At 62.6% G+C, this 53,069-nt stretch carries 64 protein-coding genes (1 of these 64 running past the window's edge); 32 read left to right on the top strand and 32 right to left on the bottom strand.

The window, feature by feature from the left end:
* Positions 1 to 93 precede the first annotated feature (93 nt).
* A complete protein-coding gene (locus AC1DZU_RS20785) occupies positions 94 to 291 on the bottom strand; it encodes a hypothetical protein (RefSeq protein ID WP_477287841.1) in 198 nt (65 codons plus the stop codon).
* A 379-nt stretch (positions 292 to 670) separates the two neighbouring features.
* Between AC1DZU_RS20785 and rpsD the strand changes: the two genes are divergently transcribed.
* From rpsD to AC1DZU_RS20770, 3 genes are all read left to right on the top strand, one after another.
* On the top strand, positions 671 to 1,288 hold the full coding sequence (rpsD, locus tag AC1DZU_RS20780; protein ID WP_013895883.1) for a 30S ribosomal protein S4: 618 nt from the start codon (positions 671 to 673) through the stop codon (positions 1,286 to 1,288).
* A 131-nt stretch (positions 1,289 to 1,419) separates the two neighbouring features.
* The gene (gene ttcA, locus AC1DZU_RS20775) at positions 1,420 to 2,313 is read left to right on the top strand and encodes a tRNA 2-thiocytidine(32) synthetase TtcA (protein ID WP_477287839.1); all 894 of its coding nucleotides are present in this window, start codon (positions 1,420 to 1,422) and stop codon (positions 2,311 to 2,313) included.
* A complete protein-coding gene (locus AC1DZU_RS20770) occupies positions 2,303 to 3,130 on the top strand; it encodes an inositol monophosphatase family protein (RefSeq protein WP_477287837.1) in 828 nt (275 codons plus the stop codon). The genes ttcA and AC1DZU_RS20770 overlap by 11 nt, the downstream gene beginning before the upstream one ends.
* Positions 3,131 to 3,157: 27 nt before the next feature.
* Here AC1DZU_RS20770 and AC1DZU_RS20765 read toward each other — a convergent pair whose 3' ends face one another.
* The 6 genes from AC1DZU_RS20765 to AC1DZU_RS20740 all read right to left on the bottom strand — a co-directional run bounded on the left by AC1DZU_RS20765 (position 3,158) and on the right by AC1DZU_RS20740 (position 9,771).
* Positions 3,158 to 4,402: a multidrug effflux MFS transporter gene (locus AC1DZU_RS20765; protein ID WP_477287835.1), complete on the bottom strand. Its 1,245-nt coding sequence runs from the start codon at positions 4,400 to 4,402 to the stop codon at positions 3,158 to 3,160.
* Between the two features lie 162 nt (positions 4,403 to 4,564).
* On the bottom strand, positions 4,565 to 4,900 hold the full coding sequence (grxD, locus tag AC1DZU_RS20760; RefSeq protein WP_111542518.1) for a Grx4 family monothiol glutaredoxin: 336 nt from the start codon (positions 4,898 to 4,900) through the stop codon (positions 4,565 to 4,567).
* A 181-nt stretch (positions 4,901 to 5,081) separates the two neighbouring features.
* The gene (locus AC1DZU_RS20755) at positions 5,082 to 5,315 is read right to left on the bottom strand and encodes a BolA/IbaG family iron-sulfur metabolism protein (protein WP_010909092.1); all 234 of its coding nucleotides are present in this window, start codon (positions 5,313 to 5,315) and stop codon (positions 5,082 to 5,084) included.
* A 133-nt stretch (positions 5,316 to 5,448) separates the two neighbouring features.
* Positions 5,449 to 5,961 (bottom strand): hypothetical protein, encoded by a 513-nt coding sequence (locus AC1DZU_RS20750; RefSeq protein ID WP_477287833.1) that lies wholly within the window; start codon positions 5,959 to 5,961, stop codon positions 5,449 to 5,451.
* Positions 5,958 to 8,189 (bottom strand): phosphoribosylformylglycinamidine synthase subunit PurL, encoded by a 2,232-nt coding sequence (gene purL / locus AC1DZU_RS20745; protein ID WP_477287831.1) that lies wholly within the window; start codon positions 8,187 to 8,189, stop codon positions 5,958 to 5,960. Before purL ends, AC1DZU_RS20750 begins: the two co-directional genes overlap by 4 nt.
* Before the next feature lie 163 nt (positions 8,190 to 8,352).
* Complete coding sequence (locus AC1DZU_RS20740; protein ID WP_477287829.1) at positions 8,353 to 9,771, bottom strand: aminotransferase-like domain-containing protein; 1,419 nt, start codon at positions 9,769 to 9,771, stop codon at positions 8,353 to 8,355.
* A 93-nt stretch (positions 9,772 to 9,864) separates the two neighbouring features.
* Here AC1DZU_RS20740 and AC1DZU_RS20735 point away from each other — a divergent pair, with 93 nt between their 5' ends.
* Positions 9,865 to 10,116, top strand: coding sequence for a DUF1127 domain-containing protein (locus AC1DZU_RS20735; RefSeq protein WP_477287827.1), 252 nt, complete (start codon positions 9,865 to 9,867; stop codon positions 10,114 to 10,116).
* A gap of 36 nt (positions 10,117 to 10,152) precedes the next feature.
* Here the strand turns inward: AC1DZU_RS20735 and AC1DZU_RS20730 are convergent, their stop codons facing one another.
* The 8 genes from AC1DZU_RS20730 to purC form a co-directional block, all read right to left on the bottom strand.
* Positions 10,153 to 10,794: a Pr6Pr family membrane protein gene (locus AC1DZU_RS20730; RefSeq protein WP_477287825.1), complete on the bottom strand. Its 642-nt coding sequence runs from the start codon at positions 10,792 to 10,794 to the stop codon at positions 10,153 to 10,155.
* A 3-nt stretch (positions 10,795 to 10,797) separates the two neighbouring features.
* The gene (locus AC1DZU_RS20725; protein ID WP_477287823.1) at positions 10,798 to 11,205 is read right to left on the bottom strand and encodes a hypothetical protein; all 408 of its coding nucleotides are present in this window, start codon (positions 11,203 to 11,205) and stop codon (positions 10,798 to 10,800) included.
* Positions 11,202 to 11,867, bottom strand: coding sequence for a glutathione S-transferase family protein (locus tag AC1DZU_RS20720; RefSeq protein ID WP_477287821.1), 666 nt, complete (start codon positions 11,865 to 11,867; stop codon positions 11,202 to 11,204). Before AC1DZU_RS20720 ends, AC1DZU_RS20725 begins: the two co-directional genes overlap by 4 nt.
* An 87-nt stretch (positions 11,868 to 11,954) precedes the next feature.
* A complete protein-coding gene (purQ, locus tag AC1DZU_RS20715; protein ID WP_477287819.1) occupies positions 11,955 to 12,623 on the bottom strand; it encodes a phosphoribosylformylglycinamidine synthase subunit PurQ in 669 nt (222 codons plus the stop codon).
* Entirely contained in the window at positions 12,620 to 13,171 is a 552-nt protein-coding gene (locus AC1DZU_RS20710) for an RNA 2'-phosphotransferase (RefSeq protein ID WP_477287817.1), read from the bottom strand. The genes purQ and AC1DZU_RS20710 overlap by 4 nt, the downstream gene beginning before the upstream one ends.
* 43 nt (positions 13,172 to 13,214) lie before the next feature.
* Complete coding sequence (locus tag AC1DZU_RS20705; RefSeq protein WP_477287815.1) at positions 13,215 to 13,469, bottom strand: hypothetical protein; 255 nt, start codon at positions 13,467 to 13,469, stop codon at positions 13,215 to 13,217.
* A 19-nt stretch (positions 13,470 to 13,488) separates the two neighbouring features.
* Positions 13,489 to 13,731: a phosphoribosylformylglycinamidine synthase subunit PurS gene (gene purS / locus AC1DZU_RS20700; RefSeq protein WP_477287929.1), complete on the bottom strand. Its 243-nt coding sequence runs from the start codon at positions 13,729 to 13,731 to the stop codon at positions 13,489 to 13,491.
* A 43-nt stretch (positions 13,732 to 13,774) separates the two neighbouring features.
* On the bottom strand, positions 13,775 to 14,569 hold the full coding sequence (gene purC, locus AC1DZU_RS20695; protein WP_477287813.1) for a phosphoribosylaminoimidazolesuccinocarboxamide synthase: 795 nt from the start codon (positions 14,567 to 14,569) through the stop codon (positions 13,775 to 13,777).
* A 275-nt stretch (positions 14,570 to 14,844) separates the two neighbouring features.
* On the opposite strand from purC, the gene AC1DZU_RS20690 reads away from it, so the two are divergent.
* Both AC1DZU_RS20690 and AC1DZU_RS20685 read left to right on the top strand, forming a co-directional pair.
* Positions 14,845 to 15,165 carry a DUF1476 domain-containing protein gene (locus tag AC1DZU_RS20690; protein WP_477287811.1) on the top strand — a complete coding sequence of 107 codons (321 nt, stop codon included), beginning with the start codon at positions 14,845 to 14,847 and terminating at the stop codon, positions 15,163 to 15,165.
* A 107-nt stretch (positions 15,166 to 15,272) separates the two neighbouring features.
* Positions 15,273 to 16,046, top strand: a complete 774-nt coding sequence (locus AC1DZU_RS20685; protein ID WP_111542506.1) for an HpcH/HpaI aldolase family protein — start codon at positions 15,273 to 15,275, stop codon at positions 16,044 to 16,046.
* 6 nt (positions 16,047 to 16,052) lie between these two features.
* Here AC1DZU_RS20685 and AC1DZU_RS20680 read toward each other — a convergent pair whose 3' ends face one another.
* Complete coding sequence (locus tag AC1DZU_RS20680) at positions 16,053 to 16,607, bottom strand: RBBP9/YdeN family alpha/beta hydrolase (protein ID WP_477287927.1); 555 nt, start codon at positions 16,605 to 16,607, stop codon at positions 16,053 to 16,055.
* Between the two features lie 239 nt (positions 16,608 to 16,846).
* Between AC1DZU_RS20680 and AC1DZU_RS20675 the strand changes: the two genes are divergently transcribed.
* The gene (locus tag AC1DZU_RS20675; protein WP_477287808.1) at positions 16,847 to 17,659 is read left to right on the top strand and encodes a VOC family protein; all 813 of its coding nucleotides are present in this window, start codon (positions 16,847 to 16,849) and stop codon (positions 17,657 to 17,659) included.
* A gap of 55 nt (positions 17,660 to 17,714) precedes the next feature.
* Here AC1DZU_RS20675 and purB read toward each other — a convergent pair whose 3' ends face one another.
* Genes purB through AC1DZU_RS20660 form a run of 3 tightly spaced genes read right to left on the bottom strand, consistent with a single transcriptional unit; the run spans position 17,715 to position 20,329 of the window.
* The gene (gene purB, locus AC1DZU_RS20670; protein WP_184870743.1) at positions 17,715 to 19,022 is read right to left on the bottom strand and encodes an adenylosuccinate lyase; all 1,308 of its coding nucleotides are present in this window, start codon (positions 19,020 to 19,022) and stop codon (positions 17,715 to 17,717) included.
* A 60-nt stretch (positions 19,023 to 19,082) separates the two neighbouring features.
* Positions 19,083 to 19,568 (bottom strand): hypothetical protein, encoded by a 486-nt coding sequence (locus AC1DZU_RS20665; protein ID WP_477287806.1) that lies wholly within the window; start codon positions 19,566 to 19,568, stop codon positions 19,083 to 19,085.
* A 35-nt stretch (positions 19,569 to 19,603) separates the two neighbouring features.
* Positions 19,604 to 20,329, bottom strand: coding sequence for a DUF2259 domain-containing protein (locus AC1DZU_RS20660; protein ID WP_477287804.1), 726 nt, complete (start codon positions 20,327 to 20,329; stop codon positions 19,604 to 19,606).
* 236 nt (positions 20,330 to 20,565) lie between these two features.
* On the opposite strand from AC1DZU_RS20660, the gene AC1DZU_RS20655 reads away from it, so the two are divergent.
* Complete coding sequence (locus AC1DZU_RS20655) at positions 20,566 to 20,820, top strand: DUF2171 domain-containing protein (protein ID WP_184870741.1); 255 nt, start codon at positions 20,566 to 20,568, stop codon at positions 20,818 to 20,820.
* A 9-nt stretch (positions 20,821 to 20,829) separates the two neighbouring features.
* Here the strand turns inward: AC1DZU_RS20655 and AC1DZU_RS20650 are convergent, their stop codons facing one another.
* Together AC1DZU_RS20650 and AC1DZU_RS20645 are read right to left on the bottom strand one after the other, a co-directional pair.
* Positions 20,830 to 21,855: a P1 family peptidase gene (locus AC1DZU_RS20650; RefSeq protein WP_477287802.1), complete on the bottom strand. Its 1,026-nt coding sequence runs from the start codon at positions 21,853 to 21,855 to the stop codon at positions 20,830 to 20,832.
* The gene (locus AC1DZU_RS20645) at positions 21,855 to 22,928 is read right to left on the bottom strand and encodes a branched-chain amino acid ABC transporter substrate-binding protein (RefSeq protein WP_477287800.1); all 1,074 of its coding nucleotides are present in this window, start codon (positions 22,926 to 22,928) and stop codon (positions 21,855 to 21,857) included. The genes AC1DZU_RS20650 and AC1DZU_RS20645 overlap by 1 nt, the downstream gene beginning before the upstream one ends.
* A gap of 180 nt (positions 22,929 to 23,108) precedes the next feature.
* Here AC1DZU_RS20645 and AC1DZU_RS20640 point away from each other — a divergent pair, with 180 nt between their 5' ends.
* From AC1DZU_RS20640 to AC1DZU_RS20605, 8 genes are all read left to right on the top strand, one after another.
* On the top strand, positions 23,109 to 23,636 hold the full coding sequence (locus tag AC1DZU_RS20640) for a flavin reductase (RefSeq protein WP_477287798.1): 528 nt from the start codon (positions 23,109 to 23,111) through the stop codon (positions 23,634 to 23,636).
* Entirely contained in the window at positions 23,633 to 24,562 is a 930-nt protein-coding gene (locus AC1DZU_RS20635; RefSeq protein ID WP_477287796.1) for an AAA family ATPase, read from the top strand. Before AC1DZU_RS20640 ends, AC1DZU_RS20635 begins: the two co-directional genes overlap by 4 nt.
* Before the next feature lie 3 nt (positions 24,563 to 24,565).
* Complete coding sequence (locus AC1DZU_RS20630; protein WP_477287794.1) at positions 24,566 to 25,810, top strand: vWA domain-containing protein; 1,245 nt, start codon at positions 24,566 to 24,568, stop codon at positions 25,808 to 25,810.
* A 69-nt stretch (positions 25,811 to 25,879) separates the two neighbouring features.
* Entirely contained in the window at positions 25,880 to 26,275 is a 396-nt protein-coding gene (locus tag AC1DZU_RS20625; protein ID WP_477287792.1) for a RidA family protein, read from the top strand.
* A 94-nt stretch (positions 26,276 to 26,369) separates the two neighbouring features.
* Complete coding sequence (locus AC1DZU_RS20620) at positions 26,370 to 26,708, top strand: XdhC family protein (RefSeq protein WP_477287790.1); 339 nt, start codon at positions 26,370 to 26,372, stop codon at positions 26,706 to 26,708.
* 5 nt (positions 26,709 to 26,713) lie between these two features.
* Positions 26,714 to 27,418, top strand: a complete 705-nt coding sequence (locus AC1DZU_RS20615; protein WP_477287788.1) for an XdhC family protein — start codon at positions 26,714 to 26,716, stop codon at positions 27,416 to 27,418.
* On the top strand, positions 27,415 to 29,025 hold the full coding sequence (locus tag AC1DZU_RS20610) for an NTP transferase domain-containing protein (protein WP_477287787.1): 1,611 nt from the start codon (positions 27,415 to 27,417) through the stop codon (positions 29,023 to 29,025). The genes AC1DZU_RS20615 and AC1DZU_RS20610 overlap by 4 nt, the downstream gene beginning before the upstream one ends.
* 33 nt (positions 29,026 to 29,058) lie before the next feature.
* Positions 29,059 to 29,955 (top strand): alpha/beta hydrolase family protein, encoded by an 897-nt coding sequence (locus AC1DZU_RS20605; protein ID WP_477287925.1) that lies wholly within the window; start codon positions 29,059 to 29,061, stop codon positions 29,953 to 29,955.
* Positions 29,956 to 29,983: 28 nt separating this feature from the next.
* On the opposite strand, the gene AC1DZU_RS20600 is transcribed toward AC1DZU_RS20605, so the two are convergent.
* The gene (locus AC1DZU_RS20600; RefSeq protein ID WP_477287785.1) at positions 29,984 to 31,036 is read right to left on the bottom strand and encodes a DUF1176 domain-containing protein; all 1,053 of its coding nucleotides are present in this window, start codon (positions 31,034 to 31,036) and stop codon (positions 29,984 to 29,986) included.
* 140 nt (positions 31,037 to 31,176) lie between these two features.
* On the opposite strand from AC1DZU_RS20600, the gene AC1DZU_RS20595 reads away from it, so the two are divergent.
* On the top strand, positions 31,177 to 31,683 hold the full coding sequence (locus tag AC1DZU_RS20595; protein ID WP_477287783.1) for a DUF1993 domain-containing protein: 507 nt from the start codon (positions 31,177 to 31,179) through the stop codon (positions 31,681 to 31,683).
* A gap of 58 nt (positions 31,684 to 31,741) precedes the next feature.
* Here AC1DZU_RS20595 and AC1DZU_RS20590 read toward each other — a convergent pair whose 3' ends face one another.
* On the bottom strand, positions 31,742 to 31,906 hold the full coding sequence (locus AC1DZU_RS20590; protein WP_023810361.1) for a hypothetical protein: 165 nt from the start codon (positions 31,904 to 31,906) through the stop codon (positions 31,742 to 31,744).
* A gap of 396 nt (positions 31,907 to 32,302) precedes the next feature.
* On the opposite strand from AC1DZU_RS20590, the gene AC1DZU_RS20585 reads away from it, so the two are divergent.
* The 3 genes from AC1DZU_RS20585 (at position 32,303) to AC1DZU_RS20575 (ending at position 35,295) form a co-directional block, all read left to right on the top strand.
* A complete protein-coding gene (locus AC1DZU_RS20585) occupies positions 32,303 to 32,791 on the top strand; it encodes a hypothetical protein (RefSeq protein WP_477287923.1) in 489 nt (162 codons plus the stop codon).
* A 119-nt stretch (positions 32,792 to 32,910) separates the two neighbouring features.
* Entirely contained in the window at positions 32,911 to 33,978 is a 1,068-nt protein-coding gene (locus AC1DZU_RS20580; protein WP_477287781.1) for an aldo/keto reductase, read from the top strand.
* Between the two features lie 48 nt (positions 33,979 to 34,026).
* The gene (locus AC1DZU_RS20575; protein ID WP_477287779.1) at positions 34,027 to 35,295 is read left to right on the top strand and encodes a cysteine desulfurase-like protein; all 1,269 of its coding nucleotides are present in this window, start codon (positions 34,027 to 34,029) and stop codon (positions 35,293 to 35,295) included.
* 13 nt (positions 35,296 to 35,308) lie between these two features.
* Here the strand turns inward: AC1DZU_RS20575 and AC1DZU_RS20570 are convergent, their stop codons facing one another.
* From AC1DZU_RS20570 to AC1DZU_RS20545, 6 genes are read right to left on the bottom strand one after another with little or no spacing between them, the layout of a single operon-like run.
* Positions 35,309 to 36,337 carry a histone deacetylase family protein gene (locus AC1DZU_RS20570; protein WP_477287777.1) on the bottom strand — a complete coding sequence of 343 codons (1,029 nt, stop codon included), beginning with the start codon at positions 36,335 to 36,337 and terminating at the stop codon, positions 35,309 to 35,311.
* Positions 36,334 to 36,861 carry an N-acetyltransferase family protein gene (locus tag AC1DZU_RS20565; RefSeq protein WP_477287775.1) on the bottom strand — a complete coding sequence of 176 codons (528 nt, stop codon included), beginning with the start codon at positions 36,859 to 36,861 and terminating at the stop codon, positions 36,334 to 36,336. Before AC1DZU_RS20565 ends, AC1DZU_RS20570 begins: the two co-directional genes overlap by 4 nt.
* A 3-nt stretch (positions 36,862 to 36,864) precedes the next feature.
* Positions 36,865 to 37,374, bottom strand: a complete 510-nt coding sequence (locus tag AC1DZU_RS20560; RefSeq protein WP_477287773.1) for a 2-thiouracil desulfurase family protein — start codon at positions 37,372 to 37,374, stop codon at positions 36,865 to 36,867.
* A 38-nt stretch (positions 37,375 to 37,412) separates the two neighbouring features.
* Positions 37,413 to 38,342 (bottom strand): 3,5-dioxohexanoate:acetyl-CoA acetone transferase, encoded by a 930-nt coding sequence (gene kce / locus AC1DZU_RS20555; protein ID WP_477287771.1) that lies wholly within the window; start codon positions 38,340 to 38,342, stop codon positions 37,413 to 37,415.
* Positions 38,343 to 38,351: 9 nt separating this feature from the next.
* Positions 38,352 to 39,731, bottom strand: coding sequence for an aminotransferase family protein (locus AC1DZU_RS20550; protein ID WP_477287769.1), 1,380 nt, complete (start codon positions 39,729 to 39,731; stop codon positions 38,352 to 38,354).
* A 1-nt stretch (position 39,732) separates the two neighbouring features.
* Positions 39,733 to 41,376: a N,N-dimethylformamidase beta subunit family domain-containing protein gene (locus AC1DZU_RS20545; protein WP_477287921.1), complete on the bottom strand. Its 1,644-nt coding sequence runs from the start codon at positions 41,374 to 41,376 to the stop codon at positions 39,733 to 39,735.
* A 155-nt stretch (positions 41,377 to 41,531) separates the two neighbouring features.
* Between AC1DZU_RS20545 and AC1DZU_RS20540 the strand changes: the two genes are divergently transcribed.
* The 3 genes from AC1DZU_RS20540 (at position 41,532) to AC1DZU_RS20530 (ending at position 43,412) form a co-directional block, all read left to right on the top strand.
* Complete coding sequence (locus AC1DZU_RS20540; protein WP_477287767.1) at positions 41,532 to 41,780, top strand: ParB N-terminal domain-containing protein; 249 nt, start codon at positions 41,532 to 41,534, stop codon at positions 41,778 to 41,780.
* A 163-nt stretch (positions 41,781 to 41,943) separates the two neighbouring features.
* A complete protein-coding gene (locus tag AC1DZU_RS20535; RefSeq protein WP_477287764.1) occupies positions 41,944 to 42,429 on the top strand; it encodes an SRPBCC family protein in 486 nt (161 codons plus the stop codon).
* Between the two features lie 26 nt (positions 42,430 to 42,455).
* Positions 42,456 to 43,412 (top strand): alpha/beta fold hydrolase, encoded by a 957-nt coding sequence (locus tag AC1DZU_RS20530; protein WP_477287762.1) that lies wholly within the window; start codon positions 42,456 to 42,458, stop codon positions 43,410 to 43,412.
* Between the two features lie 49 nt (positions 43,413 to 43,461).
* On the opposite strand, the gene AC1DZU_RS20525 is transcribed toward AC1DZU_RS20530, so the two are convergent.
* Positions 43,462 to 44,505 carry an isopenicillin N synthase family dioxygenase gene (locus tag AC1DZU_RS20525; protein WP_477287760.1) on the bottom strand — a complete coding sequence of 348 codons (1,044 nt, stop codon included), beginning with the start codon at positions 44,503 to 44,505 and terminating at the stop codon, positions 43,462 to 43,464.
* Positions 44,506 to 44,616: 111 nt separating this feature from the next.
* Here AC1DZU_RS20525 and AC1DZU_RS20520 point away from each other — a divergent pair, with 111 nt between their 5' ends.
* Together AC1DZU_RS20520 and AC1DZU_RS20515 are read left to right on the top strand one after the other, a co-directional pair.
* Entirely contained in the window at positions 44,617 to 45,015 is a 399-nt protein-coding gene (locus AC1DZU_RS20520) for a GFA family protein (RefSeq protein WP_477287758.1), read from the top strand.
* A 217-nt stretch (positions 45,016 to 45,232) separates the two neighbouring features.
* The gene (locus AC1DZU_RS20515; protein WP_477287756.1) at positions 45,233 to 45,430 is read left to right on the top strand and encodes a hypothetical protein; all 198 of its coding nucleotides are present in this window, start codon (positions 45,233 to 45,235) and stop codon (positions 45,428 to 45,430) included.
* Positions 45,431 to 45,436: 6 nt separating this feature from the next.
* Here AC1DZU_RS20515 and AC1DZU_RS20510 read toward each other — a convergent pair whose 3' ends face one another.
* Entirely contained in the window at positions 45,437 to 46,342 is a 906-nt protein-coding gene (locus AC1DZU_RS20510; RefSeq protein WP_477287754.1) for a hypothetical protein, read from the bottom strand.
* Between the two features lie 166 nt (positions 46,343 to 46,508).
* On the opposite strand from AC1DZU_RS20510, the gene AC1DZU_RS20505 reads away from it, so the two are divergent.
* The 3 genes from AC1DZU_RS20505 to AC1DZU_RS20495 all read left to right on the top strand — a co-directional run bounded on the left by AC1DZU_RS20505 (position 46,509) and on the right by AC1DZU_RS20495 (position 49,537).
* Complete coding sequence (locus AC1DZU_RS20505) at positions 46,509 to 47,381, top strand: undecaprenyl-diphosphate phosphatase (RefSeq protein WP_477287752.1); 873 nt, start codon at positions 46,509 to 46,511, stop codon at positions 47,379 to 47,381.
* A 74-nt stretch (positions 47,382 to 47,455) separates the two neighbouring features.
* Positions 47,456 to 48,244: a phosphodiester glycosidase family protein gene (locus AC1DZU_RS20500; protein ID WP_477287750.1), complete on the top strand. Its 789-nt coding sequence runs from the start codon at positions 47,456 to 47,458 to the stop codon at positions 48,242 to 48,244.
* 180 nt (positions 48,245 to 48,424) lie between these two features.
* Positions 48,425 to 49,537: a glycoside hydrolase family 25 protein gene (locus tag AC1DZU_RS20495; RefSeq protein ID WP_477287748.1), complete on the top strand. Its 1,113-nt coding sequence runs from the start codon at positions 48,425 to 48,427 to the stop codon at positions 49,535 to 49,537.
* Positions 49,538 to 49,546: 9 nt separating this feature from the next.
* On the opposite strand, the gene AC1DZU_RS20490 is transcribed toward AC1DZU_RS20495, so the two are convergent.
* Positions 49,547 to 50,458 (bottom strand): LysR substrate-binding domain-containing protein, encoded by a 912-nt coding sequence (locus AC1DZU_RS20490; protein ID WP_477287746.1) that lies wholly within the window; start codon positions 50,456 to 50,458, stop codon positions 49,547 to 49,549.
* 104 nt (positions 50,459 to 50,562) lie between these two features.
* Here AC1DZU_RS20490 and AC1DZU_RS20485 point away from each other — a divergent pair, with 104 nt between their 5' ends.
* The 4 genes from AC1DZU_RS20485 to AC1DZU_RS20470 form a co-directional block, all read left to right on the top strand.
* Positions 50,563 to 50,724 (top strand): hypothetical protein, encoded by a 162-nt coding sequence (locus tag AC1DZU_RS20485; protein WP_167392140.1) that lies wholly within the window; start codon positions 50,563 to 50,565, stop codon positions 50,722 to 50,724.
* Positions 50,725 to 50,794: 70 nt separating this feature from the next.
* Positions 50,795 to 51,403 carry a class I SAM-dependent DNA methyltransferase gene (locus AC1DZU_RS20480; RefSeq protein ID WP_477287744.1) on the top strand — a complete coding sequence of 203 codons (609 nt, stop codon included), beginning with the start codon at positions 50,795 to 50,797 and terminating at the stop codon, positions 51,401 to 51,403.
* 146 nt (positions 51,404 to 51,549) lie between these two features.
* Positions 51,550 to 52,521 carry a DUF3592 domain-containing protein gene (locus AC1DZU_RS20475; protein WP_477287742.1) on the top strand — a complete coding sequence of 324 codons (972 nt, stop codon included), beginning with the start codon at positions 51,550 to 51,552 and terminating at the stop codon, positions 52,519 to 52,521.
* 43 nt (positions 52,522 to 52,564) lie between these two features.
* Positions 52,565 to 53,069: the 5' portion of a hypothetical protein gene (locus AC1DZU_RS20470; RefSeq protein WP_477287740.1), read on the top strand. 17 nt of this gene lie beyond the right edge of the window; 505 of the gene's 522 nt are visible here — the first part of the coding sequence; the start codon lies at positions 52,565 to 52,567; the stop codon falls past the right edge of the window.

Here is a 53,069-nt window from a genome sequence, read left to right as displayed (position 1 = left end):
GAAGCATCAAAGTGAAAGCCCGCGGATAAAACCGCGGGCTTCGGTCATGGCGATGGATGGGTTATTTCCCGTTCTACCGGGCCTAGTCCGGTATCACCACCAGTGGCAGCGCCGTACCCTGTGGACGATCACCCTGCGGTGACCATGCCGCCACACCACTCTCTTCGTCACGATGATGCGGCAAACCTGTTTGTGTCCGTGCCAATGACGCGCCATCGCCGGTTCCGGCGCCACCGCCATCGAGCCCGCAAGCACCGCGGCGCCTGCCAGGGTAAGGAAGAATTTCTTCATAAGTATTGCGCTCCTCGTTCCAGTCCGTTCCTGATGCCGTTGGCGCAACAACCTCCCGCCACATCCGGCACTGCATCTACGCGGGAAAACGGGTATCTTGTCGCCGGGCCTATGCCAGTCACAAGCTTGACACCGGTTGAATCTCGGTTTAACCAGCCGTCACAACCACCGGGCAGCGATGTCCGGTGTTTGTTTTGTATACGCAAGATCAGACTGCCTAGTCGTTTCTGATCTTGTTTGAAATGACGTGTCCCGTGGGTTTTCCGCCGCGTTGCGTGGGAGAACCCTGTCAGGTCTCGAAAACGGAGGCCAGAGGAGGGCGCGTTTCCTTCACCCGGACCATGAGGTTCCGGGTGTGTTGTTTTGAAAAGGGAATGCGATGAGCAAGCGCGAATCCGCGAAGTACAAGATCGACCGCCGTCTCGGCGAAAATATCTGGGGCCGCCCGAAGTCCCCGGTCAACAAGCGTGAATACGGCCCCGGCCAGCATGGTCAGCGCCGCAAGGGCAAGCTTTCCGATTTCGGCCTGCAGCTGCGCGCCAAGCAGAAGCTGAAGGGTCACTATGGCGACGTTTCGGAAAAGCAGTTCCGCAAGGTCTATGAAGAGGCCGATCGCCGCAAGGGCGACACCTCCGAGAACCTGATCGGCCTGCTTGAGTCGCGTCTCGATGCGGTCGTCTACCGCGCTAAGTTCGTGCCGACGATTTTCGCCGCCCGTCAGTTCGTCAACCACGGCCACGTCAACGTCAACGGCAAGCGCGTCAACATCGGCTCGTACCGCTGCAAGCCGGGCGACGTCGTCGAAGTCCGCGAAAAGTCGAAGCAGCTGGTCATCGTTCTGGAATCGGTGGGCTTGGCCGAACGCGACGTGCCGGACTACATCGAAGCCGATCACAACAAGATGGTCGCGACCTTCTCGCGCATTCCCGGCCTGGCTGATGTTCCGTTCGCCGTACAGATGGAACCGAACCTGGTCGTTGAGTTCTATTCGCGCTAAGCGACGAATTCCATTCGCGCTAAGCGAACCCATTTTGCGACACCATCCAAAGGCCGCCCGTCGAGGCGGCCTTTTCTTTGTCTGTCATGTCCGCTAATCCGGGCATTCTTGGCCACGAAAGCGACATGCCAATGAACATGCTGCCAGACATCGAAACGCTTGAACCGATTGCCGACGGCGAAGGCGGCTTCCATCAGCTGTTTGCCGACGTGCCGTCGTCGGTCGAGTTCAACAAATTGCGCAAGCGGCTGCTGCGTCTCACCCGTCAGGCGATCGAGGATTACTCGATGGTCAAGCCCGGCCAGCGCTGGCTCGTAGCGCTGTCGGGCGGCAAGGATTCCTACGGGCTGCTCGCCGTGCTGCTCGATCTCAAATGGCGCGGGCTTTTGCCTGTCGATCTGCTGGCCTGCAACCTGGACCAAGGCCAGCCGAATTTCCCCAAGCACATCCTGCCCGATTATCTCGACAGCCACGCCATTCCGCACCGGATCGAGTATCAGGATACCTATTCCGTCGTCACCGACAAGCTGCCCGAGGGCAGCACCTATTGCTCCCTCTGCTCGCGTCTCCGGCGCGGCCATCTCTATCGCATCGCGCGGGAAGAGGGATGCTCGGCGCTGGTGCTCGGCCACCATCGCGAGGACATTCTGGAGACCTTCTTCATGAACCTGTTCCATGGTGGCCGTCTTGCCGCCATGCCGCCGAAACTGCTCAACGACGAGGGCGACGTCATGGTGCTGCGGCCGCTGAGCTATTGCGCCGAAACCGACCTTGAGAAGTTCGCCGCGGCAATGCGGTTCCCGATCATTCCCTGCGATCTTTGCGGCAGTCAGGAAGGCCTGCAGCGCAACGCCATGAAGGCGATGCTCGAGGATATCGAAAAGCGCATGCCCGGCCGCAAGGACACCATGATCCGCGCGCTGTCCAACACCAGGCCGTCGCACCTGCTCGACAGAAAACTGTTCGACTTCGCCGCGCTCAACGACATCCTCACCACCAGGCAAGATGTTTCCAATGACATTTGACGACACCGCGATCGACTGGCTGGCCGGCATTCTGGCCGAGGCGGCAGAGGTCGAGATCATGCCGCGCTTTCGCAGGTTGGGCGACGGCGACATCCGGCAGAAGACCTCGGCCGCCGATCTGGTGACCGAGGCCGACGTCAATGCCGAGCGCCTGATCACCGCCACGCTGCGCAAGCGTTACCCCTCGTCGATGGTGGTCGGCGAGGAAGCCTGTTCCGACAATCCGGCGCTGCTTGATGGCCTGGGCGAAGCCGACCTGGCGTTCGTCATCGACCCGGTGGACGGCACCTTCAATTTCGCCTCCGGCGTCCCGCTGTTCGGCGTCATGCTGGCGGTGGTGGTCAAGGGCGAGACGGTTGCCGGCATCATCCACGATCCAGTTGGCAAGGACTGGCTGATCGGTGCCAAAGGCGCCGGCAGCCACATCCGCCATGCGCATGGCAGCCTTGAGAAGGTGCACGTCGCGGCGCCTGCGCCGATCTCGGAAATGACCGGATCTGTCTCCTGGCAATACATGCCCGAACCGGAGCGGTCGCGGCTGGCGCGCAACCAGACGAAGATCCTGTCGCAATTCGCCTATCGCTGCGCGGCGCACGAATATCGCCTCTTGGCCAGCGGCCATGCCCATTTCGTCGTCTACAACAAGCTGATGCCGTGGGATCATCTGGCCGGTGTGCTGATCCATGCCGAGGCCGGCGGCCACGCCGCGCGTTTCGACGGCAGCGCCTATCTGCCGTCGCATGTCGGCGGTGGCTTGCTTGTCGCGCCGGATAGGGAAAGCTGGCAGGTCCTGCGTGACGAACTCTGGGCCGAGTAGCCCACACCGCTGCGTCGCAGGGTCGCCTCAAACCGGCGGGTTGTGTGGCTGAAACATCTTGCCGCGTTCGGCGATCAAGATCATCACAAGCGCTGCCACGGAGACGCTGCAGAAGCCTGCGGCCAACGGCGTAACCGTGCCGTTGAAGGCCTGGCCGATCAGCGTGCCGAGAATGCCGCCGAGAAATGTCTGCATGAAACCCAATATGGATGACGCCGTGCCGGCGAGTTGGCCGAGCGGTTCCATGGCCAGCGCATTGAAATTCGCGCCGAGCGCACCGAACGGAAGCATGGCACAGGCAAAAAGGGTGATGAACAGCCAGAGCGGCATCTTCATTTCCAGGGAAACCACCAGCCAGACCAGGCTGATGGTCAAAAACAGCAGCAGCGCGGTCTGCGACAGTCGGCGCATGCCGATGCGGCCGACGAGGCGTGAGTTCAAATAGTTGGAAAAAGCGAGCACGCCGGCGACACCGGCGAAGATCACGGGGAACATCTCGCCGACATTGAAGACGTCGACATAGATTTGTTGCGCCGAGGCGATGAAGCCGAACATGGCGCCGACGATGAACGTGCTGGCGAAGGCGTAGCAGAGCGCCATGCGGTTGGTCAGCACGATGCGGAAGCCACCGACGACTGATGAAACAGTAAGTGGCCTGCGATACTCCTCATGCAGTGTCTCGGGCAGGCGCAGCAGCGACCACGCCGACACGATCAGCGCGCCGACAGCCATGGTGACGAAGATCCAATGCCAGGTTGCAAACAGCATGATGAACTGGCCGATCCCCGGCGCAATGACCGGTATGGCCATGAACACCATGAAGATCAGCGACATCACCTCGGCCATGCGCCGGCCGTCGAACGTATCGCGCACGATCGAGATGGCGATGACGCGGGTGGCGGCAGCGCCAATGCCTTGCACGGCGCGGCACAGCAGCAGTGTCTCAAAGCTTGGCGCAACGGCGGCCGCCGCAGCCGCGGCGACATAGATCACCAGCCCGGCAACCAGCGGCGCGCGCCGTCCGAAACGATCCGAGAGCGGACCGAAAAACAGCTGGCCGCCGCCGAAGCCCAGAATATAGGCTGTTATGACATATTGCCGATGGTTTTCGTTCTCGACGCCCAGCGAGGCGCCGATCTGTTGCAGAGCCGGCAACATGATGTCGATGGCCAGCGAGTTCAGCGCCATCAGCGCGGCGCACAGCGCAATGAACTCCCAGCGCGGAATGGGCAGTTTGCTTGCCGATTGCGGCGCTATTGTCGGCTGGTCCACGGCAAGTCCGATCTCTCAAACGAAAACGCGCCGGCGCGCCGGCGCATTGGCTCGTCTTGGTCCCGGTATCAGGGACAAAAAAATTGCCGAGGAGGGGCTGCCCGGGCGCCTGGCGCACGGACTGAAAATCGAGATCGATTTTCGGTCCGTGCAAAAACAGAATCAGGCGGCGCCTTTGACGCTGACGCCCTTCTCGACGAGGAACGTCTGCAGTTCGCCTGCCTGGAACATCTCGCGAATGATGTCGCAGCCGCCAACGAATTCACCCTTGACGTAAAGCTGTGGGATGGTCGGCCAGTTGGAGTATTCCTTGATACCCTGGCGCAGCTCGGCCGAGGTCAGCACGTCGACGCCTTTGTAGTCGGCACCGATATAGTCGAGGATCTGGACGACCTGGCCGGAAAATCCGCACTGCGGAAAGCCGGGCGTGCCCTTCATGAAAAGGACGACGTCGTTGCCCTTCACTTCATTGTCGATGTAGTCGTTGATGCCGCTCATGGAATATCCTTTCCCGCCTGTGGGAGTCAGGCTCGAAACATACCTTTCAAATAAACCCAACGATTGCTCGAAACAAGACGTTAGCCGTGCCCTAGCTGAAATGGCGCAAAGGATCGGCCGTTTTGGGCCAAGCGGTCTTCGCTGATGCCGGTTAGGGTGGCGGTTTTTGTTCTGCTGCGGATTAGTCGGGAACGCTGGTCTGCAGCGCCAGTGCGTGCAGCACGCCGCCCATATTGCCCTTCAGCGCGTCATAGACCATCTGGTGCTGCTGGACGCGGCTCTTGCCGCGAAAGCTCTCAGCCACTACCTCGGCCGCGTAGTGGTCGCCATCACCGGCCAGATCGCGGATCGTCACCTTGGCGTCCGGAATGCCGTCCTTGATCAGTTTTTCGATGTCGTGGGCATCCATTGCCATGGCAAAATCCTGTTTCGAGCGGCCGGTAGCGGCCATAAGCTAAGAGTCGGACGAGCCTAAAGCCTTTCTGGTCCGGATTGAAGCCGTTCAGTCCTGCCACCGGCAAGAAGGCGCTGGGGCTTCAGGGGCCGACTTAGGCTGGCGGGCTTGCTTGGTCCTCGGCAGCATCCTCGCGCGTCGAAAAGGCGCGACCAAGGCTGAAGGCCAGCACATAGAGCGGAATGTTGATAATCAGGCTGACGATGGGGAGATAGCTCGTCATTTGCCAGGCGGGCGAGAAGAATGGCTGGCCGTAGCCATCGCAGACAAGCGAAGAGCCATATTCCCACAACGCTCCAACGATCATCGCGGCGGCGAAAAGCTTGATGCAGGTGACAATATGCCTTGCTCGTCCCGGATCCGGCGCAAGGCGGCCCCACAACACCAGGCAAACGATCGGAACCGCGTAGATGAAGTTCTGGGCGACAAGCATCGGAATGGTGCCGTTGGCCGCGGCAAGGAACTCGGCACGTGTTTCCAGCCGCGCGCAAACCTCGCTCGAGGTCGTTGACAGCAGGAACAGGACGAACGGCCCGAGGAACCAGAAGAAGAACAGCGACGGCCAGAAAACGACTGCAAGCAGCGCCCGGGCAGCCAGTCTGCTCAACTGGCCTGACCCATGAAGCGGGGGAACCAGCCTTCGTGCGCCGCGCTCAGTTGGCCGACCGGGATCGCCCGCGCCTCGCCAAGCTTCAGCGCGCTGCCGCCGGTCGAACCGATCCACGGCGCGAAGATGCCGAGTTCGCCTTGCTGCTTGCGAATGGCGTCCCATTCTTCGCTATCCGGATCGATCGACAGCGTCAGGAGATAGCGGCCTTGGTCCTCGCCGAACCAGACCGGGATCGGGTCGGTGCCGACAAGCCCGGGAACCGTGGCGCCGATGCCCGACGCCATCGCCATCTCGGCCAGAGCCACGGCGATGCCTCCGTCGGAAACGTCATGCGCCGCCGTGACGATGCCGGACGCGATCAGCGCGCGCACATGGTCGCCGACGCGCTTTTCATGATCGAGATCGACCGGCGGCGGCGGACCGTCGCTGCGCCCATGAATGTCTCTGAAATAGACCGACTGGCCGAGATGCGTTCCCCAGGAAGCGGGCGCGCCGACCAGCAGGATCATCTGGCCTTGCGCCGCAAAACCGGTGCGCACCATCTTCGACCAGTCGGCGATCAGGCCGACACCACCGATGGTCGGTGTCGGCAGGATGCCCTGGCCGTTGGTCTCGTTGTAGAGCGAGACATTGCCGGAGACGATCGGGAAGCCGAGCGCGCGGCAGGCGTCGCCAATGCCTTTTACCGCGCCGACCAACTGGCCCATGATCTCAGGCCGCTCCGGATTGCCGAAATTGAGATTGTCGGTGGCCGCCAACGGCAGAGCGCCGGTGGCGGTCAGGTTGCGCCAGCATTCGGCCACCGCCTGCTTGCCACCCTCGTAGGGGTCGGCCTCGCAATAGCGCGGGGTGACGTCGGAGGAGAAGGCGAGCGCCTTGGTCGGATGGCCGTCGACGCGCACCACGCCGGCATCGCCGCCGGGAAGCTGCAGGGAATTGCCCTGGATCAGGGTGTCGTACTGCTCCCACACCCAGCGGCGCGACGAAAGATCCGGTCCGCCGAGCAGCTTCAACAGCGCCTCGGCGACATCGGCCTGAGGAACGTCATTGGCGGCAAGCGGTGCGGGCTTCTTTGGTTCGACCCAAGGACGATCATACTCCGGTGCCTTGTCGCCGAGATCCTTGATCGGCAGGTCGGCGACCTCATCGCCCTGGTGCAGCACGCGAAAACGCAGATCGTCGGTGGTCTTGCCGACGATGGCGAAGTCGAGGCCCCATTTGTGGAAGATCGCCTCGGCTTCCTTTTCCTTTTCGGGGCGCAGCACCATCAGCATGCGCTCCTGGCTTTCCGACAGCATCATCTCATAGGCGCTCATGCGCTCTTCGCGCACCGGCACCTTGTCGAGATCGAGTTCGATGCCGAGATCGCCCTTGGCGCCCATCTCGACCGCCGAGCAGGTGAGGCCGGCCGCACCCATGTCCTGGATAGCGATGACGGCACCCGAGGCCATCAGTTCGAGGCAGGCTTCCAGCAGGCACTTTTCGGTGAAGGGGTCGCCGACCTGCACGGTCGGGCGCTTCTCGTCGATCTTGTCGTCGAATTCGGCCGACGCCATGGTGGCGCCGCCGACGCCATCGCGGCCGGTCTTGGCGCCGAGATAGACGACCGGCAGGCCGACGCCCTTGGCTTCCGACAGGAAGATGGCGTCTGTCTTGGCTATGCCGGCGGCAAAGGCGTTGACCAGGATGTTGCCATTGTAGCGGGCGTCGAAATTGACCTCGCCGCCCACCGTCGGTACGCCGAAGGCGTTGCCGTAGCCGCCGACACCGGAAACCACGCCAGAGACGAGGTGCCTGGTCTTGGGATGGTCAGGCGCGCCGAAGCGCAGCGCATTCATCGCCGCGACCGGCCGCGCGCCCATGGTGAAGACGTCGCGCAAGATGCCGCCGACGCCGGTCGCCGCACCCTGGTAGGGCTCGATGAAGGAGGGATGGTTGTGGCTCTCCATCTTGAAGACGACGCAGTCGCCGTCGCCGATGTCGACCACGCCGGCATTCTCGCCCGGTCCCTGGATGACCTTCGGGCCCGTGGTCGGCAAGGTGCGCAGCCATTTCTTCGAGGATTTGTACGAACAATGCTCGTTCCACATCGCCGAGAAGATGCCGAGCTCGGTGAAGCTCGGCTCACGACCGACGAGGTCGAGGATACGCTGATACTCGTCGGGCTTTAGCCCATGAGCGGCGATGAGCTCGGGGGTGATCGGCACGGAATTGGAAATGGTCATGGGCGGCGGTTTTTATCCGTAGCGTTGGGATTTGAGTCCCGTCTTATCGCAAGCCTTGCGGCCGATACACCCCATGGATCGACGAAAAACGCAGGAAAACCGGACAAAGCCACAGGGCAATCCCGAGCAGGCACCGATCCCTCGCGCCAAGGCGCCTTATGGCTCAGGAGAAGCTGTCGTAGCCGGCGCGGCCCTCATCGAGAAGCCGCCGGATCACGGCGACGCCTTCGGCGATGTCCTTGCGTTGTCTTGGCTGTGAAACGCCGAAGCGGACGCCGTGGAAAACCTGCTCGGAGCGGCCGGCCTTGAACTCGTCCTCGTCGTCGATCAGAACCCCATGTTCGAGACAGGCATTCTTGAAGGTGCCGGAAAGCCAGGGGTCGGGCAGGGTCAGCCAGACAAACGGAACCTTTTCGTGTGACTTGAACGCGAATCCGGCCAGCGTCTCGCGCACGATGGCAATCCGGGCGCCGATTTCGGTGATACTGCGTTTGCGTATCTCGTCCGCCTGGCCGGACAGCACCAGCCTTGTATTCACCTCCGCCAGCAGGAAAGGCATGCCACCGGTCATCATCTTGTGGGCGACGCGGATGCGATGGCGATAGGCGGGTGGGCAGGACAGCCAGCCGCCGCGCACACCCGCCGCGACCGATTTCGACAGGCCGCCAGCGACAATGGTGCGTTCGGGCGCATATTCGGCCAGCAGCGGCGTCGGATCATCGGTCAGGTTGCCGTAGAGATCGTCCTCGATGAGAACGACATTGTATTCGCGTGCGACACGCGCGATCGCCTCGCGGCGCGCCGCCGACAAGGTCACCAGCGTGGGATTCTGCGCCGTTGGCATCAGGAAGATCATCCTGGGATGCTTCTGCGCGCAGACGCGCTCGAAATCGGCCGGGTCGATGCCCTGGTCATCCGACGCCACCAGAGCGGTGCGCCGGCCGATCAGACCGGCGCTGCGGGAAATCTGCGAGTAGGTGAGGTGCTCGAAGGCGACATAATCGCCGGGCGTTGTCAGCGCTGCGATCGCCGCCATCACAGCGGCATGTGTGCCCAGCGTTGGAACGATGGCGTCGGCGTTTGGGCGAAACGAATTGCGCGACAGCCAGCGGGCGCCGGCTTCGTACCAGCGGTCCGGAAAATCCCGCGTGTAGCTTGAAATCTCATGCGGATAATCCTGCGCCGCGCGCGTCAGGACATCGGCGACTATGGCGCCCTGGCCGATGTCGGGCGCGGCGGTGCTGTCGAAACGCAGCTTGCCGCGCGGCGCATCAATATAGCGTGTGCCTTCGCCGGTGACGTCTGGGGCCAGCGAGCTCGGCCTCGCATCATCGCCGCGCTGGCCGAGCACATAGGTTCCACGCCCGACTTCGCCGCTCACCAGCCCGCGTTCGCGCAGCAATTGATAGGCCCGGCCGACCGTGCCGACGGTGGTGCCGATGTCGTAGGCGAGGTCGCGTTGTGGCGGCAGCTTTGCCCCGGCGTCGATCACCCCCCGGTCGATGTCCGTTTCGATGGAATCCGCAAGCCGTTGATACAGCGGCCCGGAGCCGGCGGTGAGATCTGGAAGCCAATTTGTCATGGTGACAATTTTCTATATTGCACCGAATTGTGAGTCAATACATATCAGTCACGCGCCAAAAAGGGTGCAATTTGGAACTCTGGTAGAAAGAAAATGAATACAATCGCGACAATCAGCCATTCGAGAGCCGAGTTATCGGGTCAATCGACACGCCCATCGGGCCGGCGCGGCTTTGCCGGCCGTCTGGTGCATGTGGTCCGGTCGCTGGCGAAATGGATCGACCATCTGCTGGAACGCCGGCGCAGCCGGCTGGTATTGCTTGAGATGACCGATGATCAGCTCAAGGATATCGGTGTGTCGCGCTGCGACGCCCACCGCGAGGCCATCAGACCGTTCTGGGACTGACCATGATCCCAAGACGCGGGATCGGAGTCCGCACAACTAGCGGACGCTGGATGTTCTGATTCGTGCAACGCCGTGGTCGACAAGGATTGCGATCACGCACAGCACCAGAAAAAGCCCGGTGATGGCCGCCGCCGAGATGGCGACGCTGGCTGCGCCGTTCTTGGCGACGTCGAGGAAAGGGTAGGGCACCTCGCCGGCAAACGGCGCCCGCGCCAGCGCATAGATCAGATAGGCCACGGGATAGAGCATCCACCAGGAGATGTCGCCCCACCGCGTCCTGCCGTCAGCGCCTGCGACCAGCCACCACAGCACGAACAGCACCGGCGTCACATAGTGTAGCAGGACGTCGCAGAGCAGGAACAGACCCTGTGGCTGCCAGAGCTGCGCCAGAACCGTCGCATAGATGATGAACACCAGAGTGATCGAAATGGCGATGCCGGCGCGTATCCGGAATCCCGCGAAGGCAGGCAGCCACGCGTAGCCGGTGGACGACAGCAGCGAGGTGTGGACCAGCACCGCGCCGATATTGGTCAGAATGGTGAAGAAGCTGAAAAGGAAGACGACGGAGCCGAGCAGGCTGCGGCCGGCCTCCATCGACGCCGGAATGCTGATGCCGAACTGCAGGACAAGTCCGGCCAGACCGATGACCAGACCCGCGATCTGCAGGAACCGGCTCATTGCCTATGCGGCTGCCGCGCAGGAGGGATTGCCCGCCTGCCAGCGCGCGATGTCCGAACCGATGCGCGCACCGAGCGGGCCGTCGATCAGCGGTCCAAACGCGTCGACGCGGCTCGAATTGCCTTGCGCCTGCACGACCAGCAGTGGTTTGCCGCCATAGTGCTTGGCCGGAACCAGCAGGAAACGCGGCGTGCCGCTGTACGAATTCAGCTCGTTGGCCATCTGGTATTGCTTGAAGGCCGGGTCCTTGCTTGCGATCCAGCATTTGTGGGCAGCGATTGCCACCTGTTCCATGGCCAGCAACGAGGCACTTTTGCCCGAGGGGACGGGCGCGCTTTTCGGGCTCGACTGGCAGGACGCCAGCGCGAAGCCCGCTGCGGCGACCAGCGCGATCGTCTTGCTGTTGATCAAGCGGCACCCATCTCAAGTTCGGACAGGAAGATCTTCAAACCGTCGTTCATTTCGCCCCACACCCGCGACAATGCCGGATGCTGCGAGGCGATCTGTTCGTAGGCATCGAATTTGGGGTAGGCGTCGAGCAGGTCGTGGCGCCCTGTCATGGCCCGGAACTGGTTGAAGATGAACCGCGTCGGCGTCAGCCAGGCATCGGCCAAACTGATGTCGTCGCCGAGAGCGAAGGGGCCTTGCGCCATGCGTGCCTCGATCGCCGCCAGTCCGTGGCGCAGGCGGGCGAACTGGGCGTCGATCTCGGCATTGTTCCGCTTCGGCACGAAATGCAGTTCGAAAAGCTTCATCGTCGGGGTCAGCACGTCGAGATCGGTGATGCGGGCGAACATGCGCACCAGCGCGCGGTCCTTGGAATCAGGCGGCAGCAATGCCGGTTCCGGAAAGCGTTCCTCGAGATATTCGGCGATGACCACCGATTCGACGATCGTTTCACCCGAGCCGGTGATCAGTACCGGAATCCGGTTGAGCGGCGAAATGGCGCGGAACTCTTCCGGGATCGGAAAGCCGGGCGGCGGCGCGATGATCTTGAGCGGCACATCCTTGATGTAGGCCAGTGCCCGCACGATCGACGAATAGGGCGACAACGGTCGCGAATAGAGTTTCATGACCGTCTCTCTCCCCAATGATACGGACTTGCCCCAATGAAGAGACAGGAATGTCCGGCAGTTTTCAAGGCGTTCGCCTTTATGATGTCAGGCAGCAATGCCAAGCGCGCTCTCGAACAGCGCCCGGCCGTCGCTGCCGCCGTGGGCTGCTTCGATCAGGTTTTCCGGGTGCGGCATCAAGCCGAGCACATTGCCGCGTTCGTTGATGATGCCGGCAATGTCGTTGATCGAGCCGTTGGGGTTGGTGCCGTCGGCATAGCGGAACACCACTTGGCCTTCGCCTTCGAGGCGGGCAAGCGTGTCGGCGTCGGCAAAATAGTTGCCGTCATGATGCGCCACCGGCGAGCGGATGATCTGGCCCGGCTGGTACCGGCGGGTGAACATGGTGTTGGCGTTGGTGATCTGCAGCTTGACCTGCCGGCAGACGAATTTGAGCGAGGTGTTGCGCATCAGCGCCCCCGGCAGTAGCCCGGCCTCGACCAGGATCTGGAAGCCGTTGCAGACGCCGATGACCATGACGCCCTTGGCGGCCTGTTCGGCAACCGCCCGCATCACCGGCATGCGCGCGGCAATCGCGCCGCAGCGCAGATAGTCGCCGAAGGAAAAACCGCCGGGAATGGCGATCAGGTCGACATCCGGGATTTCGGTGTCGGTCTGCCAGACGGTGACCGGTGGTTTTCCTGAAATCTTGGTCAGCGCCGCGATCATGTCACGGTCGCGGTTGAGGCCAGGCAGAAGGACGACGGCGGATTTCATGGCAATTCCCGTTCGAGCATCTGAACCAGATACCGGGGTGAAACGTGGTTGGTCAACCAGACGCCGTTGTCGGAGAGAAAGAATAACGCCCCGTCCTTCGTCATGGTTGCCGAGTCGACCTTCAGGATAACACTTTTTCCATTACGACGACGTGCGACGATCAGAGCCGTTTCGACGTCCTTTGACAAGTGAACATGCTGGCGTGACTGGCTGGTGAGGCCCTCGCCGAGAATGCTGAGGAGAAACTCTTCCTTGGTGCCGTGGTAGAGGATATCGGGCGGCACGGATGGCGACAGACCGAGATCGACATCGACACTGTGGCCCTGCACGGCGCGGATGCGATTGCCGTCGATGGCAAAGCGCTTTTTCGGATTCTCGTCGACGATGCGCGCAACGTCGGCGACCGATGCGCCGAACTTCGACTGGATGACCGCGCAGAGCGCGCCAAAATCGGTCCAGCCATTCTCGTCGAGCGACAATCCCGCCTCATGCGGCGCGTGCCGCAGGACCAGGCTCATGAATTTTGAAATCTGTGTGTCGTTCGGCATCGCAACAAGGCACGGGTTTCAGATCGCGATGGCCAAACTTGTATCACTTCGGCTCATAAGGCTTCTGGGCTTCGGCTAATTCGCGCAGGTCGAGACGCCGTTCGATATGTTCCAGTCGATCATCCTGACGAGCAAGCACGCCGTAGATGTTCTTCACGTCACTCTCAGTGGCTATCAGATGACCGCGGATGGAGCCAAGCTCGGATTTTACCTCTCCAAGGGTCAAATCCATCCTGTCCAACCGCGACTGAATCGACTTGAGGACTTCAAAGATCAGGCTTCCATCGATCTCGGCCACCAGTCCCTCCGGTACAACCTTAGGTAATGGCTACACTGTAGTTCTCAATCACCGTATTCGCCAGCAGCTTGTCGCACATGGCCTTCAGGTCGGCTTCGGCCTTGGCCTTGTCGGTCTCCGAGAGTTCGACGTCGAACACCTTGCCCTGCCGCACCGCGCCAACGCCGCCGAAACCCAGTCCGGACAGCGCGTGTTCGATTGCCTTGCCTTGCGGGTCGAGCACGCCGTTCTTGAGGGTGACGGTAATGCGGGCCTTGATCACGCTGGACATGCTCCTGTTCTCAAAATCGGGACGCAAGCCGCTATCAGTGCGGCTTGCCTTTGACGCCTTCGGTCGAGGCGACAAGCACAGGGCCAGAGGGGCGCGGCGGCTCGTTCTCGTTCATGATGCCGAGGCGGCGGGCAACTTCCTGGTAGGCTTCGACGAGGCCGCCCATATCACGGCGGAAACGGTCCTTGTCGAGCTTGTCGTGCGTCGCCACGTCCCACAGACGGCATGAATCCGGCGAAATCTCGTCGGCGACGACGATGCGCATCATGTCGCCTTCGAACAGGCGGCCGCATTCGATCTTGAAATCGACGAGCTGGATGCCGACGCCCATGAACAGGCCGGAGAGGAAGTCGTTGACGCGAATGGCGAGCGCCATGACGTCGTCGATTTCCTGCGGGCTCGCCCAGCCGAACGCGGTGATGTGCTCTTCCGACACCATTGGATCGTCAAGCGCGTCGGCCTTGTAATAGAATTCGATGATCGAGCGCGGCAAAACCGTGCCTTCCTCGATGCCGAGGCGCTTGGACAGCGAACCGGCGGCGACATTGCGCACCACCACTTCGAGCGGAATGATCTCGACTTCCTTGATCAGCTGCTCGCGCATGTTGAGCCGGCGGATGAAGTGGGTCGGGATGCCCATCCGGTTGAGATGGTTGAAGATGTGCTCGGAAATACGGTTGTTGAGCACGCCCTTGCCGTCGACGACTTCATGTTTCTTCTTGTTGAACGCGGTTGCGTCGTCCTTGAAGAACTGGATGAGCGTACCCGGCTCGGGTCCCTCATAGAGGATCTTGGCCTTGCCTTCATAAATGCGGCGGCGATTTTTCATCTGATTTTTTCTCTGGGGTTCCGGACAGGCGGCAATCGACCATTTCCTGTCCGTCTGCCTGAAATAGTGCGGCTACGGTAGGGTTCAATGCCGGGTCTATCCCAATCACATCATTTGCTCAATCGGCAAATCCTTCCAATCAACCGCTTTCGGGACTGAAATGCCGCAGCGCAGCATTCAACGAAGCGTATTGACCGGCTCGCGACCTTTTGGTTTGTGCTTCCCCAACACATATACGTCGTCACCAGCGAATCGATTTCCATCGGAGGGATGCCATGAGCAGCATGAAGGATCGCGAAGAGGGGTTTGAACGCAAATTCGCATTCGACGAGGAACTTCGGTTCAAGGCCTCGGCGCGCCGCAACAAGGCGCTCGGCCTGTGGGCCGCCGAAAAGCTTGGAAAGTCGGGTGCCGATGCCGACGACTATGCCAAGCAAGTTGTCGTCGCCGACATCGAGGAAGCAGGCGATCACGACGTGTTCCGCAAGATCCGCAAGGATTTCGACGACGCCGGTGTCGACCAGTCGGACCACCAGATCCGCCGCACCATGGACGAGCTGATGGCGCAGGCCATAGAGCAGATCAAGAACACCTGATCCGACCACGCGCTGGACCAATCGACCGCCCGACCTATCCGGGCGGTTTTTCTTTGCCTTGCAGCGGTTTCCGGCTGAAACTGCGATCCTTAACAAGGAAAGAGTAGATGTCCCTTAAGTCCCGCCTTGCAGCCGATGAAACGCTGTTCACCGCATGGTCCGGCGTGCCGGATGCCCTGACTGTCGAGATCGTCGCCAAGCAGGGCTTCGATGCCGTCACCCTCGACATGCAGCATGGCGGCCATCATGAGGACAGCGTGCTGCGCGGTCTGGTGCCGGTGCTCGCCGCAAACAAGCCGGCGCTGGTGCGCATTCCGGTCGGCCGCTTCGACATGGCAAGCCGAGCGCTCGACTTCGGCGCCGAGGCTGTCATTGCGCCGATGGTGAACTCGGTGGCCGATGCAAAACTGTTCGCCGCCGCCATGAAATACCCGCCGCTCGGCGAGCGGTCGTGGGGCCCGACCTATGCCTTTCCGCGCCATGGCAAGGGCGACCAGGCCGAATGGCTGCGCGACACCAATCAGCGCACCATGGCCTTCGCCATGGTCGAGACGCGTGCTGCTCTCGATGCTCTCGACGGCATCCTCGACACGCCGGGCATCGACGGCATCTTCCTCGGCCCGTCGGATTTCTCGATCGCCTGGAGCAACGGCGCGACCATCAATTCGACGCTGGAAAGCATGATGGAAACGGTGGCGTCGGTCGCCGAGCGCACCCGCAAGGCGGGAAAACATGCGGCGATCTATGTTGTCGAGCCGGCAATTGCTGGTCGCGTCGTCTCGATGGGCTATCGGCTGCTGGCCATGGGCTCGGAGCACGCGCTGATCGGGCTCGGCGCAAAAACCCTGTTGAAGAGTGTCAGGGATTCGATCGGCGCCTGAGCAAGTTCAGGGTTTCAGATCCGTCAGGAATTTGGCGAAGGTCATCGAGCCCTCGGGCCACGGACCAAAGCCGGAATCCGCGTTGAGGTGACCGGTCTCGCCGGCGTCGATGAACAGCGAGCCCCAGGCGCCGGCAATGTCCTCGGCGACATCGAAGGCGCAGAACGGATCGTTGCGGCTGGCGATCACGATCGAAGGAAAGGGCAGCGGCTCGCGCGGATAGGGACCGAAGGTCATCAGGTGCCGGGGTTTGATCCCGGGGTTGGCGACGTCGGGCGGCGCCACGAAGAAGGCGCCGGCGACCGGCTTCTGGAACTGCGGCATGGCCTGCACTGCCGCGGCCACACCCAGGGAATGCGCGACGATGACGACCGGCCGCTCGGCCTCGTTGACCGCCTTGGCCACGCTCGCCGTCCAGTCATCGCGCACTGGTTTGGACCACTCCGCCTGCTCGACGCGGCGCGCCGTCGACAGCTTCGACTGCCAGCGGCTCTGCCAATGGTCCGGGCCGGAATTGGTGTAGCCCGGCACGATGAGAATATCTGCTTCTTTGACCTTCATGGCGCTGAAATAGCGAGCGGCGTCGCTTCGTGCAACGGCCATGAATCGCGCTCTTGATCACAAATAGTGAACACGATGTTCGCTTCTTCAAGTCTTGTGTGAACGATGCCGATGGACGATTTGTCGTCAGGAGAGAGAAACAGCCGTGTGCGGGGTCCCATGCGCGGCGTACAATGATTGGCGGCGCGGGGCTCTTTGTCTTGGAGGTTTCACCGCAGGCCGGCCGAACGGAGAATTTGATGAGCGAATTGCCTTTTGCCGCCACGACACCCGTCAGCGTTGCCCGCGTCGGGCTGAAGGCGCGCGACGCCGAAAGTCTTGCCGCCTATTATCGCAACGTCGTCGGCCTGCAGGAACTGAGCCGCGCCGATGGCGCGATCACGCTCGGGGCCGGCAACCGTCCGTTGCTGGTCATCGAGGCGGATGCGGCGGCAAAGCCGGATGATCCGCAAAGTGCGGGCCTGTTCCACACCGCTTTCCTGTTGCCCAGCCGCGCCGATCTCGGCCGCTGGATCAACCATGCCATCGCCGACAAGATCGCCATCGAGGGGGCCTCCGACCATCTGGTCAGCGAAGCGCTCTACCTGACCGATCCCGAAGGCAACGGCATCGAGATCTACGCCGACCGCCGTCCGCACGACTGGAAGTGGAATGGCGACAAGATTGCCATGGCGACCGAGCGGCTGAACATTCCGTCTATTGTTGCCGAGGTGCCGGCGGGTGACGCCGGTTGGCAGGGCGCGCCGGAAAACAGCATTGTCGGCCATGTCCACCTGCGTGTCGGCAGGCCGGAAGACGCCGAAGCCTGGTGGAACCAGGAATTCGGCTTCGACACGGTGGCGAAATATGGTGGCCAGGCGGTGTTCCTGTCGTCGGGCGGCTATCACCACCACATCGGCGCCAATGCCTGGCGCAGCCCCGGCGCCGGCCGCCGCGATCCGAGCCGGTCGGGTCTGGCCTGGGTCGAGATGCGTTCGGACAATGTAACCAGCCCGGTAACCCGCGAAGACCCGTGGGGGACTGTGATCAACACCGTTCCCGGCAAGGCCTGATTGCCATTTGGAGAGCGTCTTCTCCCCATAGTGACGGGGAGAAGGAAAGCTCGCCTCAGGCTTCCCCGAACACCCGCTTGAAGATCGTGTCGACATGCTTGGTGTGGTAGCCGAGGTCGAATTTCTCGCGGATTTCGGCTTCCGGCAGGGCAGCGGTCACCTCTTTGTCGGCCAATAGTTCTTCAAGAAAATCAGCGCCTTGCTCCCACACCTTCATGGCGTTGCGCTGCACCAGCCGGTAGGAGTCTTCTCGCGACAGGCCGGCCTGCGTCAGCGCCAGCATGACGCGCTGCGAATGCACGAGGCCGCGGAACTTGTTCATGTTCTTCAGCATGTTGTCGGGGTAGACGAGCAGCTTGTCGACGACGCTTGTCAGCCGCGACAGGGCGAAATCCAGCGTCACCGTGGCGTCCGGACCGATCATGCGCTCGACCGAGGAGTGCGAAATGTCGCGCTCGTGCCAGAGCGCCACATTCTCCATCGCCGGCAGCGCCATGGAACGCACCATGCGGGCTAAGCCGGTGAGGTTTTCGGTCAGCACCGGATTGCGCTTGTGCGGCATCGCCGACGAGCCCTTTTGACCCGGCGAAAAATACTCTTCCGCCTCCAGCACTTCGGTGCGCTGCAGATGCCGGATCTCGATCGACAGCCGCTCGATCGACGAGGCGATGACGCCGAGCGTGGCGAAAAACATGGCGTGGCGGTCGCGCGGAATCACCTGCGTCGACACCGGTTCCGGCTTCAGCCCGAGCTTTGCCGCCACATGTTCCTCTACATAGGGCTCAATGTTGGCAAAGGTGCCGACCGCGCCCGAAATGGCGCAGGTGGCGATGTCTTCCCGCGCGTGCACCAGCCGCTCGCGGCAGCGCGAGAACTCGGCATAGGCCTGCGCCAGCTTGATGCCGAAGGTTGTCGGCTCGGCATGGATGCCATGGCTGCGGCCGATGGTGACGGTGTCCTTGTGCTCGAAGGCACGGCGCTTGAGTGCGGCAAGCAGGCCATCGATGTCGGCGAGCAGGATGTCGCTGGCCCGGGTAAGCTGCACGGCAAAGCAGGTGTCGAGAACGTCCGATGAGGTCATGCCCTGGTGGATGAAGCGGGCGTCAGGTCCGACGAATTCAGCAAGATGAGTGAGGAAGGCGATAACGTCATGCTTGGTGACGCGCTCGATCTCGTCGATCGCTTCCACGTTGAATTTTGCAGCACTGCCCTTTTCCCAGATGGTTTTTGCCGCTTCCTTGGGGATGACACCGAGTTCGGCCAGCGCATCGCACGCATAAGCTTCGATCTCGAACCAGATGCGGAACCGGGTTTCGGGCGACCAGATGGCGACCATTTCCGGCCGGGAATAACGAGGGATCATCGGTCAGTCCTGACTTGTCGAGGAGTTTTGCCCGCGTCCTAACAGAGGTGGGCAAAATGCTCAACGCCGCTGCCGCGCAAACCAGACGCTCGCGGCAAACAAGGCGGCGAAACCGAGTGGAAAATAGTGCCGGATGCCCAGCACTGCGAACTGGTAAAGCGCAATCAAGATCGTGAAGACGAACTGGATGGCCCAGTTGCGGGTGAAAGCCGGTGCGTGCCACTCGGCATAGTAGGAGCGGTATTGCAAGGCGTACAGCCCGCCCGTCAGGCCGATGGTCGCGCCGAGCAGGCACACGAACGCCGCTGCGAACGCAACCTCCCAGCGCCTGCTGAGCGAGACCAGCCGCGCCGCGAACAGGCCAAGCGGAAAGGCAAGTGCTCCGCCGCAGGCATAGAGCAGCGACACGGTGACGATTTTTTCAGGCGTCTCCCAGTCATCCAAAAGCAGGGTGACGAGCGCGCTGGCGCCCATCGCCACCGCCCACAACAAGGCGCCGAAAAGCGCTGTACGCGGCGCCGGTATGGCGCGGCGAAGGCGGCTCATGGCACGATTGCGCCTAGCGGATTGCACAAGCAGTGTCACAGGCGGCCGGTCACTGCGATCCAGCGAAAGTTCGGCCCCTCGAAGCCGTATTGGCGCACGGCGATCAACACCGCGTAACCGCTGAGACTGTCCATTGAAAACGTCTGCACCGCGCCGATCCGGTAGCCGTTCGGACACCCCCGGCTCTTTGGGATCGACTTGTCCTCGTGCAACAGCTTGGTCGTGCCGCCATCCTGCGCCTCGATACGCAGCAGCCGGAAGCCGTTGATCTCGCCCTGGCTCTCGCAGCCTTCGGTGTTGTTAATGCCGATCTCGTCGAGCCGGAATTCAAGCGGCTGGTCGACCGGCGAAAAGATCGGGCGTGGGTTGACCGCCATCCGGTGCGGATCGGCCGAAAGCTCGGTCACCGGGTTGAAGCCCGCGGTGATGCCCCTGTTCGCCGTCAACTCAGCCTGTTTGACGATCGCTTCGCCTTTTTGCCGGGCCTCGAGACGGGCGGCTTCGAGCGTGGCATTCTCATCGTCGATCCGGACCCTGATCGGCGTTCCCTTGAGAAAGCTGTCGTCGTTCGTGTCGATATAATAACGGTTGGCATAAGGGAATCCCGAGCCGTCCTGGACGCCATATTCCTCGAAGGCGAAGACGCCGCCGTCCTTGGTGAAGCCGAGGATTTCAAGCTCGGCAACATCGCCGGCATGGGCGGCGATGGACGTTGCAAATTGTGCAAGCAGGGCAACGACAAACAGGAAGAGCAGTCGCATCGGTTTTCACTCCGGCAGCCGTGATCGTTTCAATCCCCTAAAGCGCGTCGCGTTTGAACGGATTCAAGCGACGCGCTTTAGTTTTTTGTTTCTATGCATGTCGTTCTCTCAGAACCGGGGCCACTTCTGAGCGACATGCATTAGCACGACAGAATCAAAACGTCGTGCAGTCCGAGAGCCGATGCATCCAATCGGCCGGTCATTTGTTATTGTCGGCAATCCAATGGAGAACCACCATGACCGACACGAGCAAAATTCGTGAGCATATGGAAGTCATCGGCGCCGATGGCGTGCATGTCGGCACCGTCGACAAGGTTGACGGGAAGCGGATCAAGCTGACCAAGGCCGACAGCGGCGAGGGCGCTCACAAGGGCCATCACCACTACATTTCCCTGGCTCTGGTTGCCGAGGTCGACGGCAAGAAGGTGTGGCTGTCGGCGAATTCCGATGTCGCGGTGACCTTCGAGGAAGAAAAGTCCGATCCCGTCTGATCGGCTGCTTCAGCCCAAGCGCGACGACCAGACCGGAAACAGGTCGTCATCGGCAGGCGTCGCGGCAAACACACCGCGGCTGATGGCGCGCGCCATCGTGGCGCCGGCCGCGGCATAAAGGTCGATCGCCGCGTCGGCCGCAAGCTCGACACCACTGGTACCCGTCGCCAGCGCAAACACCAGGTCGCCGTCGGCCGGCGTGTGCGTCGGCCAGATGGCGCGCACGAACCCGTCATGCGCTGCTATCGCCAGTCGTTTTGCGGCGGCCTTGGTGAGAACCGCGTCCGTGGCAATAACGGCGATGGTGGTGTTGCCACCGGTCTCCATCTGCCTGCCGACATGCTTGTCGCGGTATTTCAACAGGATCCGTTTCGCGTCGTCAGGCATCGGCGAAGGATAGCCAAGTCCGCCAAATTCGTCGCCGATTTCGAAGGGTGCTGCCCAGAAATGACGGGTTCGGCTGACGGTCACCGAGCCGGTCGGATTGACGGCGGCCAGCGCACCGATGGCGATGCCATTGTCGAGCAGCGTCGAGGCCGAGCCGAGGCCGCCCTTCAACCCGGAGGTGAGTGCACCGGTGCCGGCGCCGATCGTGCCGAGCGGGAAATCGATAGTGGCGGCTTGCGCTGCTTCATAGCCGAGGTCGCGGTAGGGTGGATAACGGCCCCAATCCTTGTCGCCGCCATTGCGCAGGTCGAACAGGATCGCCGCCGGCACGATCGGCACGCGAAAGCCACCGACTTCGAGCCCGATGCCGCGCTCGCGCAGCGCCGCCTGCACGCCGGATGCCGCATCGAGACCGAAAGCCGAACCGCCTGAAAGCACCACCGCGTGGACCGCCTCGACCGAATTGTGCGGCTCGAGCAGATCGGTCTCGCGGGTGCCCGGCGCACCGCCCAGGATCTGGACGCCGGCAACCGCCGGCTCGTCGCAAAGGATGGTCGTGACACCGGACTTCAGCCTGGCGTCGGAAGCGTTGCCGACCCGCAGGCCGGCAACATCGGTGATCAGATTGCGCGGGCCGGTGCGAAACATCAGTTGCTTTCCAAGGGCGCAAAACGCGTGCCGTCGAAGCGGAAGACGCGGTACGGGCTTTGGCTGAGGTCGCCTTTCGCGTCAAAGCGGACCGGCCCGATCGCGGTGGTGAAATCGTGCCCGGTCAGCGCGTCGGCCAGCGGCTTGCCCGAAGTTTCAGACAGGCCTGATGCTGCCTTGGCGATCTCGACCGCTGCGTAGGCCGGCAGTGTGTAGCCGTCCGGCACGATCCTCCGTGCGGAGAAGCTTTCCAGCACTTTTGGATCGGCGATATCGGCCCATTCAGGCGGTGCGATCATCAGCGTGCCCGTCGCATAGGGCACATCGCCGGGCGGCGTGCGCAGATTTTCGCCCCCGGCGAACACGATACCGGCAGAGAGTTGCGCCGCGTCACGGCCCATGATGGCGACATCGTCGCCGTCGCCGCCCGCAAAGACATGCGTCGCGCCGGCCTTCTTCAGCCGGCCGACCAGGCCGATCTGGTTGTCGAGCTGCGGCCGGAACGTATCGACGAAAACCGGCTTCAGCGCCGCCTGTTCGGCGGCCGCCCGAAACGTCTCGGCCATTTCGCGGCCATAGATGGTGCCGTCATCGATGATGGCGAACAGTTCGTCCTGCCACAGGCGGGTGAGGCTGGCGGCGACCGCATTGCGCTCATCGTCGCCGCGTGGCCCGAGGCGATAGACTGGCCAGCCGGTCTTGGCGCGCCGGTCGGTCAGGCTTTCGGTTCGCACGCCAACGGTGATGACCGGAATGTTGGCGTCTTTCAGGATCGGCATCGCCGCCTCGATCGCGTCGGTGCAGAGGAAGCCGACCACGATGCTGACCTTGGCCGCCACGAATTCCCTGGCTGCGGCAGCACCGCCATCGGCGGTACAGACGTCATCGATGGTTTTGAGTTCGATGCCATTCGCTTCGGCTGCGAGACTGGTGCCGGCGTCGATCTGCTTGCCGAGGATGGCTGATGGTCCGGACAAGGGCGCAGCCACGCCCACCAGCAGCGTCTGCGCGCTGGCAAAGCCGGCCATGAACAGCCAGGCCAGTGCAGCAGATATCGTTACCCCGGGGCGCATTCTGGTGATGAATTCCTCCCAACTGGCGACGTCTCGCAGGCGCCAATTCCCGCCAAGACCTAAAGGCTGGCCGGCCTTGGTGCAACACGCGAATTTCACGATATGGGCCAAGCACTTCGCTTGTGGCATGTCGTATCTCGCCATATATAGCGGTAGGTTTCTGGCTGTGGACAATTTCCGGTGCTGAAGAAGAATGACATTGGGCCGCAGGCCTATCGCGACGCGATGAGCCATTTTGCCGGCCACGTTCATGTGGTCACCACTGATGGGCCGGCGGGCAAGCGCGGCGCGACGGTGATCGCGGCCTGTTCGGTGTCGGACACGCCGCCGACGATTCTCGTCTGCCTCAACCGCGAAAATCCCAAGAATGAGCCGTTCGTGAAAAACGGCAGATTTGCGCTGAACACGCTGGCTTCGCATCAGGAGCCGCTCTCGATCGGCTTTTCCGGCACCACCGGCCTGCCGGTCGAGGAGCGTTTCGCGCTCGGCGAGTGGGACGTTATTTCGACCGGCGCGCCGACGCTGAAGGGCGCGCTCGCGGTGTTCGACTGCGAGCTGATCGACACCAAGGACCTGGCCACGCATCGTGTGCTTTTTGGCAAGGTGACAGGTCTGCGCATGGGCGATAATTTGCGGCCGCTGATCTATCACGCCCGCGGCTACCATGTTCTGGACAGCGGGGCGGCGGCGTTCACGGAGACAGAATGAACGAGCTGAAACCGCGCGCCGTGCCGCGGACGATCGACGAGACGCTCGATCTGCTGACCGGTGCGGACTATGTGGCCGACCGGTCGCTGGCAACCGTGCTGTTCCTGTCGCTGCGCATGAAACGGCCGCTGTTCCTCGAGGGTGAGGCTGGTGTCGGCAAGACCGAGATCGCCAAGGTGCTGGCGCAAGCACTTGGCCGCCGGTTGATCCGGCTGCAATGCTATGAAGGCCTCGATGTCTCGTCGGCCGTCTATGAGTGGAATTACGCCGCGCAGATGATCGAGATCCGCATGGAGGAGGCGGCCGGCAAGGTCGATCGCACCGACATGGAGCGCAACGTCTTCTCCGAAAAATACCTGATCCGTCGCCCGGTGCTCGATGCGCTGACCGGCAAGACGGGTGCCGCGCCGGTCTTCCTGATCGATGAGCTCGATCGCACCGACGAGGCCTTCGAGGCCTTCCTGCTCGAAATCCTCTCCGATTTCCAGGTGACGGTGCCTGAACTCGGCACGATCAAGGCGGAAGAACCGCCGATCGTCATCATCACCACCAACCGCACCCGCGAGATCCACGACGCGCTGAAGCGGCGCTGTCTCTATCACTGGGTCGACTATCCCAACGCCGAGCGCGAGCTGGAGATCGTGCGCCGAAAGGTGCCGCAGGCCAACCAGCGGCTTTCGGCCGAGGTGGTCTCCTTCATCCAGAAGCTGCGCCAGATCGAGCTGTTCAAGGTGCCGGGCGTCGCCGAGACCATCGACTGGGCCGGCGCGCTGACGGAGCTCGACAAGGTGGCGCTCGATCCGGAAACCGTATCGGACACCATCGGCGTGCTGTTGAAATACCAGGACGACATTGCCCGCATCGAACAAGGCGAAGGCCGGCGCATCCTCAACGAGGTGAAGGCTGAGCTTTCGGCGGCGGAGTAGGCGATGCCGCGCCCCGAGCCGAAAGAGGCGACAGCGGACGGTCGGATTGCCGACAATATCGTCTATTTCGCCCGCACTTTGCGCAAGGCCGGCATGCGGGTCGGACCGGCGTCGGTCAAGGATGCCATCGAGGCAGTGCTCGTCGCCGGCATCGGTTCGCGCGATGATTTCTACTGGACGCTGCATGCCGTGCTGGTGTCGCGGCACGAGGATCACGCCACTTTCGACGAAGTCTTCCGGCTGTTCTGGAAGTCGCGCGAACTGATTGAGAAGATGCTGGCGATGTTCTCGCCGGTGGCGCCCGACACCAGGGAAAAGCAGAAACCGCGCGCCGCCGAAAACCGCGTCAGCCAGGCGATGTTCGAGGGCCATCAGAAGAACCAGCCGACGCAGGAAATCCCGGAAATCGAGGTCGATGCCCGCTTTACTTTTTCCGGCAACGAGGTGCTGCGCGGCAAGGACTTTGCCCAGATGAACGCCGCCGAAATGGTGGATGCCAGGAAGGCGATCGCCCAGTTGCGGCTGCCCTTCGACATGGTGCGGACCCGGCGCTTCAAGGCCGATGCGCATGGCCGCCGCATCGATCCGCGCGCCATGATGCGTTCGGCCGCACGAACCGGCGGCGAATTGATCCTGCCGAAATTCCGCTCACAGCGCGAGGTTCACCCGCCGCTGGTGGTGTTGGCCGACATTTCCGGCTCGATGAGCCAGTACACGCGCATCTTCCTGCACTTCCTGCATGCGCTGACCGAAAAGCGCCGCCGCGTCCACACGTTCGTCTTCGGCACCCGGCTGACCAACCTGACCCGGCAGATGCGCCATCGCGATCCGGATGCCGCACTGGCCGACTGTTCGGCGGCGGTCAAGGACTGGTCGGGCGGCACCCGCATCGGCGATACGCTTGCCGAATTCAACCGGCTGTGGTCGCGCCGCGTGCTGGGTCAGGGAGCGGTGGTGCTTTTGATCACTGACGGGCTGGAGCGCGACGATGTCGCCGGCCTGTCGGAGGAAATGGAGCGGCTGCACAAATCCTGCCGGCGGCTGATCTGGCTCAACCCGTTGCTGCGCTTCGACGGTTTCCAGGCGCGCGCCCGCGGCGTCAAGGCGATGCTGCCGCATGTCGACGAATTCCGCTCGGTACACAATCTCGATGCGCTTGCCGATCTCTGTGCCTCGCTGGACAAGAAATCGGCGCAGTCTGTCGATCCGCGCCGATGGCTGGGCGCTGGCGTCAGGCACGCCGCATAGCCATATGTCTATCCATCGGAAAACAGACTCCCAGAAAAAATTGAAATCACCGCACAGGAGGCCCGATCGATGACGCTCCAAAGCGTCGACCCCAAGGATCTGCCAATTCCGCAGACGTACAGCCAGGTCGTCGTTGCGACAGGGAGCAAGTTGGTGTTCATCTCGGGCCAGGAGCCCGAAGGCCTACATGGTAAGCTTGTTGGCCGGGGTGATCTTGCGACTCAGGCGCGCCAGGTGTTTGCCAATCTCGGCCGAGCACTTGCCGCCGCCGGTGCGGCGCCTACGCAGGTCACCAGGATCACGATCTATGTCGTCAACTACAATCGCGATGAATGCCTGCCGATCATCGAAAAGGCGCGGATAGGGTTGTTCGGAGATCACAAACCAACTGACGTGGTGCTTGGCGTGGCGAGCCTGTCCCCCGACTACCTCATCGAAGTTGACGCATTCGCGGTGATTGATTGACCATGCGTTTGCTACGCGCCAAGTGGATCACGACAAACCCGCTTGCGCGAACTGGCGGTGCCCAGATCATAAACAGACTCCAAGAGAAGCGATCATGGAAAACAGCATTTATCTCGACGAGGCCCGCGATCCGCTGATCATCGCGGAAGGCTGGATGAAGGACGGCAAGGATGTCGCCATCGCCACGGTGGTCGAGACCTGGGGATCGGCGCCTCGCCCCGTGGGCAGCCATCTGGTCATCGACGCCGACGGCAATTTCCACGGCTCGGTCTCTGGCGGCTGCGTCGAAGGCGCGGTGGTTACCGAAGCGATCGATGTGATCGGCACAGGCAAGGCCAGGATGCTCGAGTTCGGTGTTGCCGACGAAACCGCTTGGCAGGTCGGCCTGTCCTGCGGCGGCCGCATCAAGGTCTATGTTGAAAGATTGGGCTGACCTGTATGGACCCGTACGCGCTCAAGATGTTGAACGCCGAACGCCGCGCTCGCCGCGCGGCGATCCTCGTCACCGATCTCGGTGACGGCCGCGACCGTATCGTGCGCGAAGGCGACCAGGTTGCCGGCGATCTCGGCGTTGCTGTCGCCAGGGCGTTTCGATCAGGCAATTCCGGTTCGGTCGAGGCCGAGGGACGGACCTTCTTTCTCAACGCGCATCTGCCGCAGCCGCGGCTGGTTGTCGTCGGCGCTGTGCACATCAGCCAGGCGCTGGCTCCGATGGCCAGGATCGCAGGCTATCCCTTGGAGATCATCGATCCCCGCACCGCCTTTGCCACATCAGACCGCTTTCCCGACGTCACCCTGCATGCCGAATGGCCGGAGGACGTGCTGAAGCGACAGCCGCTCGACAGCTACACGGCGCTTGCCGCTGTCACCCATGATCCGAAGATCGACGATTTTGCGCTGAAGGCGGCGCTCGACGCCAACTGCTTCTATGTCGGCGCGCTTGGCAGCCGCAAAACCCACGCCAAGCGTGCCGAACGCTTGCTGGCGCTTGGCGCGAGCGCCGACCAGATCGCCCGCATTCACGCGCCGATCGGGCTCGACATTGGTGCCGCAAGCCCTGCCGAGATCGCGGTCGCGGTGCTGGCGCAGGTCGTCCATGCCTTCCGCTCGCGCGGTCTGGAAGTGAAAGGCGCGGCAGCGTGAAATTCGGCCCGATTCCGATCGAAGCGGCCGAAGGTGCGGTGCTGGCGCATGCCACCACGGCCGGAGAACGGCGCTTTCGCAAGGCGCACCGGCTGAACGCAGAAGATGTGGCCTTGCTGCGCGGCGCCGGCATTTCCCAGGTCGTTGCGGCCGTGCTGGCCGCCGACGATCTCAGTGAGGACGCCGCCGCGCAGGAAATAGCCGAGAGCATGGCTTTTCGCGGCATCGACGCCCGGCCGGCCGCGACCGGGCGGGTCAATCTCCACGCCGGGTCAGCCGGAATCTTCACCGTCAACGCCGCTGTCATCGACGCCATCAACGCCGTTGATCCCGCCATCACCATCGCCACGTTGGCGCAGCATGCGCCGGTCGAGAAAGGCCAGATGGTCGCGACGGTGAAGATCATTCCCTTCGCGGTCAGCTCTGCGCTGGTCGATGCGGTCACGAAAATCTGCGCCGGCGGGGAAATCTTTGCCGTCAACGCCTATCAGCCGGTGCGTGTCGGCGTCATCCAGACCGTCCTGCCGGGCATCAAGCCGAGCGTGCTCGACAAGACGCTGCGCGTCACCGAAGCGCGGCTGGCGCGCACCGGCGGCAGGCTGACAGCGGAGCGTCGCACCCCGCACGAGATCGCTCCGGTGGCGGAGTGCGCGGCCTTGCTGGCGCGCGACAACGACATGGTGGTGATCTTCGGCGCCTCGGCGATGAGCGATTTCGCCGATGTCATTCCGGCGGCGATCGAGAGGGCGGGTGGTACTGTTATCCGCGCGGGCATGCCGGTCGATCCCGGCAATCTGCTGGTGCTCGGCATGCTCGGCGGCAAGCGTGTCATCGGTGCACCCGGCTGCGCCCGCAGCCCCAAGGAAAATGGCTTCGACTGGGTGCTGGACCGGTTGATCGCCGGCCTTGACGTGACCGCCAAGGATATCGCCGGCATGGGCGTCGGCGGGCTGTTGATGGAAATCCCGACCCGGCCGCAGCCGCGTGAACCGCTGCCGCCCAAAAACAAGCTCAAGGTTGGCATCGTGCTTCTGGCGGCTGGCCGGTCGAGCCGCATGGGCGGGCCGAACAAGCTCTTGGCGCTGTTCGACGGCAAGCCACTGGTGCGCCGCACCGCCGAGCGCGCGCTCGGCTCGAAGGCTTCGGGCACGATTGTCGTCACAGGCCACCAGCGCGAGCGGGTGCAGGCGGCGTTGGCGGGGCTGCATGTGGCTTTCGCCGACAATCCCGATTTCGCCGACGGACTGTCCACCTCGCTAAAGGCCGGCATTGCCTATCTGCCCGAAGACTCCGCCGGCGTGATGATCGTTCTCGGCGACATGCCGGGCGTCTCGTCTGAAGACCTCGACAGGTTGATCGATGCATTCCGCAAGGCCGGCGGCAATTCGGTGGTGCGCGCCTCGCATGATGGCAAGCGCGGCAACCCGGTGCTTTTGCCGCGCTCGCTGTTTCCGGCGATCGCCCATCTGGAAGGCGATACCGGTGCACGCCATCTGGTCGAGGCCGAAGGGCTCGATGTCATCGATGTCGAGATCGGCGCAGGGGCGTCCGTCGATGTCGACACCCGCGAAGCGCTGGAAGGCGCCGGCGGCGTTCTGCAGGATTGACAAACCGAAGCTGAAAAACGCATGCCTGCCGGCATGTCTTTCCGCTTCCGATTTTTCTGTGTCTTTGTAACCGCGACGGCCCTGTTGTCGGGGGCCGCGCAAAGTCAGACGCTGTCGCTAAAACCCTTCAAGGACGATCTCTTCGCCTATCCGGCCGTGCTGTCGTCCGACACCAACGGCGCCTACACGGTCCTCGACTACCACGAACTGCGCGACATCAACCAGCGCGATGAGGTGCCGGAGCGAAGGGTACACGCCCAATACACCGACACCAGCGTGCGCAAGGTGCAGCAGGATCTGCTGCTGAAGACTGATGCCGGCGATGTCAGGCACGTTGCCGTCGGCAAGACCGAGGGCGCCGGCATCATCGTGCTTTACCTGCACGGGCAGGGCGGCAGCCGCAAGCAAGGCGTCGACGACTTCACCTTCGGTGGCAATTTCAACCGGCTCAAGAACCTGATGGCCGGCAATGGCGGCCTCTATCTCAGCCCCGACTTTCCCGATTTCGGCGACAAGGGCGCGGCGCAGGTGGCGGCGCTGATCGATCATTATGCCGAACAATCGCCCAGCGCGAAGATTTTCATCGCCTGTGGCTCGATGGGCGGGTCCTTGTGCTGGAAGCTTGCTGCCCGCAACGACACGGGCCGGCGCATCAACGGCCTGCTGCTGCTCGGCTCGCTATGGGACGAGAGTTTTTTCTCAAGCCCGGCCTTCAGGCGTCATGTCCCGGTCTTCTTCGGCCAGGGCAGCCATGACGTGGTTTTCCCGGTGGAAAAGCAGGAAGCCTTCTTCCGTACCATCATCGCCAAATCGAAAGCCTATCCATATCCGACCCGCTTCGTTCGTTTCGAGACAGGGACCCACGGCACGCCGATCCGCATGACCGACTGGCGCGGCACGCTCAACTGGATGCTGTCGAAGGCACCTTGATCGACGCTGCGGGAAGCCGGGCTAACGCTCAGGGCGCGGTGTTATAGTCGACAACCGTCTGCGGATTCTCCTCGCCGTCATAGGATGCGTCGACGTCGAACTGGACCAGCGAGAAACTGCCATTGCGGAACAGATACGTCCCCGAATCGGATGCATCGCCGACGCCGCGCCACTTGTTGAAGGTGGTGATCGTGTGAGCTTCCTCGTCATAGTCGGAATTGACCGCCCAGCCGGTCGTCTGGAAGCCGACGATGCTCATGCCGAGCAATTTGCCGTCGCTGTCATTGTTCTCGTAGCGGATATCCATCTTGGGTTCGGCGAACTGCAACTGCTGCACGCCCGACACCTCGTCGGTGATGTAGTAGATCGAGCTTTCATTGTAGGCAGCGGCCGAGCAGGAAAAGTGGAACAGCCGCGTTTCCTTGTCGGGATCGCCGGGCGCTGCATCCTTGTCCTTGTATTTGATCGAAAAAACGGTCGGCTCATCGGCCAGGAACTGCTTGTCGCACTGGTCGCCATAAGTCGCCAGGAAGGCCTTCTTGGCCTGCTCCAGTGCCGTGTCCTTCTTCGGAGGTGGCGGCCCGTCGCCGCAGCTTGGCGGCAACGCCTCCTCGAAATCGGCGGTGGAGGGTTTCAGCGCACCTTTTTCGATGTGGATCGGATCGAAGGGCGGCGCGGCCTGGATCTGGGCATTGACCTGGCGCAGCGTATAGCAGCCGGCAAAGACCTTTTCGCCGCCGGTCTTGTCGGTGGCGCGAATGGCGACAGGGACATTGTAGAAAATGCTGCCGGCAGCGCCTTCGTCTGAAACCGCACCGGTCTCGACCTCGACCTTGTCGGTGCCGTCATAGCCCTTGACGAAACTGTCGAAATCCTTTGCCGGCTTTGTATCGCCGAAATAACCCCAGGCGCGAGCGAATTCATGCCGGTTGATGGCGCTGTAAAGTGAGCGGACGACGGCGTCGGCGCTCGATCGATCATCGACATACGGCGCTTCGGGTGTATCGCCGGCGGCCAGTGCCGTTTGACCTTCTGTGGCAAGGGAGAGAAAGGCAGTCGCTGCGAAAAGGGCGCGTCTCATCGGGAATCTCCGCTCGATGGGGAGATTCTACTATGGCGATTGCGGCAACGTGGTGACGTGGCGCTGGTGGTGCTTGAAGAATCGTGCCTGAAGGCGCTACGTCCATCCGCCGGCGTTCCGGCCGGACAAGGAGATTTGACGTGACGATATCGATGTATGAGGCCTCCGTGCCTGTGTTTTCGGAGAGGCTGAAGGCCCTTTCCACCATACTGGCGGCAGCCGAACAGAATGCGCTTGAGCGCAAGATCGACCCGCAGGTGTTTCTGACCTCCAGGCTGGCGCCAGACATGTTTGCGCTGACCAGGCAGGTGCAGATCGCCACCGACCATGCCAAGGGTGCGCCGTCGCGGCTCGCCGGTCGCGAAGTGCCGAGTTACGAGGACAACGAGGCGAGTTTTGCCGATATCCAGGCGCGCATCACGAAGACGCTGGACCTGCTGGCGACATTTTCAGCCGCCGAGTTCGACGGTTCGGACGACAAGGTGATCGAGTTGAAGCTTGGCGGGCGAGAACGCTCGATGCCTGGGCTGCAGTATCTGCTGCATGTGGCCATGCCCAACTTCTATTTCCACCTCACCACCGCTTACGACATCCTTCGCCACAATGGAGTGCCATTGGGCAAGGCGACGTTCCTCGGCGCGCGCTGAGGACTTGAGGTTTCTGAGATGTCCTGGACCGGTCCGGGACATCTCGCGGCGTATATGTCTAGCGAATGGACATTTCGCGGGCGATGCGCGGGAAGTCAGCGGGCTTGATGCCGATGTCGGCGCGGTCGGCATTGCTCATCGAATGAAGCAGCGCGAGCGCCGAGCGATATCTCAGATGTTCCTGCGGCCGCGGCCGGGCGAACATTTCAGTGAAGAAACCCATGATTCAGGCTCCTGGTTGATTCCTCCACGGCTCCCAATATAGGTGAATCGTGACAATTGTGCAGTGCAGCATTTGCATGCCTGCCATGTCCTGGTGATTATTCCGAGCATAGTTTTGCGAGCGGGTGAAACTTTCCCCGATGCGCACCCTAGGCTGGACGCCGGCACATGATCGGCTTTTCCTCGCCACTCCTGGCGAATTCCGGACTGCATGAAAATGCAGTCCGGCTTTTTGTCTTGGGATGGCAGATGCCCGCCGCGAGGTCTAGGCAACGGCTAAATTCGTTAACATCGGTGGCATGCATTTTTAACGAGCCGGTTCTATGGTCTGACGCTTGGATAGTTGAGCAAGGGGGAGGCTAACATCGCTACTGGCGCCAAGCGGGATTTCGCTTCGTTGCTCGACGACCTCTTCGTCGCTTCCGACAAGGGCGACATGATTGAGGGCGACGGGATTGAGGGCGAAGAGTCCGGCGCTCGTCCATCCATCCCGTTCGACTATCTCTCGGTGGCCGATGAACTCCATTCCGGCCGCATCAAGGTTTCGGGCAGCAGCTTTTCAACCGAATATCGCGAGGCCGGCGCCGATCTGGCGACCGAATTCGCCGCCTTGCTCGAGCATGCCAGACTGGCTCTCGCCGGCGAAGAGCTGAAGCCGGAGGAAAGGCTGCCGCCGATCGATCCGGAATCCATTGCCGTCGAACTTGGTCTCAATCAGCCCAAGCAGGTCGCCGATTTTGGCCGTATGCGCCGCAGCTTCGCCTTCGCCAACCATCCGGACCGTGTCGCTCCGCATCTGCGCCAACGCGCCATGATCCGCATGCAGGTGGCCAATATGCTGATCGACGAGGCCAAGCGCCGCGCGCTTGCCGGCGCTCGCCGCTAAACGCCACTGGTTCACCCAAAAGTCAGCCTGGCGAGGCTTGGAGAGCGCCTCTGCTTTCCCTATAGATGCGGCTTCCTTCCCACGCCCTCACGCGAGCTTTCCCTCCGGAGCAGAATTCCATGCACAAACGCCGTCTCGGTCGGACCGATCTTCTTGTTACCCAGATCTGCCTCGGCACCATGACCTGGGGCCAGCAGAACACCGAGGCCGATGGGCACGCCCAGATGGACCTGGCTTTTTCGCGCGGCGTCAATTTCATCGACACCGCCGAGCTCTACCCGATCCCGCCCAAGGCGGAGACGCAAGGGCGGACCGAGAAGATCATCGGCAGCTGGTTGAAGGCCAACGGCAACCGCGACAAGGTGATCCTGGCCTCCAAAGTCGTTGGTCGCACCGCCAACGGCTGGTTCCGCGGCGACAGGCCGTCGCAACTGGTGCGCGCCGATATCTTTGATGCCATCGACAAATCGCTGACCAAGCTCGGCACCGACTATCTCGACCTCTACCAGATCCACTGGCCGGAACGGGACATTCCCTGGGGTGCCAACCCGACGCGCGTCGGCGCGGTACCGCGCCGCGCCGATTCTGCCGGCGCACCAACTGACGAAACGCCGATCGCCGAGACACTCGCCGTGTTCGACGAATTGGTGAAGGTCGGCAAGATCCGCCATTTCGGACTGTCGAACGAAAGTTCGTGGGGCGTGATGCGGTTCCTGGCGGAGGCTGACAAAGGCATCGGTCCCCGCGTCGCGTCGATCCAGAACGCCTACAATCTCGTCAACCGCACCTTCGAGGTGAACCTTGCCGAGGTCTGCGAGCGCGAACAGGTGTCGCTGCTTCCCTATTCGCCACTGGCGCAGGGCTACCTGACCGGCAAATATGACCATGGCGCCCGCCCTCAGGGGTCGCGCACGCAGCTCTTCAACCGCGGCCAGCGCTACGAGACACCCAACGCCGCCGAGGCACAGCTCGAATACAATGAGCTGGCGCGTTCCTTCGGTCTGGAACCGGCGCTGTTTGCCAATGCCTATGTCTCGAGCCGTCCCTTCGTTACCTCGAACATCGTCGGCGCGACCACCCTTGCGCAGCTCGACATGGCGTTGTCCTCGGTCGATGTCGTCTGGACCGAAGAGATGCAGAAGGCGGTGGACGCGATCCATCAGCGCGTCGGCAATCCCTGTCCTTGATAGGGCTCCGGGGCAGAATTATCCAGGAATGACGGAGGGGTGGAGACAATGGCGGATTTTTCGATCGAGGCAGTGCGTGGAAGGTTTCCGGCCCTCTCCCTGACCGACAAGGGGCGGCGGCGCATCTATCTCGACAACCCCGCCGGCACGCAGGTGCCACAGGCAGTCGCGGACGCCGTGTCGCGCTGCCTTCTGACCACCAACGCCAACCTTGGCGGCTATTTCGAAACGACTGTCGCAGCACAGGCCGTCGTCGACGAGGCGCATCAGGCGATGGCCGATTTCCTCGGTGCGGCGAGCCCTGAAGAAATCATCATCGGCGCCAATATGACGACGCTGACCTATCACATGTCGCGCACCCTCGGCCGCACGATGAAGCCCGGCGACGAGATCATCCTCACCCGCATGGACCATGAGGGCAATGTCTCGCCCTGGCTGCAACTGGCCGAGGACCTTGACCTGGTGGTGCGCTGGCTGCCGTTCGACGAAACGAGCTGGCAGGTCGAAGAGGCGACGCTGGCGGGTCTGCTTTCGGAGAAGACCCGGCTGGTCGCGCTGAACTACGCCAGCAACCTGACCGGCTCGATCAACCGGGTGAAGGCGTTGACCGCCATCGCCAGGAATGCCGGCGCCCTGGTCTATGTCGACGCCGTGCAGTTCGCGCCGCATGGCCTGATCGACGTCAGGGATCTCGGTTGCGATTTCCTGATCTGCTCGGCCTACAAATTCTTCGGTCCGCACATGGGCATATTGTGGGGCCGGCGCGATGTCATCGATGGTCTGAAACCCTACAAATGCCGCTGTTCTTCGGATGGCCTGCCGGAGCGGTTCGAACTCGGCACGCCGCAGATCGAGCTGATGGCGGGCCTCACGGCCGCGGTCGACTATCTCTCAGGACTGGGTGCTGCAGCGGGCGAGGTTGGGTCGCGAAGGCAGAAGATAGCCAAGGCGTTCGAGGTGTCGATCGCCTACGAAAACCCGCTGGCGCAAAGGCTGATCGACGGCCTGTCAGACATTTCAGGCCTGACCATCCATGGCATCACCGATCCGAAGCGGCTCGCCGAGCGCGTGCCGACGGTGTCCTTCACCGTCGACGGCATCGTGCCGGAGACGATCGTTCGGCAGATGAACGCCGAAAACATCTTCCTTTGGTCCGGCCACAACTACGCCTGGGAGATCGTCCACCAGCTTGGCATTCCGGCCGAACATGGCGTCGTGCGCATCGGTATCGCGCATTACAACACGGCAGCCGAAATCGACGAGACGCTGGAGAGCGTGCACCGGGTCATCGCCATGCTCAGGCAGCAGCGAACCTGACGCCAGCTTGAAATCATGACTTCTTGCCACCGAAACCGGTGAGGAAGGCCGTCAAATTGTCGCCGAGTTCGTCACAGAGATAGCCGCCTTCCTGGACGATGGCGGTCGGCAGGCCGAGCTTGGCGATGGCCTCGCCAATGCGTGAGAAGCCCGGTGTCGTCACCGAAAGCCCGCCGAACGGGTCGCCCTCGAACGCGTCGAGGCCGAGCGCCACGACCAGCGCGTCCGGCGAAAAGGCGCGGATGCGCTGGAACGCCGCCGCTAGCGCTTCGAGAAACGCCTCATCGGCGGATTTGCGTGGCAGCGGCAGGTTGAAATTGTAGCCAAGGCCCGGGCCTTCGCCGCGCTCGTCGGCATGGCCCCAGAAGAACGGATAGAAGCGCACCGGATCGGCATGCAGCGAGACGGTGAGCACATCCGGCCGCGCATAGAAGATGCCTTGCGTGCCATTGCCGTGGTGCAGGTCGACATCGAGGATCGCCACGCGCGCAGCCTGCTTGCGCAGAACCTGAGCTGCAACGGCCGAATTGTTGATGAAGCAAAAGCCGCCGGCGACGTCGGCAAAGGCATGGTGGCCGGGCGGGCGGCACAGCGCGTAGGCGGCCGGCGCGCCTGATATCACGGCTTCGGCGGCTTCGACGGCGCTCCACGCACTCCAAAGCGCGCTCTGCCATGTCTCGCCCGAGATCGGGCAAGCGGTGTCGGCCATATGATAGCCAGCCTGGCCGACAGCCGAGGCCGGATAGCTGCCCGACCGCGCGATCGGGTGGATGTTGGGGATCACTTCGGCCGAAGCGCCCTCGATGCGCTGCCAGCGCTCGAAAATGTGCTCGAGGAAGTCGAGATATTCCGGCGTGTGCACCGCCGCGACCGGGCCGAGCCCGTGATTGCGCGGTCGCTCGATCGCGCAGCCGGCAGAGATGGCGCCGGCTAACAATCGTTCGACCCGTTCAGGCGTCTCAGGATTGGGCTTCGCGGCACCGCTCGAAAGGAAGGCCTTGGGGTCGTGGCGCTTCTGTTCCTCGGCATAGAAGGCTTTCATTCCTGCTCCCCATTCTGCGGCGCGTCGGCAAAGGCAAAAAAGGCATCGCCGATGATCTTCTGCGTCTGCTCGTAGCTCGACCAGGCGATGCCCAGCCTTTCATAAAATGCCTTGGCGCCCTCATTGTCGGTGTCGACGGACAACCGCAGATAGACGCCGCCTTCTTTCCGGCACTGTGCCGCGACGTGCCGCAGCAGCAACTCGCCGATCTTGCGGCCGCGAAACCGGTCCTCGACATAGAGGTCCTGCACATAGACGCCAGGCCGCCCCATCCAGGTCGAAAAGATCGGGAAATGCAGGCACAGGCCGGCGAATTCGCCACCCACTTCGGCAATAAGGGTGGAAAAGGCGGGTTTTTCGCCAAAGCCGTAGGTTCTGAGATCGTCTGCCGTCGAGATGATCTCCTCCGGCGCGCCGATGTGTGTCCCGAGTTTCAGGATCGCCGCATGGATGGTGTCGACGTCGTCGATGCAGCCGGGCCGGATAACGGTGTCGGTGGTCCTGGCTTGGCTTTTCTCTGGCATGGCTCAGGTCGCGGCACCGGCCGAGCCCGGCCTGGTCAGCAGGTCATCAAGCTCGTCAATGCCGTCTTCCGAAAAGACGCGAATGCCGTTCGCTTCCAGCAGCGCGGTGGTCGTGCCCTGGCCAGCCAGCCGGTTACCCCTGAAACTCCCGTCATAGATGAAACTGCTACCGCAGGACGGGCTGCCGTCGGTAAGAACCGCATACCGGCACCCTGTTTCTCGGGCGAGATCAAGTGCAAGCTGCCCGGCTTCGAGATAGAGTGCGGTCACATCGCTTCCTGTTTGCTCGACCACTCGGCCTTGGCCGTGAAGCACTGCGCGGCCGTCGCCTGTGCCTCGAATTTCCGCCGGAGGACGTGGCGTGGAGAAGCCTGCGGCTACCTCCGGGCAGATCTGTACGATCCGCCCCTCTGCCTGCCATCGCGCAAGAGTGGGATGGTCGTTGAGCCGGTAGGAACCGTTGTAGCGAACCTTGCTGCCGAGCAGACAGGCTGAAACGAGAACCCTTTCCATATCAGCGCCCTCCCTTTGCCACTAGACCTCCAGTACCCCTAGAACGCCACCAGGTCGCCACCCTTGAGCGCCAGCATGTCGCGCGCTTCGGTGGGTGTGGCAACTTCCAGCGACAGCCCATCGAGAATGCCACGGATGCGGCGCACCTGATCGGCATTGGACTTCGCCAGTTGGCGGCCGTCATAAAGGCTGTCCTCCAGTCCGACACGAACATTGCCGCCCATCGCCGCGGCGATCGAGATCAGCGCCATCTGGTTGCGGCCGGCGGCCAGCACCGAGAACTGATAGCTGTCGCCGAACAGCTTGTCGGCGATCCGCTTCATGTGGACAAGGTTGTCCGGGTCGGCGCCGATGCCGCCCAGTATGCCCAGCACGAACTGGATGAACAGCGGTCCCGACACCAGCCCGCGGTCGCGGAAATGTGCCAGCGAATAGAGGTGGCCGACATCGTAGCACTCGAATTCGAAGCGCGTGCCGCAGCCCTTGCCCAACCTCTCAAGCACGCCCTCCATGTCGGCGAAGGTGTTCTTGAAGATGGTGTCGCGCGTGGCTTCGAGCAGCTTCGGCTCCCATTCGTGCTGCCACTCCCTCGGCTTGCCAAGCATGGGAAACAGCGCGAAGTTCATCGAGCCCATGTTGAGCGAACACATTTCGGGTTCGGCCCGCAGCGGCGCCGCCAGCCGCTGGTCGAGTGTCATCAGCGACGAGCCGCCGGTGGTGATGTTGATCACCGCGTCGGTCGCCTGCTTGATGCGCGGCAGGAACTGCATGAACACGTCCGGATCGGCGGTTGGCCGCCCATCCCTGGGATCGCGGGCATGCAGGTGCAGGATCGAGGCCCCGGCTTCGGCGGCCGCAATCGCGTCGGTGGCGATCTGGTCCGGCGTCACCGGCAGATAGGGCGACATCGACGGCGTGTGCACCGAGCCTGTTATGGCGCAGGTGATGATGACTTTTCGCGGCGCCATCTTTGTCCCTCAGCCTTCGACCGGCAGGTCGAGTTCGACGGCCAGAACCTCCAGCGAGTCGCCGATGATGGCGACGATCTCGCCGACCTGTTCCCTGGTGACGATCATCGGCGGCGCGACCATGAAATTGTCGCCGTCGACGCCGCCCTTGACCCTGCGGCCATAGATGATCAGCCCGCGCTCATAGGCAAGGTCGAGCAGCCGCTGCGTGGCCTTCTTGTTCTGGTCGATCGGCCGTAGAGTCTCGGGATCGGCTACCATCTCCGCGCCGGTGAGCAGGCCCTTGCCGCGCACGTCGGCGATGAACGGAAACCGCTTCGCCAACCCCTTCAGCCCGTCCATCAGCACATTGCCCATTGCAGCCGTATTGGCGATCAGGTCGAGCCGGTCCATTTCGCCGAGCACGGCAAGGCCGGCGGCGCAGGCCAGCGGATTGCCGGCATAGGTGTGGCCGTGCTGGAAGCCGCCGGAGGCGAGCAGCGGCTGCACCAGCCGCATGGGTGCGGCCAGTGCGCCGAGCGGCGCATAGCCCGAACCCAGGCCCTTCGACAGCGCGACGAGGTCGGGCTTGCAGTTCCAGTGATCGCCGCCGAGGAATTTGCCGGTGCGGCCGGCGCCGCTCATCACTTCGTCATGGATGAGCAGGATGCCGTAGCGGTCGCAGATCTCGCGGATGCGCGCATAATAGCTGTCCGGCGCCACCAGGGCAGCGGTCGCCGCACCACCGATCGGCTCCATGATGAAGGCCACCACGCTCTCCGGGCCTTCGGCCAGGATCTTCTCCTCCAGCATGTCGGCATAACGGATGCCGCGCTGTTCCATCGAAAGGTTGTCGCGGTCGCGCCAGGCTGTCGGCGCCGGCACGGTCGGCATCACCCGCATCATCGGCTCAAAAGTTTCGGCCAACGCGTCGTCGCCGGTAATCGAGAGCGAACCCAGCGTACCGCCATGATAGGAGGGGAAGCGCGTGATCACTTTCCAGCGGCTGGCCTGGCCGGTGGCAACCGCCCACTGCCGCGCCAGTTTGATGCAGGATTCCGTCGCTTCCGAGCCGCCCGAGACGAAGAAAATGCGGTCCATGCCCTCGGGCAGCTTGCCGGCGAGTTCCCTCGCCAGCTCTTCGGCCGGCTCGTTTTCGAAATGCAGCCGATAGGCAAAGGTGGCGCGGTCCATCTGCCGTTTCATGGCGTCGAGCACATTGCGGTTGGAATGGCCGATATTGGCGACCATCGGGCCGCTCGATCCGTCGATGAAGCGGCGGCCGTCTTGCGTCCAGATGTAGATGCCCTCGGCGCGGTCGACCAATGGCCGGCGCAGGCTGGACAGATAGAACAGATGCGATTCTCGTCGGGCGTCGGTGTCTTGGGCGGCGGTCTGGACTTTCGACATGTCAGGACTTTCTGAGGTAACGATCGAGGACATTCTTGGTGACGCGTTCGACCATCGGGTCTTGTCTCAGCAGGCCGGCGACCCATTCGCAGCTTCCGGCGTGGAACACCTCGCCCTTGCCGCGCGGGAAATTGACGATCATGCCGTTGCCGCGTTTGACCTTTTCCAGATTGGCGTCGCTCGCTTCGCCGAACAGCGTTTCGGCGGTGAAGCGGCCATCCTCGTCGGTAAGGAACTGGTCCTCGATCGGGATGTCGGCGCTTTCCTCGACCTGGGATGCCATGCCGACGGCGAGAACCTGCAACCCGTCCGGCGCACCGCTGGTCGCGGTGGGGTAGGGCAGGCCGCCGCGTATCTCAAAGTCGAGCCCGTCGACCTCATAGCCATAGACATGGCTGTCGGCGCCCAGCAGGTCGCCATAATAGATGCCGGTGCCGGCAAAGGCCCAGTGCTCGGGCCGGTAGACCGGAAAACCACGCACGCCACGCGGCGCGCAGCCACCCCAGCCGGCATAGACGCCGCGCGTCGCGTTGAGCCCGAAGGTCGCCGAACCCGGCCGGCCGATTTCCGGCGCTTCCCAGGAATTGGTGGCGCGGGTGACGTCGCCGCCGCGGAGATAGGCGGGGTCTTCGGCACGCGCGCGGTATTTGTAGCAGACCTGCCGGCGGCCCTCGTCCTCCAGCCGCGTCTGCCACATGAAATTGCCGGCAAAGCGCGCCGCATGGCCGCCGCGCTCGACATAGTCGTCGACCGCATCGCGCATTTCCCAGGTCCAGTATTCGTCATGGCCGACGAAGACGGCACAGTCGTAGCCGTCGAGAATCTCGGGCGAGAAATGCAGATCGTGCTGGCTGACGAGGTCGACGCCATAGCCGGCCCGTTCGGCAAAGCGGAAGAAATGGCTGTCGTAGCTAGCCCAGCCGGACGAGGCGTACTTCTTCGAATGACCGGTGGCGAGCGCCCATTCCATGTGCGGATAGCGCGGCACCGTCCTTGGCGGTACAGCGACTTCCAGCGGCACGCGCGGCGCATCTTTCGGCAGCACGACGAAACCGCGGCACCACGGGCGTTGCGTCGACACGATGGGCGAATACTGGTTGCGGTCCGGCCCGGTAATGCCCTGATAGTGGTTGGAGCCGCCCCAGGTGTTGTAGGCGAGCCATGTGCCCGTCGCCGCCACGTGCAGCACGCGGCCGGGCTTCTCGCCGGGCTGCGGGCTGACGATGAAGAGATGATGGCAATGGATCGGCTTGCCGTCGCGGCCGTCCGCTTCAAGCGTCACGCGATAGGCGCCGGACGGCCAGTCTGCTCCGACGTGGAATTCAAACGAGGCCTCCCAGCCACAGCCCTCGGCCGAGCATTGGTCGGGTGTGTCCTGCCAGCGAGCGGCGATGCCCGATTTCTCGAACACTTTCGTCTCGGTGCCGCCGTCGCGGACGATCGCCATCTTGAATGCCGGAGCCGTCGAACTGACATGCAACGCCACCGTCTCGCCGGCGCGATAGGAAAACCGGTCGCTGTAGCACCAGATTTCGCCGCGCGCGCCATCCATCTCAGGCCATTCATAGTAGTGGCCGCGTACCGCGTGGCGGCGCTGCTCCGGCGTCAGTCCGAAATCGGGGAATTCGGTCGGAAGGTTGATCATGAAGCCCTGAAGTTTCAAAGGCGCCATTTCGGCGATCTGGCGGTCAAGCGTCAAATGGAAACCATCGGGCCAGCATTCGTTAGCCGCGCCCTTGGCCCCTGTGGCCAAAAAGACTATCTCCACAAGGGGCGGCGTTCTCCGCCACCGGAGGCGGCATGCTCGGAATCCAGAAGGTCAAGGTCGACGACATCTACGTGCCGGCAGCGCGCAAGAAGACGTTGCATCCCGAGACCGTCCGGCATCTGGCCGAGGACATCCTGGAGAACGGCATGAAAACACCGATCCAGGTCCGCCATGACGGCAAGCGCCATATCCTGGTCGAAGGCCTGCATCGGCTGGAAGCGGCCAAATGGCTCGGCGAGACCGAGATCGACGCCTATCTGGTGCAAGCCAAGCGCCACTGACGCTCCCTTTCGTTCCTGATCTCTGTTCGCCGGACGCATTCTCCAGAATTTTTCCCTGGTCGGAATTTTTGCTGGGCCAAATTTTTCGCGGGCGATGTCGACTTGCACGTCATCCGTTCGTCCTAGGGACGGAAGCCAGATCAAACCACGCAAGGACACCCTCATGACCACCAAGCTCGACATCGCCCCCGCCAACGACCGCGAACTGGTTCTGGCCCGCATCATCGATGCGCCGCGCGAGAACGTCTATCGCTGCTGGACAGACCCGAAACTGGTGACGCAGTGGTTCTCGCCAAAGCCGTGGACGACGCCCCGCGCCGAGATGGATGTGCGCACCGGCGGCCCGAGCCTCGTTGTCATGGCCGACCCCGACGGCAAGGAATTCCCCAACGCCGGCGTTTTCCTCGAAGTCGTTCCCGGCAAGAAGATCGTCTTTACCGACGCCTACACAAAGGCATGGGAGCCGTCGGAAAAGCCGTTCATGACAGTCGTGCTGACTTTCGAGGACGAGGGCAGTGGCAAGACCCGCTACATTGCACGGGTCAGGCACTGGAGTGCCGCCGACCGCGAGCAGCACGAGAAAATGGGCTTCCACGACGGCTGGGGCCAGTGCACCGACCAGCTCGAAGAGCTCGCCAGGACGCTTTGATACCGGCAGGACGAGAGGAGATCGATATGTCCAAAACCTTGCTATTCGCCATTCTTGCTTCGGCTGCAGCGTTTCTTGCTTCGCCGGGCGCCACCAATGCAGAGGAGGCAAAACCTGCCATGACGACCGCAACGAACGCACTACCGAAGCCGGAAAAGTCCGGACTGCTGCCGATCAACGGCCTGAACTACTATTACGCGGTCTACGGCAAAGGCGAGCCGCTGCTTCTGCTGCACGGCGGTCTTGGCACCACTGACATGTTTGCGCCGATCCTGCCCAAGCTTGCCGAGAACCGCACCATCATCGGCGTCGACCTGCAAGGTCATGGCCGCACGGCACTCGGCGATCGGCCATTCACCCTGGAGGCGATCGGTGACGACATGGCTGATATCGTCAAGGCGCTCGGCTACGACAAGGTTGATGTCATGGGGTATTCGCTGGGCGGCGGCGTCGCCTTCCGCATGGCGGTCCAGCATCCTGAAACGGTGCGCCGCCTTGTGCTGGTTTCGACCGGCTATGCCGCGGACGGTTTCTACGGCGAGATGCGCGGCCAGCAGGCGCAAGTCAGCGCGGCGGCGGCCGTGTTCATGAACGACACGCCGATGTACAAATCCTACGTCGCGGTGGCGCCGCATCCCGAGGACTTCCCTAAGCTCCTCGACACGCTGGGCAACTTCATGCGTCAGAACTACGATTACTCCGCGGACGTCGCCAAGCTGAAGATGCCGGTCATGCTGGCCTATGGCGACAGCGACATGTACAAGCCCGAGCATGAGATCAAGTTCTACCAGATGCTCGGTGGCGGGCTGAAGGACGCCGGCTGGATGCGCGAGAACCTGTCGCAGAACCGCCTGGCCATTCTACCCAACCGCACTCATTACGACGTCTTCTTCGCCCCCGAACTGACCGCTGCCGCACTGCCGTTTCTCAACGGCGAGACCAAGGTGAAGACCTGGGACGAGGTCGTCAGCGAAACCGAATAACCCCCTATCGTTCCCACCGGCCGTCGATCGAGGTGGCCGGTGGTTTTGTTTACGAGGCTTTGGCGCGGCGCGGCTGCCTGAGATGCTTGATGCCGCTCATCTCAACGAAATTCGTCGCCGACTCCCAGAGGTAGTCGCCATACAGGAACGGCTCGAAGGGCTCAGCACCCTTCAACGGCAGCGGCGCGATCTCCGCGTCGACGCGTGGCTCGTAGAAGAACGGGATCGAGCAGCGCGCCGTCTTCGGCGCGATCACCCGGTGTCGCGTCGCGCGGACGCGTTCGCCGGTCCAGCGCTCCAGCAACTGGCCAAAATTGACCGCCAGCGTGCCGTTGGCCGGCGGCACGTCGATCCATTCGCCGGCGAGGTTCTTTGCCTGCAAGCCCTCGACGCCGTCCTGCGCCAGCAAAGTGACGAAGCCTGAATCGGCATGCTCGCGGCCGATGATGGTGCGGGTCTCACCCTTGTGCACCACCGAAAACTCCGGTCCGCTGGTATCGACGCCGGCATTGGCGTCACGCAGGGGGTAACGGATCAGCCGCAGCGTCGAGATGCCGCCTTCGAAATAGGCATCGAACATTGTTTCCGGCAAGCCAAGCCCGCGGGCGATCGACCGCATCAGCGCGTTGCCCACCGTCTCCATCGTGCGGTAGTAGTCGGCTGCCGCCGCGCGCCAGCCGGGCAGGGCCTCTTCGGCCGGTAAGGGTGTCGGCTCGCACAACGGATCTTCGGAAAGCGAGGCATCGGCCGCTTCGACCAGACCCGGATTGGCAAGGTCCGGTCCCATGTCGATGCCTTCCTTGTAGGAAACGGCTGCCGGCTGCAGCGGGAACCAGCCGCGATAGACGTTCTTTTTGCTGCGGTCGAAATTCCAGCGCAGCAATTTCTGCTTCTCCGCGTCGGGAAGCGCAAAGACGCGCAGCAATTGCGCCCTTCTTTCCGGCGTCAGCCAGTCATCGCCGGGAAAGTCTCGGACTGCCATGAAGCCGATCCCCGAAGCTGCGGCCATGATCCTGGCGTCGGTGCGGTCACGGGCCGGCGAGGACGGCCCGAACAGATCTGCAATGCCGATGGTTTCGATGTCCAGTGTCATGGCTTCGGGTCCACTGCATCACGATAAGCGATGGCGTTGTATCAAAGCTTTTCAATTGACCCAATCGGGTTGGCCATTACCCTGCCGCTTGTTCTCTCAAGGATCCGAGCGATGGCAAGATACCAAGGCGGATGCCTGTGCAAGGCGGTGCGCTATCACACTGAGGCAGCCCCCATCAACGAACGCATCTGCCACTGCCGGCTGTGCCAGAAGGTGATTGGCGCCGCCTTCAACGCACGCGTGCTGTTTCGCATCGATGAAGTGACGATCGAGGGGCCGCTGGCGACGGTGAACACGTCGCCGGACCTCAAACGCGGCTTTTGCCCAAGCTGCGGCACGACGATGTTCTCCCGGCGCGATTCCGCCGGCATCATCGGCATCACCACCGGTTCGCTAGACGATCCCACGGTCTTCAAGCCGCAAATGCATATTTTCACGGCCTCGAAGCAGCCCTGGGTGATGCTCGACGATGGCCTGCCTCAGTATGAGGGCGCACCGCCGCCAGGCTAAAGCGCATCGGCCGGGTCCCCGCTGCTGCGCAGCGTCCCGGCGTTCGCCGGCCTTTCATCGTGCCACTGGCACGATGAATTCGCTTGCGCGAACCGGCTGCTCACCATGACAAAAATTTAATCGAAAGAGACACGAGATAGCCGGCAAAGCGTCATTGGCGGGCCATCATTGGCTCCCTATTTATGGGGCGCGGGTACGGCATTCGAGGAGACGACGGATGAACGACAGCATCAGCACCCTGGACGAGCTTTTGAGCGATCCGATGGTCCTGCTTGTGATGGAGCGCGATCGTGTGCGCCCCGAACAGGTGCGCATCCTGCTCGAACGGGTTCGCCGGCCTTCCGTCGACGAGCCCGTATTGCCGCCAGCCCATATGGTGGCCAAAAGCTGTTTCCAGCAATGGCTGCTGAGTTAGGTGCCGTCAGTTGGAGCTGGCCGGCAAATAGCTGTAATGGCTACGGAAATAGGCGATTCTGAAGCCCAGGCGTGCATAGTTGCGATAGGCAGGGCCGTCGCGCTCCTCGTGCGGCGCCTCGATGTCGGCGACGAACAGTTTCGCGCCGGCCGCAATCCCGTCGCGCACCAGCGCTTCCCCAAGCACCGCGTCGAGATCGAAGCTCGGCGCCATGATGCCGGGCACCGGCGCGTCGATGCCGCTCCAGGCCGCGCCGTCGGGCCCGATGAACAGCGAGCGCACCGCCACCACCGCGCCGTCCCGCTTGGCCATGTAGTGATGCCAGCCCTTCCGGTCGACCAGAGCCATCAGCCAAGGTGAAGTGGGCAGCCGGTAGCGGCTGTCGATGAAGCCGGCCCATTCGCTTGCCGATGCCTTCGTCACACGTTCGACTAGAACCCCGTCAGCCATGAAGAGCGGCTCTGATGCCAGCGGTTCCGCCCCGCGATAAATCCGTTCCCAGCCGCCCTGGCGCTGCAGGCCGCGCGCCTCGAGCCAGCATCTGAGGCGCGATGGTTCAGTGTGCGGATTGACATAGAACCAGGGCCGCGAAATGCCGGCGGCGCGGTAATGCGCCAGCAGCGCGTCGAGCTGGCTTTCGGTGGCCGGACTGTCGACGCCGAAATTCTTCACGCAGTTGAAATGGATGAACGGGATCGTCGTGCAGGTGGTCCAGGCGAGGCCGCCTTCTTCCGCTATCGAAAGGCCGTGACTTGCGGCGAAATCGGCAGGCGCGGTGGCATAGAGGTCTAGCCAGGCACTCACCTCGGCGTGCTCGATAATACGGCTGCGGTCGTGCGAGACGTCCTCGATCGCGATGCCAGGCGGGTACGGTTCGGGCAGGGGCTGCAATTCTGACAGGGCGGTCTGCATAGCTCTCCTCCGTCATTTGCCTTACAGTGTAAGATTAGCGTATTTTAATATAACCGCATGGCTTGTCAAGCGGCGCCTTACAAATCCGTAAATTGGATTCCGGGGATCGCCAGACTATGGCTCGGCGGGGATCGCCCCTCACGATTGTTCGACAGAAAGGCTCGATATGGCAGACATCTGCACCCAAGGCGTCGACACCGGCTTTGTCGGGCTGGGATTCGCCAAGGTGGCGTTCCTCGGCCTAGTGCAAGGCATCACCGAATTGCTGCCGATCTCCTCGACCGCCCATATGCGCATCGTTCCGGCCGTGCTCGGCTGGCAGGATCCGGGTTCCGCCTTCTCCGCCGCCATGCAGCTTGCGGCATTGGCCGCGGTGGTCAGCTATTTCTGGAGCGATGTCAGGGATATCCTGTTTGGTTCGCTCGAGGCGCTGACGCGGCGCTATTTCGCCGACCGGCATTTCCGGCTGGCGCTGTGGATCGTGCTGGCGACGATCCCGATCGTCATCGCCGGTGTGGCGCTGTCGGGCATGCTCAACGCCTGCAATTCGCCGCTGCGCAGCCTGACGGTGATCGGTTGGGCTTGCATCGCCATGGCGGTCCTTCTGGCGCTGGCCGAGATTTTTGCCAGTCACCGGCGCACCGTCGGCGAGGCATCGCTGACCGACGCGCTGCTCGTCGGCGTCGCCCAGATCGGCGCGCTGATTCCAGGCGTCTCTCGTTCCGGCTCGACCCTGACGGCCGCGCTCGGGCTCGGCTTCAAGCGGGCCGAGGCGGCGCGTTTCTCGTTCCTGCTCGGGCTGCCCGCGATTGCACTGGCCGGCCTCAAGGAGCTTTGGGAACTGCACAAGGTCCATCTCGACGCGCATGGCTGGTCGGTTCTCATCGTCGGACTGGTCGTCGCCTCGGTTTCCGCCTTCTTCGCCATATGGGGCCTGATGCGCGTGCTGGAGCGTTTTTCGGCCTGGCCGTTCGTCATCTATCGCGGCCTGCTTGGCGTCGTCCTGCTGCTATGCGTGGCGATGGGATGGCTTGCCTAGGGCACTTTCACAGTATCGCTTGAAACGGGCTATATCCCTACCGGATCCTCCTGAACTTCGATTCCGGTACACGCATGGATTTTTTGACCCTCCTGCAATCGCTGCCGCTGCTGCTGGCGCTCGCCAAGGGCGCGCTGCCGTCGGTGGCGGCGCTCGGCATCGGATTTGGCCAATGGGTCGCTTCGCTGCCGCCATGTCGTGACGTCGCCTTTGAGGCGACCAGCTACCTCGTCTGCGAGGTCGACCCGAAACGGTATTCGATCGAACTGTTCTGGAAGGATCCGACGGGCAAGCCGTTTCAGTCGCTGCACAATCTCAATGCCTCGGAGCAGGCGGCCGGGCGCACCATGCTGTTTGCCATCAATGCCGGCATGTATCACCCGGACCTCGATCCGGTCGGTCTGTATGTCGAACGCGGCAACGAAATGGCATCGGTGAAGACGGGATCGGGAAGCGGCAATTTTTCCCTGCAGCCGAACGGCATTTTCTACATGAGCAACGGCAAGGCCACGGTCCGCGCCACCAGGGACTTCCTGAAAAAGCGACCGCCGCTCGACTATGCGACGCAATCCGGGCCGATGCTGGTGATCGACGGCAAGCTGCATCCGAAATTCCAGGCCGACAGCACCTCGCGCAAGACGCGCGACGGCGTCGGCGTGCGGAAGGACGGCGTCGCCGTCTTTGCCATTTCGAACGGCACGGTGACCTTCCATGCCTTCGCCCGTCTTTTCCGCGACGCACTCGGCTGCGACAACGCGCTTTTCCTCGACGGCACGATATCGAGCCTGTTCGCGCCGGCCATCGGCCGCAACGACGACTACTGGAATCTCGGGCCGATGATCGGCGTCTTCAGGAAATCCTAGCGGCTTTGCCACCCCGCTTGCCGCCGATCAGCTGCACCAGGAGCCAGATTTCGCGGCCTGGCACGCTCGAAAAAAACTTGATTCAAACTTTATTGGTAATTTCTCGTTCATAACTCGATCTGGTTTGTCCGTCGGCTGTCGTTTTGCCCTCGGTCTGTTGTGTTTTGAGTACAGGTCCAGATGCGGATTCCGGGCGTCATCAGTTTCTTGGTCGCATCGCTATGCCTTGCCGGCTGTACCTCAACGGCCGGCGTCGACGCGCTGGATTTGCAGAAACCGTCGAACGAAACCACCAGTTCCGTGATACGGCCGCCCGCGCCGATCGCCGCGGCTCCGAAGGCGATGGCCAGGAGCGCGCCGAGGGCCGAAAGGGCACCCGAGCCTGACAATGGTCTGCCTGACAATGGTCTGGAAGACGACAATGCTGCCGCCGAAAATACTCGGCCTTTCGGCCTGGCGGAAGAAGAGACAGTGTCATTCCCGGCGCCTGAACTGCCCGACAGCGCCGAGCCGCCGGTCGAGCCGGCTGCGCTCGTGTCGCCGCCGAGGCTGTTGAGCCGCGCGGCACCGCCCATGCTGGCCGGGCCGGTCACCCGATACGGCTTTCGCGACGCCAAGCCGATCAATTTCGGCCGGTCCTCGCCCCGGCATCTTGCCGTGCATGGCGTCGACGTCTCTCGCTGGCAAGGCAACGTCAATTGGGAAAAGCTGCGCGCGCAGGGCGCCAACTTCGCCTACATCAAGGCGACCGATGGCGGCGACCATCTTGATCTGATGTTCATGAGGAACTGGCGCAATGCGGACGCCGCCGGCCTGAAGCGTGGCGCCTATCACTTCTTCTACTGGTGCCGCACCGCGGGCGAGCAGGCCGACTGGTTCATCCGCAACGTGCCCAAGATGGATGGCGCGCTGCCGCCGGTGATCGACGTCGAATGGAACGGCGAATCCAGCTGCAAGCGGCGGCCGTCGCGCGAAAAGGTGCTGGAGAAGATGCAGGTGTTCATGGACAAGCTGGAGCGCCATTACGGCCAGCGGCCCATCATTTACACAGCGCCTGATTTCTACCGCGACAATCTCCGGGGCGAATTCCTCGATTATCCGTTCTGGCTGCGCGCGGTGGCGCGGCATCCGTCGAAGGTCTACCCCGACCGCAAATGGCTGTTCTGGCAGTATTCCGGCTCCGGCCTGTCGCATGGTGTCACCGGCCGCATCGACCTCAACGTCTTCCACGGCGACGAACGGCAATGGCGCGCCTGGGCCGGCGGACGGATTTCCGTCGCCGACGCTGACTGAGGCAGCCTATCAGGCCCGGCGTACTTCGCGCTGGCGTATGTCAGCCGTCTGGGTCAGCACCCAGTCCCGGAACACCTTGATCTTCGGCGTGTTGCGGCGGCTTTCCAGGTGCACCAGCCAATAGCCGTCGCCATCAGATCCCAGCACTTCAAATGGCTGTATCAACTGGCCCTTTGCCAGCAGGGCGCTGTAGATGTTGCGGGTGAGGATCGCGGCGCCCTGATCGGTCAGCGCCGCCATTGCATCGTAAGCCTGCGAACCCAGGTTCGGTCCCGCGATGACGCGATCGGGCTTGAAGGATACGCCGGCTGCTTCGAACCAGATTTTCCACCAGGGATCGTCGGCACAGCACAACGCCACCTTGTAGAGGTCCTCGGGGTGGCGAATGCCGCCCACGCTCTCGGCCAGTTTCGGGCTGAGCATTGGCGTATAGTCCGCCTTGAACAGATAGTGGGCTGTCAGGCCGGGCCATTTTCCGGTGCCGGTTCTGATCCCGATATCCATGTCCTCGCGTGTGAAATCGACCAACCGGGACGATGTATTCACCTTCACGGCGAGATCGGGATGCATCAGCTGGAATGTTCCAAGCCACACGGCCAGCCAGTTCGATGCGAATGTTTCCGAGGTTGTGACGGACAGCACGCCAGTCGCTCCACCCTTTGTGGCGACCCACGCGTCGGCCAGGGCCGAGAATGCGCCCGTTGCGTGCGGCGCCAATTGCTGTCCAGCTTCGGTCAAGGCGATTTGCCTTGTTTTTCTTATGAAAAGCGGCGTTCCGGCGCGCTCTTCCAGCACCTTGATCTGATAGCTGGCCGCAGACTGTGTCATGCCGAGTTCCTCGGCCGCCTTGGTGAAACTGCCCAGCCGCGCCGCGGCTTCAAAGACGCGAATGGCGCCCAGTGGTGGTAGCTCCCAACTCATGACGCATCAATCCTCCTGATGCATAGTACGCGACGTTCGATTGGAAGCCAAGGCCGCGACCAGGCATACTCCGGTCATCAACTCAAACCCGAAAGGACACGGCAATGACCCTCTACAACACACTTCGTCGTCCGGTGCTCGACCTCTTCACCGCTCCGTTCAGACCCCGCACGCGCGGCCTGCTCGACCAGCGTGCGCTGTCAGATCATTTCCTGCGCGATATCGGCATGCTCGACGGACACGCTTCTGCCGGCAGCACCCGCTGACTTGCGTGCCCCGCCGACTTGCGTGCCCCACTGACTGGCGTGCATTGACTGGTGCAAATGGGAGGAAAAGATGAGCGTATCTGCGGAGGCCTTGGCGAAGAGCCGTCAGACGATCTCCTCCTACGAGGATTATGCGGAACAGTATGATGCAATCGTGCGGCATGTTCCCAACCCAAGAGAGCAGGCAGCGCTAAGGCGCCTCGTGGCGATCGCCGGCACAGGCGGCCAGATTCTGGAAGTCGGGTCGGGAGCGGGATACGACGCCGACTTTCTGGAGACCTTGGGCGCTAGGGTTCGGCGCACCGACGCGGCAAGGCGGTTTCTTGAGCTGCAGGCCGCGCGCGGCAAGCACGGTGAACTGCTCGATCTCATCACCGATGATCTCGGCGGCCCCTACGACGCGGTTTTGGCCCTGTGCGTCCTGATCCATGTGCCTCGCGATCAGACCGACCAGGTCCTAGCCAAGATAGCCGGGTCGCTGCGGCCAGGCGGCGCCTTCCTCGTGTCGATGCGCAAAGGCGATGGCGAGACGGGCGGCGAATATCACACGGTCTATTGGCGCAGGGGCGACTTCGCGGCCCGCATCGAAAACGCCGGGCTGGTCCTTATCAGGGACGATTTCAACATTGGCCGCAACAGCGAGGAATGGAACACCTTCCTGGCTGTGAGGCCTTCATGAACGGATCTTTTTCCTTCTCCCACAAAGGGGAGAAGGAGACGGGCGAGCGTTACGCCCCGTCGCTCATCTCTCGACTTTGCGAATAAGCGAGACATTGCCGCCGCAGTGCTGTCTAGTGCCTGTTCCTGCACTCCGGGGGGATCAGGGTGGAGCTGGAACTCAAATTTCTGCTTGTCGGCTTTGCCTGCGCGGTCTCCGGCATGCTGTCGCTCATCACCTTTGTGAAATGGCGCGAGGTGCAGACCCTCAGCCGCTGGTTGCCGACGCCGGGAAAGATCATCTCGTCACGCGTCGAGGCGCGTGAGGTCAGAAGCTCGGGCGCTGGCTCGGACAGCACCGATACCACGGAGATGCGCAATTTCCCGGCCATCACCTTCGAATACAAAGTCGGCGGCAAGAAATTTCAAAGCTCGCGCTACAGCGTGAAGGAGAATTTGGGGAACTTTGAAGTCCCCGAAGCCCTTGCGCAGTTTCCCCGCGGCGCGGAGGTGACCGTCTTCTACAATCCAGCCGACCCGAGCAAAGCCGTAATCGAGCGCACCATGCCGGATGGTGCCTTCAAGTTCATGGTCCAGCTCTCGGCCGGTTTGGTGATCGGCACGGCGGTTCTGGTGTTTTCCGTCGGCGGCGTGCTCGAGGCGATCCGGCCGCATCTGCCCAAACCGCAAAACCTCGGTGCCGCGGCATTGGTGCTGTTCATGGGCCTGTTCGCCCTGCGCATGGGCTTTGCCCAGAAGTCGCTTGCCGAGCAGGCGGCAAAATGGCCGATCGCCGCCGGCCGCATCGATGCGTCAGGTCTGCAGGCGCTGCGAAGCCATTCAAGCTATCAACGCTGGCGCACCGTTTTCAAATCTCGCATCGTCTACAGCTATGGCGTCGCCGGCCAGCGCTACAGCGCCGACCGCGTCACCTTCGGCGCCACGGTCACGGCTTCGCTGCCCGGCCTCGTCGGCGGCCAGGCGCGTCGCTATGTCGAGGGCAGCAAGGTCGACGTGCACTATGATCCCGCCAACCCCGGCTCGGCCGTGCTCGAATGCCGGGTGCGCGGGCTCTGGCTGCTGTGGGTCTGTTCGGCAGGATTTCTTGGCGGCGCTGTCTTTCTGGTCGGGCTGGTGTGAGGACAGGTTTTTGGCTCTCACAACGCTTTCCCAGAGACATTTGATGATCATCCGCAAACTGGCCTTCGTGTTCCTCGGCCTGCTCGGCCCGCCGCAGACTGCGAGCGCCGGGGAATGCCTGCTGAGCCATGCCACCTATCGGGAACCGCGCTCGGGCGCGGTCATGCAATTTCGGCCGCTCGCCAATGAACCGGCTGCGCTGACGGCCGAGGTGTTTTCGCTGACCGTGCCCCATACCGACACCCACCTGCCGGCAGACATCACCTGGACCAACGGCAAGAATTCGTTTCCGCTCGGCACCATCCGCCACCCCTGCACCGACGACGACCGCGAAGCGGGCCTGCAGGACGGCAGTGGCCTGTGCAGGATATGGGATGGGCAGGTCTATGCGTTGACCGGCGGCGGCGCCGAGCAGTTGAACTCGCGCGAAGCGACACCGGCGCCGAAGGGGCTGTTGCTGCCTGATTTCGGTGCCGCTTTCACCGAAGGAGCCGATTTCGCCAACGCCAATCCCAATGGCTCTGCATGGGACGCCTTTACTTTGACAG

It is taken from the genome of Mesorhizobium sp. P2_A12 (genome assembly GCF_056405075.1).
This window is presented reverse-complemented; position numbering and strand designations above follow the sequence as displayed.

Bases quoted from the DNA above. Each gene is read 5' to 3' on its own strand.
- AC1DZU_RS20785 (WP_477287841.1), bottom strand. From the start codon at position 291: ATGAAGAAATTCTTCCTTACCCTGGCAGGCGCCGCGGTGCTTGCGGGC.
- rpsD (WP_013895883.1), top strand. From the start codon at position 671: ATGAGCAAGCGCGAATCCGCGAAGTACAAGATCGACCGCCGTCTCGGC.
- ttcA (WP_477287839.1), top strand. From the start codon at position 1,420: ATGAACATGCTGCCAGACATCGAAACGCTTGAACCGATTGCCGACGGC.
- AC1DZU_RS20770 (WP_477287837.1), top strand. From the start codon at position 2,303: ATGACATTTGACGACACCGCGATCGACTGGCTGGCCGGCATTCTGGCC.
- grxD (WP_111542518.1), bottom strand. From the start codon at position 4,900: ATGAGCGGCATCAACGACTACATCGACAATGAAGTGAAGGGCAACGAC.
- AC1DZU_RS20755 (WP_010909092.1), bottom strand. From the start codon at position 5,315: ATGGCAATGGATGCCCACGACATCGAAAAACTGATCAAGGACGGCATT.
- purL (WP_477287831.1), bottom strand. From the start codon at position 8,189: ATGACCATTTCCAATTCCGTGCCGATCACCCCCGAGCTCATCGCCGCT.
- AC1DZU_RS20740 (WP_477287829.1), bottom strand. From the start codon at position 9,771: ATGACAAATTGGCTTCCAGATCTCACCGCCGGCTCCGGGCCGCTGTAT.
- AC1DZU_RS20735 (WP_477287827.1), top strand. From the start codon at position 9,865: ATGAATACAATCGCGACAATCAGCCATTCGAGAGCCGAGTTATCGGGT.
- AC1DZU_RS20730 (WP_477287825.1), bottom strand. From the start codon at position 10,794: ATGAGCCGGTTCCTGCAGATCGCGGGTCTGGTCATCGGTCTGGCCGGA.
- AC1DZU_RS20720 (WP_477287821.1), bottom strand. From the start codon at position 11,867: ATGAAACTCTATTCGCGACCGTTGTCGCCCTATTCGTCGATCGTGCGG.
- purQ (WP_477287819.1), bottom strand. From the start codon at position 12,623: ATGAAATCCGCCGTCGTCCTTCTGCCTGGCCTCAACCGCGACCGTGAC.
- AC1DZU_RS20710 (WP_477287817.1), bottom strand. From the start codon at position 13,171: ATGCCGAACGACACACAGATTTCAAAATTCATGAGCCTGGTCCTGCGG.
- purC (WP_477287813.1), bottom strand. From the start codon at position 14,569: ATGAAAAATCGCCGCCGCATTTATGAAGGCAAGGCCAAGATCCTCTAT.
- AC1DZU_RS20690 (WP_477287811.1), top strand. From the start codon at position 14,845: ATGAGCAGCATGAAGGATCGCGAAGAGGGGTTTGAACGCAAATTCGCA.
- AC1DZU_RS20685 (WP_111542506.1), top strand. From the start codon at position 15,273: ATGTCCCTTAAGTCCCGCCTTGCAGCCGATGAAACGCTGTTCACCGCA.
- AC1DZU_RS20680 (WP_477287927.1), bottom strand. From the start codon at position 16,607: ATGAAGGTCAAAGAAGCAGATATTCTCATCGTGCCGGGCTACACCAAT.
- AC1DZU_RS20675 (WP_477287808.1), top strand. From the start codon at position 16,847: ATGAGCGAATTGCCTTTTGCCGCCACGACACCCGTCAGCGTTGCCCGC.
- purB (WP_184870743.1), bottom strand. From the start codon at position 19,022: ATGATCCCTCGTTATTCCCGGCCGGAAATGGTCGCCATCTGGTCGCCC.
- AC1DZU_RS20665 (WP_477287806.1), bottom strand. From the start codon at position 19,568: ATGAGCCGCCTTCGCCGCGCCATACCGGCGCCGCGTACAGCGCTTTTC.
- AC1DZU_RS20660 (WP_477287804.1), bottom strand. From the start codon at position 20,329: ATGCGACTGCTCTTCCTGTTTGTCGTTGCCCTGCTTGCACAATTTGCA.
- AC1DZU_RS20655 (WP_184870741.1), top strand. From the start codon at position 20,566: ATGACCGACACGAGCAAAATTCGTGAGCATATGGAAGTCATCGGCGCC.
- AC1DZU_RS20650 (WP_477287802.1), bottom strand. From the start codon at position 21,855: ATGTTTCGCACCGGCCCGCGCAATCTGATCACCGATGTTGCCGGCCTG.
- AC1DZU_RS20645 (WP_477287800.1), bottom strand. From the start codon at position 22,928: ATGCGCCCCGGGGTAACGATATCTGCTGCACTGGCCTGGCTGTTCATG.
- AC1DZU_RS20635 (WP_477287796.1), top strand. From the start codon at position 23,633: ATGAACGAGCTGAAACCGCGCGCCGTGCCGCGGACGATCGACGAGACG.
- AC1DZU_RS20630 (WP_477287794.1), top strand. From the start codon at position 24,566: ATGCCGCGCCCCGAGCCGAAAGAGGCGACAGCGGACGGTCGGATTGCC.
- AC1DZU_RS20625 (WP_477287792.1), top strand. From the start codon at position 25,880: ATGACGCTCCAAAGCGTCGACCCCAAGGATCTGCCAATTCCGCAGACG.
- AC1DZU_RS20620 (WP_477287790.1), top strand. From the start codon at position 26,370: ATGGAAAACAGCATTTATCTCGACGAGGCCCGCGATCCGCTGATCATC.
- AC1DZU_RS20615 (WP_477287788.1), top strand. From the start codon at position 26,714: ATGGACCCGTACGCGCTCAAGATGTTGAACGCCGAACGCCGCGCTCGC.
- AC1DZU_RS20605 (WP_477287925.1), top strand. From the start codon at position 29,059: ATGTCTTTCCGCTTCCGATTTTTCTGTGTCTTTGTAACCGCGACGGCC.
- AC1DZU_RS20600 (WP_477287785.1), bottom strand. From the start codon at position 31,036: ATGAGACGCGCCCTTTTCGCAGCGACTGCCTTTCTCTCCCTTGCCACA.
- AC1DZU_RS20590 (WP_023810361.1), bottom strand. From the start codon at position 31,906: ATGGGTTTCTTCACTGAAATGTTCGCCCGGCCGCGGCCGCAGGAACAT.
- AC1DZU_RS20580 (WP_477287781.1), top strand. From the start codon at position 32,911: ATGCACAAACGCCGTCTCGGTCGGACCGATCTTCTTGTTACCCAGATC.
- AC1DZU_RS20575 (WP_477287779.1), top strand. From the start codon at position 34,027: ATGGCGGATTTTTCGATCGAGGCAGTGCGTGGAAGGTTTCCGGCCCTC.
- AC1DZU_RS20570 (WP_477287777.1), bottom strand. From the start codon at position 36,337: ATGAAAGCCTTCTATGCCGAGGAACAGAAGCGCCACGACCCCAAGGCC.
- AC1DZU_RS20565 (WP_477287775.1), bottom strand. From the start codon at position 36,861: ATGCCAGAGAAAAGCCAAGCCAGGACCACCGACACCGTTATCCGGCCC.
- AC1DZU_RS20560 (WP_477287773.1), bottom strand. From the start codon at position 37,374: ATGGAAAGGGTTCTCGTTTCAGCCTGTCTGCTCGGCAGCAAGGTTCGC.
- kce (WP_477287771.1), bottom strand. From the start codon at position 38,342: ATGGCGCCGCGAAAAGTCATCATCACCTGCGCCATAACAGGCTCGGTG.
- AC1DZU_RS20550 (WP_477287769.1), bottom strand. From the start codon at position 39,731: ATGTCGAAAGTCCAGACCGCCGCCCAAGACACCGACGCCCGACGAGAA.
- AC1DZU_RS20545 (WP_477287921.1), bottom strand. From the start codon at position 41,376: ATGATCAACCTTCCGACCGAATTCCCCGATTTCGGACTGACGCCGGAG.
- AC1DZU_RS20540 (WP_477287767.1), top strand. From the start codon at position 41,532: ATGCTCGGAATCCAGAAGGTCAAGGTCGACGACATCTACGTGCCGGCA.
- AC1DZU_RS20535 (WP_477287764.1), top strand. From the start codon at position 41,944: ATGACCACCAAGCTCGACATCGCCCCCGCCAACGACCGCGAACTGGTT.
- AC1DZU_RS20530 (WP_477287762.1), top strand. From the start codon at position 42,456: ATGTCCAAAACCTTGCTATTCGCCATTCTTGCTTCGGCTGCAGCGTTT.
- AC1DZU_RS20525 (WP_477287760.1), bottom strand. From the start codon at position 44,505: ATGACACTGGACATCGAAACCATCGGCATTGCAGATCTGTTCGGGCCG.
- AC1DZU_RS20520 (WP_477287758.1), top strand. From the start codon at position 44,617: ATGGCAAGATACCAAGGCGGATGCCTGTGCAAGGCGGTGCGCTATCAC.
- AC1DZU_RS20515 (WP_477287756.1), top strand. From the start codon at position 45,233: ATGAACGACAGCATCAGCACCCTGGACGAGCTTTTGAGCGATCCGATG.
- AC1DZU_RS20510 (WP_477287754.1), bottom strand. From the start codon at position 46,342: ATGCAGACCGCCCTGTCAGAATTGCAGCCCCTGCCCGAACCGTACCCG.
- AC1DZU_RS20505 (WP_477287752.1), top strand. From the start codon at position 46,509: ATGGCAGACATCTGCACCCAAGGCGTCGACACCGGCTTTGTCGGGCTG.
- AC1DZU_RS20500 (WP_477287750.1), top strand. From the start codon at position 47,456: ATGGATTTTTTGACCCTCCTGCAATCGCTGCCGCTGCTGCTGGCGCTC.
- AC1DZU_RS20495 (WP_477287748.1), top strand. From the start codon at position 48,425: ATGCGGATTCCGGGCGTCATCAGTTTCTTGGTCGCATCGCTATGCCTT.
- AC1DZU_RS20490 (WP_477287746.1), bottom strand. From the start codon at position 50,458: ATGAGTTGGGAGCTACCACCACTGGGCGCCATTCGCGTCTTTGAAGCC.
- AC1DZU_RS20485 (WP_167392140.1), top strand. From the start codon at position 50,563: ATGACCCTCTACAACACACTTCGTCGTCCGGTGCTCGACCTCTTCACC.
- AC1DZU_RS20480 (WP_477287744.1), top strand. From the start codon at position 50,795: ATGAGCGTATCTGCGGAGGCCTTGGCGAAGAGCCGTCAGACGATCTCC.